Origin of the sequence: Lentzea sp. NPDC006480 (genome assembly GCF_040611995.1) — a bacterium.
Taxonomy (GTDB): Bacteria; Actinomycetota; Actinomycetes; order Mycobacteriales; family Pseudonocardiaceae; genus Lentzea.
Genome location: NZ_JBEXPJ010000043.1, coordinates 1 through 55,646, shown reverse-complemented (window position 1 = coordinate 55,646; position 55,646 = coordinate 1). Strand labels below are relative to the sequence as shown.

Annotated in this window: 59 protein-coding genes (1 of these 59 running past the window's edge); 19 read left to right on the top strand and 40 right to left on the bottom strand. The window is 68.7% G+C overall.

Features of this window, described 5'->3' with window-relative positions:
* Positions 1 to 733 carry the 3' portion of an AraC family transcriptional regulator gene (locus ABZX92_RS19320; RefSeq protein WP_355560847.1) on the top strand. The gene continues 158 nt to the left of window position 1, outside the view, so 733 of the gene's 891 nt are visible here — the last part of the coding sequence; the start codon falls outside the window, past its left edge; the stop codon is at positions 731 to 733.
* On the opposite strand, the gene ABZX92_RS19315 is transcribed toward ABZX92_RS19320, so the two are convergent.
* The 4 genes from ABZX92_RS19315 to ABZX92_RS19300 are packed head-to-tail and all read right to left on the bottom strand — an operon-like array spanning position 734 to position 4,517.
* Complete coding sequence (locus tag ABZX92_RS19315) at positions 734 to 1,366, bottom strand: hypothetical protein (protein ID WP_355560844.1); 633 nt, start codon at positions 1,364 to 1,366, stop codon at positions 734 to 736.
* A 41-nt stretch (positions 1,367 to 1,407) separates the two neighbouring features.
* Positions 1,408 to 2,565, bottom strand: a complete 1,158-nt coding sequence (locus ABZX92_RS19310) for an NAD-dependent formate dehydrogenase (RefSeq protein ID WP_355560841.1) — start codon at positions 2,563 to 2,565, stop codon at positions 1,408 to 1,410.
* A 55-nt stretch (positions 2,566 to 2,620) separates the two neighbouring features.
* The gene (locus ABZX92_RS19305) at positions 2,621 to 3,538 is read right to left on the bottom strand and encodes a LysR substrate-binding domain-containing protein (RefSeq protein ID WP_355560838.1); all 918 of its coding nucleotides are present in this window, start codon (positions 3,536 to 3,538) and stop codon (positions 2,621 to 2,623) included.
* A 1-nt stretch (position 3,539) separates the two neighbouring features.
* Positions 3,540 to 4,517, bottom strand: coding sequence for a 2-dehydropantoate 2-reductase (locus ABZX92_RS19300; RefSeq protein WP_355560836.1), 978 nt, complete (start codon positions 4,515 to 4,517; stop codon positions 3,540 to 3,542).
* A gap of 112 nt (positions 4,518 to 4,629) precedes the next feature.
* Here ABZX92_RS19300 and ABZX92_RS19295 point away from each other — a divergent pair, with 112 nt between their 5' ends.
* Both ABZX92_RS19295 and ABZX92_RS19290 read left to right on the top strand, forming a co-directional pair.
* Entirely contained in the window at positions 4,630 to 5,349 is a 720-nt protein-coding gene (locus tag ABZX92_RS19295; RefSeq protein ID WP_355560834.1) for a GntR family transcriptional regulator, read from the top strand.
* 255 nt (positions 5,350 to 5,604) lie between these two features.
* The gene (locus ABZX92_RS19290; protein ID WP_355560832.1) at positions 5,605 to 5,805 is read left to right on the top strand and encodes a hypothetical protein; all 201 of its coding nucleotides are present in this window, start codon (positions 5,605 to 5,607) and stop codon (positions 5,803 to 5,805) included.
* On the opposite strand, the gene ABZX92_RS19285 is transcribed toward ABZX92_RS19290, so the two are convergent.
* From ABZX92_RS19285 to ABZX92_RS19260, 6 genes are all read right to left on the bottom strand, one after another.
* Positions 5,796 to 6,749, bottom strand: coding sequence for a TerC family protein (locus ABZX92_RS19285; RefSeq protein WP_355560830.1), 954 nt, complete (start codon positions 6,747 to 6,749; stop codon positions 5,796 to 5,798). The genes ABZX92_RS19290 and ABZX92_RS19285 overlap by 10 nt on opposite strands.
* Positions 6,750 to 6,771: 22 nt before the next feature.
* The gene (locus ABZX92_RS19280) at positions 6,772 to 7,200 is read right to left on the bottom strand and encodes a hypothetical protein (RefSeq protein ID WP_355560827.1); all 429 of its coding nucleotides are present in this window, start codon (positions 7,198 to 7,200) and stop codon (positions 6,772 to 6,774) included.
* 3 nt (positions 7,201 to 7,203) lie between these two features.
* Positions 7,204 to 8,697 carry an Nramp family divalent metal transporter gene (locus ABZX92_RS19275; RefSeq protein WP_355560824.1) on the bottom strand — a complete coding sequence of 498 codons (1,494 nt, stop codon included), beginning with the start codon at positions 8,695 to 8,697 and terminating at the stop codon, positions 7,204 to 7,206.
* Between the two features lie 118 nt (positions 8,698 to 8,815).
* Positions 8,816 to 10,966, bottom strand: a complete 2,151-nt coding sequence (locus ABZX92_RS19270; RefSeq protein WP_355560821.1) for an acetate--CoA ligase family protein — start codon at positions 10,964 to 10,966, stop codon at positions 8,816 to 8,818.
* Positions 10,967 to 10,989: 23 nt separating this feature from the next.
* The gene (gene frc, locus ABZX92_RS19265) at positions 10,990 to 12,219 is read right to left on the bottom strand and encodes a formyl-CoA transferase (protein WP_355560819.1); all 1,230 of its coding nucleotides are present in this window, start codon (positions 12,217 to 12,219) and stop codon (positions 10,990 to 10,992) included.
* 10 nt (positions 12,220 to 12,229) lie between these two features.
* Positions 12,230 to 13,927: a thiamine pyrophosphate-binding protein gene (locus tag ABZX92_RS19260; RefSeq protein ID WP_355560816.1), complete on the bottom strand. Its 1,698-nt coding sequence runs from the start codon at positions 13,925 to 13,927 to the stop codon at positions 12,230 to 12,232.
* 123 nt (positions 13,928 to 14,050) lie between these two features.
* Between ABZX92_RS19260 and sucC the strand changes: the two genes are divergently transcribed.
* On the top strand, positions 14,051 to 15,163 hold the full coding sequence (sucC, locus tag ABZX92_RS19255; RefSeq protein WP_355560813.1) for an ADP-forming succinate--CoA ligase subunit beta: 1,113 nt from the start codon (positions 14,051 to 14,053) through the stop codon (positions 15,161 to 15,163).
* Complete coding sequence (sucD, locus tag ABZX92_RS19250) at positions 15,163 to 16,041, top strand: succinate--CoA ligase subunit alpha (RefSeq protein WP_355560811.1); 879 nt, start codon at positions 15,163 to 15,165, stop codon at positions 16,039 to 16,041. Before sucC ends, sucD begins: the two co-directional genes overlap by 1 nt.
* 60 nt (positions 16,042 to 16,101) lie before the next feature.
* On the opposite strand, the gene ABZX92_RS19245 is transcribed toward sucD, so the two are convergent.
* The 7 genes from ABZX92_RS19245 to ABZX92_RS19215 all read right to left on the bottom strand — a co-directional run bounded on the left by ABZX92_RS19245 (position 16,102) and on the right by ABZX92_RS19215 (position 21,661).
* Positions 16,102 to 16,902 carry a hypothetical protein gene (locus tag ABZX92_RS19245; RefSeq protein WP_355560808.1) on the bottom strand — a complete coding sequence of 267 codons (801 nt, stop codon included), beginning with the start codon at positions 16,900 to 16,902 and terminating at the stop codon, positions 16,102 to 16,104.
* The gene (locus ABZX92_RS19240) at positions 16,899 to 17,201 is read right to left on the bottom strand and encodes a type VII secretion target (protein WP_355560805.1); all 303 of its coding nucleotides are present in this window, start codon (positions 17,199 to 17,201) and stop codon (positions 16,899 to 16,901) included. Before ABZX92_RS19240 ends, ABZX92_RS19245 begins: the two co-directional genes overlap by 4 nt.
* A complete protein-coding gene (locus tag ABZX92_RS19235) occupies positions 17,198 to 17,542 on the bottom strand; it encodes a YbaB/EbfC family nucleoid-associated protein (protein ID WP_355560802.1) in 345 nt (114 codons plus the stop codon). Before ABZX92_RS19235 ends, ABZX92_RS19240 begins: the two co-directional genes overlap by 4 nt.
* Positions 17,543 to 17,555: 13 nt before the next feature.
* Positions 17,556 to 18,173, bottom strand: coding sequence for an ESX secretion-associated protein EspG (locus tag ABZX92_RS19230; protein WP_355560799.1), 618 nt, complete (start codon positions 18,171 to 18,173; stop codon positions 17,556 to 17,558).
* The gene (locus ABZX92_RS19225; RefSeq protein WP_355560796.1) at positions 18,170 to 18,472 is read right to left on the bottom strand and encodes a hypothetical protein; all 303 of its coding nucleotides are present in this window, start codon (positions 18,470 to 18,472) and stop codon (positions 18,170 to 18,172) included. Before ABZX92_RS19225 ends, ABZX92_RS19230 begins: the two co-directional genes overlap by 4 nt.
* Positions 18,469 to 19,512, bottom strand: coding sequence for a hypothetical protein (locus tag ABZX92_RS19220; RefSeq protein WP_355560795.1), 1,044 nt, complete (start codon positions 19,510 to 19,512; stop codon positions 18,469 to 18,471). Before ABZX92_RS19220 ends, ABZX92_RS19225 begins: the two co-directional genes overlap by 4 nt.
* 73 nt (positions 19,513 to 19,585) lie before the next feature.
* Entirely contained in the window at positions 19,586 to 21,661 is a 2,076-nt protein-coding gene (locus ABZX92_RS19215) for a helix-turn-helix domain-containing protein (RefSeq protein WP_355560793.1), read from the bottom strand.
* Positions 21,662 to 21,731: 70 nt separating this feature from the next.
* Between ABZX92_RS19215 and ABZX92_RS19210 the strand changes: the two genes are divergently transcribed.
* Positions 21,732 to 22,331, top strand: coding sequence for a DedA family protein (locus tag ABZX92_RS19210; RefSeq protein ID WP_355560790.1), 600 nt, complete (start codon positions 21,732 to 21,734; stop codon positions 22,329 to 22,331).
* On the opposite strand, the gene ABZX92_RS19205 is transcribed toward ABZX92_RS19210, so the two are convergent.
* Positions 22,294 to 23,013 (bottom strand): SDR family oxidoreductase, encoded by a 720-nt coding sequence (locus tag ABZX92_RS19205; RefSeq protein ID WP_355560787.1) that lies wholly within the window; start codon positions 23,011 to 23,013, stop codon positions 22,294 to 22,296. The two genes, ABZX92_RS19210 and ABZX92_RS19205, sit on opposite strands and share 38 nt — an antisense overlap.
* A 109-nt stretch (positions 23,014 to 23,122) precedes the next feature.
* Here ABZX92_RS19205 and ABZX92_RS19200 point away from each other — a divergent pair, with 109 nt between their 5' ends.
* Positions 23,123 to 23,965, top strand: coding sequence for an alpha/beta hydrolase (locus ABZX92_RS19200; RefSeq protein WP_355560785.1), 843 nt, complete (start codon positions 23,123 to 23,125; stop codon positions 23,963 to 23,965).
* Here ABZX92_RS19200 and ABZX92_RS19195 read toward each other — a convergent pair.
* The 6 genes from ABZX92_RS19195 to ABZX92_RS19170 form a co-directional block, all read right to left on the bottom strand.
* Positions 23,940 to 25,043: a macrolide family glycosyltransferase gene (locus ABZX92_RS19195; RefSeq protein ID WP_355560782.1), complete on the bottom strand. Its 1,104-nt coding sequence runs from the start codon at positions 25,041 to 25,043 to the stop codon at positions 23,940 to 23,942. The genes ABZX92_RS19200 and ABZX92_RS19195 overlap by 26 nt on opposite strands.
* A 40-nt stretch (positions 25,044 to 25,083) precedes the next feature.
* Complete coding sequence (locus ABZX92_RS19190; protein WP_355560779.1) at positions 25,084 to 25,995, bottom strand: Gfo/Idh/MocA family oxidoreductase; 912 nt, start codon at positions 25,993 to 25,995, stop codon at positions 25,084 to 25,086.
* A gap of 4 nt (positions 25,996 to 25,999) precedes the next feature.
* Positions 26,000 to 27,067, bottom strand: coding sequence for an ABC transporter permease (locus ABZX92_RS19185; protein WP_355560776.1), 1,068 nt, complete (start codon positions 27,065 to 27,067; stop codon positions 26,000 to 26,002).
* Between the two features lies 1 nt (position 27,068).
* Complete coding sequence (locus ABZX92_RS19180; protein WP_355560775.1) at positions 27,069 to 27,938, bottom strand: ATP-binding cassette domain-containing protein; 870 nt, start codon at positions 27,936 to 27,938, stop codon at positions 27,069 to 27,071.
* Positions 27,939 to 28,014: 76 nt separating this feature from the next.
* Positions 28,015 to 28,854 (bottom strand): formate dehydrogenase accessory sulfurtransferase FdhD, encoded by an 840-nt coding sequence (gene fdhD / locus ABZX92_RS19175; protein WP_355560772.1) that lies wholly within the window; start codon positions 28,852 to 28,854, stop codon positions 28,015 to 28,017.
* 393 nt (positions 28,855 to 29,247) lie between these two features.
* Complete coding sequence (locus ABZX92_RS19170; protein WP_355560769.1) at positions 29,248 to 30,495, bottom strand: MFS transporter; 1,248 nt, start codon at positions 30,493 to 30,495, stop codon at positions 29,248 to 29,250.
* A gap of 62 nt (positions 30,496 to 30,557) precedes the next feature.
* Between ABZX92_RS19170 and ABZX92_RS19165 the strand changes: the two genes are divergently transcribed.
* Positions 30,558 to 31,742, top strand: a complete 1,185-nt coding sequence (locus tag ABZX92_RS19165) for a molybdopterin molybdotransferase MoeA (RefSeq protein WP_355560766.1) — start codon at positions 30,558 to 30,560, stop codon at positions 31,740 to 31,742.
* On the opposite strand, the gene ABZX92_RS19160 is transcribed toward ABZX92_RS19165, so the two are convergent.
* Genes ABZX92_RS19160 through pcaH form a run of 6 tightly spaced genes read right to left on the bottom strand, consistent with a single transcriptional unit; the run spans position 31,739 to position 36,426 of the window.
* Entirely contained in the window at positions 31,739 to 32,908 is a 1,170-nt protein-coding gene (locus tag ABZX92_RS19160; RefSeq protein ID WP_355560764.1) for a 4-hydroxybenzoate 3-monooxygenase, read from the bottom strand. The two genes, ABZX92_RS19165 and ABZX92_RS19160, sit on opposite strands and share 4 nt — an antisense overlap.
* Positions 32,905 to 33,246: a carboxymuconolactone decarboxylase family protein gene (locus ABZX92_RS19155; RefSeq protein WP_355560864.1), complete on the bottom strand. Its 342-nt coding sequence runs from the start codon at positions 33,244 to 33,246 to the stop codon at positions 32,905 to 32,907. The genes ABZX92_RS19160 and ABZX92_RS19155 overlap by 4 nt, the downstream gene beginning before the upstream one ends.
* Positions 33,243 to 33,782 (bottom strand): alpha/beta hydrolase, encoded by a 540-nt coding sequence (locus ABZX92_RS19150; protein WP_355560762.1) that lies wholly within the window; start codon positions 33,780 to 33,782, stop codon positions 33,243 to 33,245. Before ABZX92_RS19150 ends, ABZX92_RS19155 begins: the two co-directional genes overlap by 4 nt.
* A complete protein-coding gene (locus ABZX92_RS19145; protein WP_355560759.1) occupies positions 33,772 to 35,226 on the bottom strand; it encodes a lyase family protein in 1,455 nt (484 codons plus the stop codon). Before ABZX92_RS19145 ends, ABZX92_RS19150 begins: the two co-directional genes overlap by 11 nt.
* A gap of 2 nt (positions 35,227 to 35,228) precedes the next feature.
* Positions 35,229 to 35,717, bottom strand: a complete 489-nt coding sequence (locus ABZX92_RS19140; protein WP_355560757.1) for a protocatechuate 3,4-dioxygenase subunit alpha — start codon at positions 35,715 to 35,717, stop codon at positions 35,229 to 35,231.
* Entirely contained in the window at positions 35,710 to 36,426 is a 717-nt protein-coding gene (gene pcaH / locus ABZX92_RS19135; RefSeq protein ID WP_355560863.1) for a protocatechuate 3,4-dioxygenase subunit beta, read from the bottom strand. Before pcaH ends, ABZX92_RS19140 begins: the two co-directional genes overlap by 8 nt.
* Positions 36,427 to 36,745: 319 nt before the next feature.
* On the opposite strand from pcaH, the gene ABZX92_RS19130 reads away from it, so the two are divergent.
* Both ABZX92_RS19130 and ABZX92_RS19125 read left to right on the top strand, forming a co-directional pair.
* On the top strand, positions 36,746 to 37,507 hold the full coding sequence (locus tag ABZX92_RS19130; RefSeq protein ID WP_355560755.1) for a TetR/AcrR family transcriptional regulator: 762 nt from the start codon (positions 36,746 to 36,748) through the stop codon (positions 37,505 to 37,507).
* Between the two features lie 66 nt (positions 37,508 to 37,573).
* Complete coding sequence (locus ABZX92_RS19125) at positions 37,574 to 38,386, top strand: alpha/beta hydrolase (protein WP_355560752.1); 813 nt, start codon at positions 37,574 to 37,576, stop codon at positions 38,384 to 38,386.
* On the opposite strand, the gene ABZX92_RS19120 is transcribed toward ABZX92_RS19125, so the two are convergent.
* The gene (locus ABZX92_RS19120; RefSeq protein WP_355560749.1) at positions 38,387 to 39,244 is read right to left on the bottom strand and encodes a cellulose-binding domain-containing protein; all 858 of its coding nucleotides are present in this window, start codon (positions 39,242 to 39,244) and stop codon (positions 38,387 to 38,389) included.
* Positions 39,245 to 39,491: 247 nt separating this feature from the next.
* Between ABZX92_RS19120 and ABZX92_RS19115 the strand changes: the two genes are divergently transcribed.
* Positions 39,492 to 39,902 carry a ribonuclease domain-containing protein gene (locus tag ABZX92_RS19115; protein WP_355560746.1) on the top strand — a complete coding sequence of 137 codons (411 nt, stop codon included), beginning with the start codon at positions 39,492 to 39,494 and terminating at the stop codon, positions 39,900 to 39,902.
* 66 nt (positions 39,903 to 39,968) lie between these two features.
* Here ABZX92_RS19115 and ABZX92_RS19110 read toward each other — a convergent pair whose 3' ends face one another.
* Genes ABZX92_RS19110 through ABZX92_RS19085 form a run of 6 tightly spaced genes read right to left on the bottom strand, consistent with a single transcriptional unit; the run spans position 39,969 to position 46,479 of the window.
* Positions 39,969 to 41,681: an FAD-dependent monooxygenase gene (locus ABZX92_RS19110; RefSeq protein ID WP_355560743.1), complete on the bottom strand. Its 1,713-nt coding sequence runs from the start codon at positions 41,679 to 41,681 to the stop codon at positions 39,969 to 39,971.
* A complete protein-coding gene (locus ABZX92_RS19105; protein WP_355560740.1) occupies positions 41,678 to 42,601 on the bottom strand; it encodes an amidohydrolase family protein in 924 nt (307 codons plus the stop codon). Before ABZX92_RS19105 ends, ABZX92_RS19110 begins: the two co-directional genes overlap by 4 nt.
* Positions 42,598 to 42,933, bottom strand: coding sequence for a DoxX family protein (locus tag ABZX92_RS19100; RefSeq protein WP_355560737.1), 336 nt, complete (start codon positions 42,931 to 42,933; stop codon positions 42,598 to 42,600). Before ABZX92_RS19100 ends, ABZX92_RS19105 begins: the two co-directional genes overlap by 4 nt.
* A complete protein-coding gene (locus ABZX92_RS19095; protein ID WP_355560734.1) occupies positions 42,930 to 44,498 on the bottom strand; it encodes an AMP-binding protein in 1,569 nt (522 codons plus the stop codon). The genes ABZX92_RS19100 and ABZX92_RS19095 overlap by 4 nt, the downstream gene beginning before the upstream one ends.
* Positions 44,495 to 45,373 (bottom strand): fumarylacetoacetate hydrolase family protein, encoded by an 879-nt coding sequence (locus ABZX92_RS19090; RefSeq protein ID WP_355560731.1) that lies wholly within the window; start codon positions 45,371 to 45,373, stop codon positions 44,495 to 44,497. The genes ABZX92_RS19095 and ABZX92_RS19090 overlap by 4 nt, the downstream gene beginning before the upstream one ends.
* Positions 45,370 to 46,479 carry a VOC family protein gene (locus ABZX92_RS19085; protein WP_355560728.1) on the bottom strand — a complete coding sequence of 370 codons (1,110 nt, stop codon included), beginning with the start codon at positions 46,477 to 46,479 and terminating at the stop codon, positions 45,370 to 45,372. The genes ABZX92_RS19090 and ABZX92_RS19085 overlap by 4 nt, the downstream gene beginning before the upstream one ends.
* A gap of 99 nt (positions 46,480 to 46,578) precedes the next feature.
* Here ABZX92_RS19085 and ABZX92_RS19080 point away from each other — a divergent pair, with 99 nt between their 5' ends.
* Complete coding sequence (locus tag ABZX92_RS19080; protein WP_355560726.1) at positions 46,579 to 47,202, top strand: TetR/AcrR family transcriptional regulator; 624 nt, start codon at positions 46,579 to 46,581, stop codon at positions 47,200 to 47,202.
* Here ABZX92_RS19080 and ABZX92_RS19075 read toward each other — a convergent pair.
* Together ABZX92_RS19075 and ABZX92_RS19070 are read right to left on the bottom strand one after the other, a co-directional pair.
* Entirely contained in the window at positions 47,191 to 47,757 is a 567-nt protein-coding gene (locus ABZX92_RS19075; protein ID WP_355560723.1) for an AAA family ATPase, read from the bottom strand. The genes ABZX92_RS19080 and ABZX92_RS19075 overlap by 12 nt on opposite strands.
* A gap of 9 nt (positions 47,758 to 47,766) precedes the next feature.
* The gene (locus tag ABZX92_RS19070; RefSeq protein WP_355560720.1) at positions 47,767 to 49,677 is read right to left on the bottom strand and encodes a potassium transporter Kup; all 1,911 of its coding nucleotides are present in this window, start codon (positions 49,675 to 49,677) and stop codon (positions 47,767 to 47,769) included.
* Positions 49,678 to 49,819: 142 nt separating this feature from the next.
* On the opposite strand from ABZX92_RS19070, the gene ABZX92_RS19065 reads away from it, so the two are divergent.
* From ABZX92_RS19065 to ABZX92_RS19040, 6 genes are all read left to right on the top strand, one after another.
* Positions 49,820 to 50,101 (top strand): metal-sensitive transcriptional regulator, encoded by a 282-nt coding sequence (locus tag ABZX92_RS19065; RefSeq protein ID WP_045310143.1) that lies wholly within the window; start codon positions 49,820 to 49,822, stop codon positions 50,099 to 50,101.
* Positions 50,102 to 50,119: 18 nt separating this feature from the next.
* Positions 50,120 to 50,329, top strand: a complete 210-nt coding sequence (locus ABZX92_RS19060) for a heavy-metal-associated domain-containing protein (protein WP_355560717.1) — start codon at positions 50,120 to 50,122, stop codon at positions 50,327 to 50,329.
* Positions 50,330 to 50,332: 3 nt separating this feature from the next.
* Positions 50,333 to 51,163 carry a hypothetical protein gene (locus ABZX92_RS19055; RefSeq protein ID WP_355560714.1) on the top strand — a complete coding sequence of 277 codons (831 nt, stop codon included), beginning with the start codon at positions 50,333 to 50,335 and terminating at the stop codon, positions 51,161 to 51,163.
* A complete protein-coding gene (locus ABZX92_RS19050; RefSeq protein WP_355560711.1) occupies positions 51,153 to 53,339 on the top strand; it encodes a heavy metal translocating P-type ATPase in 2,187 nt (728 codons plus the stop codon). The genes ABZX92_RS19055 and ABZX92_RS19050 overlap by 11 nt, the downstream gene beginning before the upstream one ends.
* Before the next feature lie 64 nt (positions 53,340 to 53,403).
* Positions 53,404 to 54,243: a GDSL-type esterase/lipase family protein gene (locus ABZX92_RS19045; protein ID WP_355560709.1), complete on the top strand. Its 840-nt coding sequence runs from the start codon at positions 53,404 to 53,406 to the stop codon at positions 54,241 to 54,243.
* A gap of 62 nt (positions 54,244 to 54,305) precedes the next feature.
* The gene (locus ABZX92_RS19040) at positions 54,306 to 55,151 is read left to right on the top strand and encodes a GDSL-type esterase/lipase family protein (protein WP_355560706.1); all 846 of its coding nucleotides are present in this window, start codon (positions 54,306 to 54,308) and stop codon (positions 55,149 to 55,151) included.
* Here the strand turns inward: ABZX92_RS19040 and ABZX92_RS19035 are convergent.
* The gene (locus tag ABZX92_RS19035) at positions 55,112 to 55,321 is read right to left on the bottom strand and encodes a hypothetical protein (RefSeq protein WP_355560703.1); all 210 of its coding nucleotides are present in this window, start codon (positions 55,319 to 55,321) and stop codon (positions 55,112 to 55,114) included. The two genes, ABZX92_RS19040 and ABZX92_RS19035, sit on opposite strands and share 40 nt — an antisense overlap.
* Positions 55,322 to 55,428: 107 nt before the next feature.
* Between ABZX92_RS19035 and ABZX92_RS19030 the strand changes: the two genes are divergently transcribed.
* The coding region (locus ABZX92_RS19030) for a hypothetical protein (protein ID WP_355560700.1) at positions 55,429 to 55,646 on the top strand (218 nt) is incomplete at its 3' end.

Sequence of the window (55,646 nt, the reverse complement as noted above, 5' to 3'; positions counted from 1 at the left end):
CTCGAAGCGCACCATGCTCGGCGACCACGTCTTCGACCACGGGCCCGGCCAGGTCGCGGTGGTGACGGTCGACCTGCCGCTGACCGGGCACATCACCGAGGCCAGCCCCGCCAAGCCGTTCCTCGCGCTCGGCCTCAAGCTGGAACCGGCCACGATCGCCCAGTTGCTGGTGGAAGGCGGACCGGCGCCGATCAAGCCGCACGACGGCCCCGGCATGGCGCTCTCCACCGCCGACGACAAGCTGCTCGACGCCCTCGTCCGGTTGCTCGGACTGCTCGACGAGCCGCGCGACCTGCGGGTGCTGGGGCCGTCCGTGCGTCGCGAGATCCACTGGCGGCTGCTCAACAGCCCACAGGCGGCGTTGATGCGGCAGGCGGGCACGGCCGACAGCCGCCTGGCCCTGGTCGCGGCGGCCATCGCGTGGATCAAGCAACGGTTCGACCAGGTGATCCGCATCGACGACCTGGCAGCGGACATCGGCACGAGCGTGTCGACGCTCAACCGGCACTTCCGCACCGTCACGGCGATGAGCCCGCTGCAGTACCAGAAGCAGATCCGCCTGCAACGAGCCCGCGCCGCACTCGTGACCGCTCCGCACGACGTCGCCTCGGTCGGTCACGCCGTCGGGTACGACAACCCGTCGCAGTTCAGCCGCGAGTACCGGCGCATGTTCGGCGCGCCGCCCGGACAGGACGCGCTCCGGCTGCAGAGCGCGTCCATCGTCCAGGAGTGATCAAGCTTTGACCAACGGCCCGGCGGCGATCGGCACGACGGACGTCAGCTGCGACACCGCGAGGTCCTGGTGGTCGGACGACACCACCACCTCCGCGAGGAGCTGGTCTCGCGCGAGAAACGCGTGACAGGACCACCAAGGACTGTCGGGTTCGTAGCTCTTCTGGCAGTACGCGTACAGGTCGGCGACGCCCTCCGGCTTGACGATCGGGAGGTTCGCCAGCAGAAAACCGAGCGGGAGCTGCTGCGTGCACCTGTCCGCCTGCCGCCGCACCTCCCCCACCAGCACCTCCCCGTCAAGCACCGACATGGCGTGGACGCGTTCGTACAGTGGAACGCCGCCGACCCAGCCCCGGCTGCGTGCGATCGACGTGCCGCGGTCGACGAACAGGGGCTTGGTGCTGTTGCAGACGTTGGCGACGGTTTCGCCTTCCTCGCCCTGGTCGCTGTCGGCCGCGGGCGTGTCGCGCTCAAACCGGCCACCGAGGGCGTCGAACGCTTCGCGCGGCGCCAGAGCCGCCTTGGCGCGCTGGTCCAGTTCGGCCAGCGAAGGCGGCACGACCGTGGGGGTGGGAGGCGTGCTGCACCCCGCCACCACCACGGCCACCACGGCGGCACAGATCCTGATGCTCAACGAGTTCCCCCAGTACGTGAACCTGAGGGCATTGAACCAGGTCAGCCGCGAACCGCGTAGGAGTGCGCGCCCGTGCCCGCGAGCTTGCCCCCGTCGACGATCAGGTACTCGTCGCGGATCGGTGTCCCGGCGAAGAACGACTCCAGGATCTCCCGCGTACCGGCCGCGTAACGGGCCTGCGCAGACAACGAGCTGCCCGAGATGTGCGGGGTCATGCCGTGATGAGGCATCGTGCGCCACGGGTGGTCCGACGGCGCGGGCTGCGGGAACCAGACGTCGCCCGCATATCCGGCCAGACGGCCGCTCTGCAACGCCCGTACCACCGCGTCCCGGTCGGCGATACGAGCCCGCGCCGTGTTGATCAGGTACGCGCCGCGCTTCATCGTCGCGATCAGTTCGTCGTCGAACAGGCCCTCGGTCTCGGGGTGCAGCGGCGCGTTGATCGTCACGACGTCGCAGTGCGGCACCATGTCCGCGGCCGACGCGTGGAACGTCAGTCCGTACTGCTCCTCGATCTCCGACGGCAGGCGGTGCCGGTCGGTGTAGTGCAGGTGCATGTCGAACGGCGCCAGGCGCTTCAGCACGGCCAGACCGATGCGGCCGGCCGCGACGGTACCGACGTGCATGCCCTCGACGTCGTACGAGCGGGCCACGCAGTCGGCGATGTTCCAGTCGCCGTTCAGCACGGTCTGGTGCGAGGGGACGAAGTTGCGCACCAGGTTCAGGATCGACATCACCACGTGCTCGGCAACGCTGATGCTGTTGCAGTAGGTCACCTCGGCGACCGTGACGCCGTGCGCGATCGCCGCGTCCAAATCCACGTGGTCAGAGCCGATGCCCGCGGTGAGAGCCAGCTTCAGCTTGGGAGCACGCGCGATCCGCTCGGCGGTCAGGTAGGCCGGCCAGAACGGCTGGGAGATCACCACGTCGGCGTCGGCCAGCTCGCGGTCGAAGACAGAACCAGCGGAGTCCTTGTCCGAGGTGACGACCAGCTCGTGGCCCTGGGACTCCAGGAACGACCGCAGGCCCAGCTCACCGGACACGCTGCCCAGCAGATGGCCTGGTGTGAAGTCCACAGAGGACGGAGTCGGCAGCGTCTGGCCGCCGGGGTAGCCGCTCAGCAGAGGAAGATCGTCACGGGCGTACGAAGCCGGGTAGCCGGTCACCGGGTCGTCGTAGAGAACGCACAGAATCTTCATGCCGGAAGCATCGAACGCGCGGACCCTCGACGTCCAAGCGAAAGTTCCTATCCGGTCATAGCTCTCGTCTATCAAGATGCTTGTGCAGCAAGCGATCCAGCTCGCCCCGCACGTCAAGGCCCCGCGTCAACCCCATCATCGCCCGCGCCAGCATCGACACCTGCTCCCCCGCGACCAACCCGATCTGCGGCACCCGCTGCGGATCCTCGATCCGCACCACCCGCATGCCCTCGGGCGTCCCGAACATCTGCAACCACGCGTGCGCGATGACCGAAGACCACTTCCGCGTGGCCACGTGCGCGTACAGGGTCGCCACGGTGTCCGCCTCGATCACCGGCACCGGCTGCACCCCCGCATCGGCGAAGATCCCGTCCAGGATCCGCCGGTTCCGCATCTTCGAGGTGAGCAAGCACAACGGCAACGCGGCCACGTCAGCCCACCGAGCCACCGGACGGGAAGCGATCTCCTCGTCAGCGGGCGTCAGCAGCACGTAGCGTTCCTCGTACAACGGCATGGCCCGCGCCGAGCTGTCCACATAGGTCATCGCGATGTCGAGCTCGAACTCGTCCAGCCGCCGCACGATCTCCCGCGACGACAACGACTCCAACGTGATCCGCACATGTGGATACCGCTCGCAGAACGGCGTGGTCAGCAACGGTGCCGCCGGCAACGCGGTGGGAATCGCACCGAACCGCAGGACACCCGAGAGCGACTCGCGCATGCGCGACAGGTCCTGCTGCAGAGCATCGCGGTCCGCGAGCATGCGATGCGCCCACAGCAGGACCCGTTCCCCCTCCGGCGTCAGCGACTCGAACCGGCGGCCCCGGGACACGATCGGCACCCCGAGCTCGCGTTCGAGCTTGCTGATCGCCGCCGACAACGACGGCTGGGACACGTGACAGGCCTCCGCGGCACGCGCGAAGTGGCGTTCACGGGCGAGGGCGACCAGGTATTCCAGCTGTCGCAGCAGCAACTCAGGACACCAGCGACGTGCGCGACAGCAGGTCGATCGCCGCGTACACGTGCCGCAACGTCGGCGCGGGCACACGGGTCAGCGACGCGATCTCCACCACCGCGCCGATGATCGCGTCGATCTCCAGCCGCTTGCCGGCCTCCAGGTCCTGCAGCATCGACGTCTTGTGGTGCCCGACCCGCCGGGCGCCGTCGATGCGCTTGTCGATCGAGATCCGCGGGTCGCAGCCCGCGGCACGAGCGATGGTCAGCGTCTCGGCCATCATCTGCGCCACGAGATCGCGGCTGTCCGAGTGGTCGCAGATCTCCACCATCGTCGCGCGGGTCAAGGCGCTCAACGGGTTGAACGCCACGTTGCCCATCAGCTTGATCCAGATGTCCTCGCGGACGTCCTTCTCCACCGGGCACTTCAGCCCACCCGCGATCATCGCCTCGCTCAGCGCCACACAGCGCGGCGAGATCGACCGGTCCGGCTCCCCGATCGAGAACCGCGTGCCCTCCAGGTGGCGGATCACGCCGGGCGACTCGATCTCGGTCGAGCAGTAGACGACACACCCGATCGCGCGCTCCATCGGCAGCACGGCGGACACCGCGCCGCCGGGGTCGACGGCCTCGATCCGCTGTCCCTCCAGAGGATGCCCGGTCATGCCGTGGAAGTACCACCACGGAATCCCGTTCTGAGCAGCGATGACAGCCGTGCCGGGCCCCATCAGGGGCGCCAGCAGATCGCCTGACGACGCGTACGAGTACGCCTTCAGACCGAGGAAGACGTAGTCGACCTCACCCACTTCCTCCGGCGAGGAAGTCGCATTCGGATGCGCGGTGAAGTCACCACGAGGACTCAGCACCCGTACGCCGTGCTCCTGCATGGCCGCGAGATGGGGCCCACGCGCGATCAGGTGGACTTCCACGCCCGCACGATGCAACGCCGCACCGACGTAGGCACCGATCGCTCCGGCTCCGAGAACAGCGATCTTCATGTCACGCCCCGCCCTGCTTGGTCACCACGGTTGGATTGCATACAGTATACGGACAACATGACCAAAGCTCTAGAAGTGCTTTTTGCATACCAAAAGCTGTATTCTGTCTGACATGACCTCTTTGCCCAGTGGCCGCCGGGCCGCCAAGTCCAGCGGCCCCCTCAGCGCCGCGGCGAGCCGCCGGGTCGAACGACCGGCACCGCTGCGCCAGGCCGTCTACGACGCACTGCTCGAGCTCATCGTCAACCGCACCCTCGCCCCCGGCCAGCACCTGGTCGAGGCCGAGCTCGCCGAGTACCTGGGCGTGAGCCGCCAGCCGGTGCGCGAAGCGTTGCAGAGACTCCAGACCGACGGCTGGGTCGACCTGCGCCCCGCCCAGGGCGCCTTCGTGCACACCCCGACCGAGGAGGAGGCCGACCAGCTGCTCGCCGTGCGCAGCGTGCTGGAGACCTACTCCGCCAAGCTCGCCGCCGAACACGCCACCCCGGTCGACGTGAAGCAGCTCAAGAAGCTGCAGAAGGCCGGCGAGGACGCACTGGTCGCCGCCGACGTGGAACGCCTGGTCGAGGCGAACGCCAACCTGCACGCGGCCGTCGCGGCGATCGGCCGCAACAAGGTCCTGTCCGAGATGATCGGGCTCGTCGACCGCCGGGTGCGGTGGTACTACACGCCGATCGCCCGTCCGCGCAGCCGCGACTCGTGGAACGAACACGCTGAGCTGATCGCCGCCATCTCCGACGGTGACGCAGAGCGAGCAGGCGAGGTCATGCACCGTCATGCGGAGCAGACCCGGCAGACCTACCACGACCGGAAGACGACCGAGAGTAACTGAGTCATTACGCTCAGATCACCCGAAATCGGTCATTTGGTGCCACACGGGTGATCCGCGACACGATGGCGACGGATTGCATACAAAACGCAGTATGCTGAATGGCAGCAGGGCTGGGATCAACGAGGACCCCCAACTGGTTTCCCAGCGGGTATCCCGTGGAGGACAACCCGGCCGCAACCCTGCTCCTCCCGTGCGGCAGTGCCTGATGGGCTTCTGCGCGCCTCGGGAGAGACCATCGACAGGGAAGGAAAGACGATGTCCCGCTTGAAGAACTTCGCGCGTTCGCTGACCGAGCCGCGCGCCGGCTTCTCCGCCGACGGCCGCGCGCTCGGCCTCGGACTGGCCACCGCGCTGAACGAGCAGCGCAAGGACGCCGAGGCCGTAGCGGCCGTGGCCCAGACGCTGCGCCCGGATTTCCAGGGCAACGACGCCGAAGGCCACACGATTCACGGCTGAGCACCCTCAACTCGTTGGGAGCGCTGAGCTTCAGCCTCCTCCACGGCGGCACGGGCGGCCCGCCGGGAGGTGCGCAGACTCCACACCGTGGTGACCGCGAGAGTCACCACGATCACGCCGAGAGAAGCCACGATCGGAATCTCCGGCGCCCAGGGAACACCGTGGTGGTGCATCGCCTCGAGGATCAGTTTGAGCCCGATGAACGCGAGCACCACCGCAAGGCCCTTGCTGAGATGCACCAGGCGATCCAGCAGACCGCCGACCAGGAAGAAGAGCTGGCGCAGGCCCATCAACGCGAACGCGTTGGCGGTCAGCACCAGGTACGGCTCCTTGGTGAGCCCGAAGATCGCCGGGATGGAGTCCACCGCGAACAGCAGGTCCGTGGTGCCGACCGCCACCATGACGATCAGCAGCGGACTCGCGCGGGGAAACACCTTGCGCACCGCGCGCAACGCGGCGTTCTCGGAGAACTCGGCTTCCTCACTCTCGTTGTGCGCCACCAGCTTCCACGCGGTGTAGATGAGGAACGCACCGAAGACGTAGAAGAGCCAGTCGAACCGGGAGATCGCCTCGGCACCGACCGCGATGAAGATCGCGCGCAGCACCAGCGCCAGCAGGATGCCGACGATCAGCACCTTCTGCCGTTGCTCCCGCGGCACCGCGAACCGGGCCATGATCAGCACGAACACGAAAAGGTTGTCGACGCTGAGGGAGTACTCGGTGATCCAGCCGGCGAAGAACTCGCCGCCGTGCCGTCCTCCGGCGAACAGCGTCACGCCGAGTCCGAAGAGGACGGCCAGGCCGACGTAGCACACGACCCAGCAGACCGACTCGCGGAACGACGGTTCGTGGGGCTTGCGCACCACGAGGTAGAAGTCGAACGCGATCACCAGGGCGAGTCCGCCCAAGGTCGCGATCCACACCCAGACAGGAAGATCAAGCATCGCGAGCTCCTTCGGCGGAGGGTCAACGGGCAGCGGCAGCACGCAGTCGCATCGAGATGCGTTCGTGCAGCCACAGGAATCCGATGGCCCAGCCGAAGCTCACGATCCCTTGGTAGGCGAGGAAACCGGCCAGGTCCGAGGGCAGTCGAACCTGGCCGGTGAGCACCAGACTCACCGCGACCTCATGCACCAACCGCGCCAGTGGGAACCCGAGGAGCCAGTACAGCGCCACGGGAGCGAACCGTCCCGCCGGGAGCTTGCCCGCCGCGACGAGCAGGCCGAACCCGCCACCGAGCGCGCCCAGCGGCAGTCCTAAAGCGACCATCGTGACGAGTGCCCACCCGAGCGGCTGGCCGACGAGCGCGGCCAGCCCTCCCGCGATGAGCCCGGCGGCGAGCCCGACGAAAGCACCGGGCACAGCCTGCATCACAAAGCCTTCGCGGATCTGCATTCGTCAGCCCACCACAACGCCGAATTTGATGAGACTGAAGAACAGCATGCCCAGGTAGAACAGCGCGCCGAAGCCGATGATGATGTTCGTGATCAGCTTGGGGCGGATGGGTTTGGGCAGCATCCGGTTGTTCACCAGCAGGAGCACCACGCAGTAGGCGCCCATGGCGAACGTCGACAGGAACGCGAGCACGTCGAGGATCGCGCCCGGCCCGTCGGCAGGTCCGAACAGCAGGATCAGGATGCCGAACGTGATGACACCCCACAGGAACCCCGCGTAGAGGTGGGACATGCGGAACCTCTTCGCGCCGGGCACGAAGTGGTAGGTCATGTCCGCCTGGCCGCGGGAGAACGAGTCGAACAGACCCAGCGTCGCGTTGAGGCCGATCAACGCGATGAACCCGAGGAACACCGCACCCAGTACCGGTCCGCCTGCTGACGCGAAGGCGTCCGACATGGCGTTGAGCGCCGCCTCGCGTTCACCGGACTCGATGAGCGCCTTCACGTCCGGGCTCGTGCGACTGGCCGACTGCGCGAGAACCGTGAAAGAAACCGTGACGAGCATCGTGATGCCCCAGAACAACAGCAGGGCGTCGAACGTCACCCAGCGCCGCCAGCCCTTCCACTTGGCCATCTCCGACTTGTCCTCGGTGTCGAACATGAACCCCCGGCTGGGCATCTGCTCTTCTTCACCCGCGTGCCGCAACCCGCGCAGCTTCGGGATGTGCGCGCCCATGCCGGCGCCGCTGTCGCGCAGGTGCAGCGTGTACCACATCTGCTGCATGCCGGACGGGCCGGCGAACGCGATCGAGCCGACGATGATCGGGAACCACTCCGGCGACAGGGCCTGCGCCGGGAAGTACCCGAACTGGAACATGCCGCTGATCGTGCTGGTCAGGTCGCCCCACGTGCCGACCATCGCCGCCACCACCGCGGTGCTGACGACGAGCAGTCCGATGAGGATGGACAGCAGGTTCTCGAGCAGGTTGTAGATGACCTTGGCCAGGCTGAACAGGATCCCGACCAGGATCAGGCCGACACACGCCGACACCGTCCACGGTATGCCGGTGATCTTTTCCAGGGCCGCCGCCCCGGCGGAGAGATGGCCCGGCCAGATGTAGACGAGTATCGCGACTGCGAAGAAGAACCACATGATCGGTTTGAACACGCGTGCGGCGCCGAAGAAGATGCTCTCCCCCGTCGCCATCGCGTACCTCGCCATCTCGAGCATGACGACCGCCTGCAGCGTCACGCCGATCAGGAAGAGCCACCTGATGTCCGGCCCGAAGACCAGCACCAGGCGCGGCCACATGTAGGACTCGCCCATACCCACGCCAAGGGCCACCAGGAACACCGTGGGACCGAGCAGGTGGATCGACGGTGGTGCGTCGGGCAACTTCCTGATGGGCATCGCTTCCAGCCTGCCCGCGGGCCACACCCGTTCCTTCTCAGGCGGTGGGCTCACGTCCGTGCGGGCGACCAGATTTGGATCATCCACGGTTAACGACCTCCAGAGGACCGGCTGTCTGCGTTGACCTCTCTGGCGGGTTCGCGACCGTGGGCGTGTCACGGTCGCGGACGGGCCATCTCTCCCTTGCTACACAGGAACCCCGTTGCTACCCAAGCAGACCAGCGGCTCGTGCCCACCGGTATTTGGCGCCCAGTACCGCGACAGGCTTCTCCGTTGTGTACGGATACGCAACTACTCCGTTCCGATACAGGTACTCGCTGGCTTCCTCGACCTCGACGTCACCCGCGAGCGACGCGACGACAGGCTTGTGGATGCCATTCGCCCGGTACTCCTCCACGACGTCGACCACGAGCTTCGCGAACACCATCGGTGGCGTGACGATGGTGTGCCAGTAGCCCAGGATCAGCGAGTGGATGCGCTCGTCGGCAAGGCCGAGCGCGATCGTGTTCCGGTACGTCGAGGGCGGTTCCCCGCCGGTGATGTCGACCGGGTTGCCGGCCGCGCCGAACGGCGGGATGAACTTCCGGAACGCCGCGTCCAGATCGTCCGGAATGGTCATCAGCGACAACCCGTTGTCCACACAGGCGTCCGAGAGCAGCACGCCCGAGCCACCCGCGCCCGTGATGATGACGACGTTCTCGCCCTTCGGCGTGGCCAGCAGCGGAATGCCGCGCGCGTACTCCAGCAGGTCGTTCAGGCCGGGGGCGCGGATCACGCCGCTCTGCTTGAGGATGTCGTCGTAGACCCGGTCGTTGCCCGCGAGTGCGCCGGTGTGCGAGCTCGCGGCCTTCGCACCCTGGTCGGTGCGGCCGGCCTTCAGCACGACGACCGGTTTCTTTTCCGAGACTCGTTTCGCCGTTTCCGCGAAGGAACGACCGTCCTTCAGGTCTTCCAGGTGCATCGCGACGAGCTGGGTGTTCGGGTCCTGCTCGAAGAACGTCAGCAGGTCGTCCTCGTCGATGTCGGCCTTGTTGCCCACGCCGACGATCGCGCTGACGCCCATGCCCGCGGAACGGCTGAATCCGAGGATCGCCATGCCGATTCCGCCACTCTGCGACGACAGGGCAACTCCACCCTTGACGTCGTACGGCGTGCAGAACGTCGCTGAAAGATTCTCCGGCGTGTAGTAGTAGCCGTAGATGTTCGGGCCGAGAATGCGCACGCCGTGCTTGCGCGCGATCTCCACGATCTCGTTCTGCAGCTCGATGTTGCCCGTCTCACCGAAGCCGGACGGGATCATGATCGCGCCGGCGACGCCCTTCTTGCCGACCTCCTCCAGCGCGGCCGGCACGAACTTGGCCGGGATCGCGAACACCGCGACGTCGACGTCTCCCGGCACGTCGGCGATGCTCGCGAACGCCTTGCGGTCTCCGATCTCGTCGGCCTTGGGGTTGATCGGGTAGATCTCGCCCTGGTACCCGCCATTGACGAGGTTCCTCATCACCGAGTTGCCGATCTTGCCCTCTTCGTTCGAGGCACCGATCACGGCGACGGCGGCGGGCTTCATGATGCGGTTCATCGAGGCGAGGATCTCGTCCTGGGTGAACCGGTGCGGCTCCTTGGCGGCGTTCTCGTCCACCAGGATCCGCACGTCGACGGCGGTGGCTCCGGAAGGCGTTGCCAGCACGGGGTTGAGATCGACCTCCGCCAGCTGCGGGAAGTCCGTGACCAGATCCGACACCCGGTGGATCAGATCGGCGAGCTTGTGCGCGTCGACTCCTTGCGCGCCACGGACTCCGCGCAGGATCTCCGCCGCCGCGATGCCGTTGACCATCGACAGCGCCTCGGAGTTGCTGGTGGGCGCCAGCCGGAACGTGACGTCCTTGAGCACCTCCACCAGGATGCCGCCGAGACCGAACGCGACGATCTTGCCGAACGTCTCGTCGGTGGTGGCGCCCACGATGACCTCGTGGACCTCGTTCCCGGTCGGCAGCTGCTGCTGGACCTGGACGCCGGTGATGTCCGCGTCCGCTTTGTAGTTGCGGGCGTTGTGGATGATCGTGCGGTAGCCCTCGGCGACCTCGGCCGCGTTCTTCAGGCCGACGAGGACGCCGCCGGCCTCGGTCTTGTGCAGGATGTCCGGTGAGACGATCTTCAGCACGACCGGGTAGCCGATCTCCTCGGCGAACGCGACCGCGCCCTCCGACGACTTCGCCAGCGCCTCGGCCGGGGTCGCGATCCCGTAGGCGTCGCAGACCCGCTTGCCCTCCGGTGCGGTCAGTGACGACCGTCCCTCCGCCCGCACCTTCGCGAGTACGTTCTCGACCGCGGCGCGGTCGTAGCCGTTGTCCGGCATGAGTTTTCGTCTCCCTGTGAGGACTAGATGACGCCGGCGGTGCGCAGTTCGGCCAGTCGTTCGGTGCTGTAGCCCAGAGCGCCGAGCACTTCGTCGTTGTGCTCACCGAGCAGCGGCGGACGCTGCACCGGCACTTCCGAGTCGGAGAGCTTGAGCGGGTTGCCGACGGTCTTGAACGTGCCGCGCTCGGGGTGCTCGACCTCGACGACGGTGCCGAGATCAGCGAGCGTCTCGTCCTCGATGATCTCCTTTGTGGACAGAATGGGTCCGCACGGGATGTTGTGGGCGTTGAGCTTGTCCATCACCTCCCACTTGGTGTGCTTCTCCGTCCACTCCTCGATCAGCGCGAACGCCTTGTCCAGCTTGGACAGCCGCACCTCGGGCGTCGACCAGGCCGGGTCCTCGGCGAGCTCGGGCCTGCCGATCAGCTCGGTGAGCGGCGCCCACCCGACCGGCTGGATGATCACGTAGATGTAGTCGTTGGGGCCGCCGGGGGCACAGCGCACCGCCCAGCCGGGCTGGCCACCACCGGATGCGTTGCCGGAGCGGGGCACCTCGTCCCCGAACTGCTCGTTCGGGTACTCCCCCAGCGGCCCGTGGGCGAGCCGCTGCTGATCACGCAGCTTCACCCGGCACAAGTTGAGCACCGCGTCCTGCATCGCCACCTGGACGCGTTGCCCACGGCCTGTGTTCGTGCGTTGGTACAACGCGGCGAGAATGCCCGCCACGAGGTGGATGCCGGTGCCCGAGTCGCCGATCTGCGCGCCGGTGGCGAGCGGAGGGCCTTCCTCGAACCCGGTCGTGCTCATCGAGCCGCCCATGGCCTGCGCGATCACCTCGTACGCCTTGAAGTCGGCGTAGCGGCCGGGCCCGAAGCCCTTGATGGAGGCGTAGATCAGCTCGGGGTTGAGCTCCTGCAGCTTCTCCCAGGGGTAGCCGAAGCGTTCCACGACACCGGGTCCGAAGTTCTCGACCAGGATGTCGACGTCCGCGATGAGCTTCTGGAAGACCTCCTTGCCGTCGGGAGCCTTCATGTTGAGCGTGATGCTCCGCTTGTTGCAGTTGAGCATCGTGAAGTACAGAGAGTCCACATTGGGCAGATCACGCAGCTGGCCGCGGGTGATGTCACCACGTCCCGGCGTCTCCAGCTTGATGACGTCCGCGCCCAGCCAGGCGAGCAGCTGGGTCGACGACGGTCCGGACTGCACGTGCGTCATGTCGAGGACTTTGACGCCCTCCAGTGCCTTGGCCATGTCATCTCACCTACTTGTACATCGTCTGGTTCATGGTTCCGGGCGCGTACACATCGGGGTCGATCCACACGTTGATCAGAGAGGGCTTGCCGGACTCGCGGGCGCGCTGCAGTGCGGGACCGATGTCCTTGGGGTCGCGCACTTCCTCGCCGTAGCCGCCGAGCATCTTGGCGAACTGGTCGTACTTCACGTCTCCCAACGTGTTTCCGACGCGCTCGCGCTCCAGCCCGTACTTCGCGGCCTGGCCGTAGCGGATCTGGTTCATCGACGAGTTGTTGCCGACGATGCCGACGAACGGCAGGTTGTAGCGGACGAGCGTCTCGAAGTCCCAGCCGGTGAGGCTGAACGCACCGTCCCCGAACAGGGCCACGACCTCCTTGTCCGGCCTCGCCAACTTCGCGGCGAGCACGAACGGGATGCCGACGCCGAGCGTCCCGAGTGGACCGGGGTCCATCCAGTGACCGGGCGACTTCGGCTGCACTACCTGGCCGGAGAACGTGACCACGTCGCCGCCGTCACCGATGTAGATGGAGTCCTCGGTGAGGAAGTCGTTGATCTCGCTGACGAGGCGGTACGGGTGGATCGGCATGTCGTCGGAGCGCAGGTGCTCCGCACGCTTGCGCCGGGACTGCTCCTCGACCGCCTGCAGCTCCTCCAGCCACACCTTGCGGCCCATCGCGCCGTTGTCCTCACGACCGGATGCGGCCTGCGTGACGCTGGAGAGCACGAGGTCCGCGTCGCCGACGATGCCGAGGTCGACGTCGCGGTTCTTGCCGACCGTGCGGTAGTCGAGGTCGATCTGCACGACGGTCGCGTTCTGCGAAAGCCTGCGTCCGTAACCCATCCGGAAGTCGAACGGGGTGCCGACGATGACGATCACGTCGGCGTTGTCGAAGGCGTAGCGGCGCGACAGCTGGAAGTGGTGCGGGTCGCCAGGAGGCAGGGTGCCGCGACCCGCGCCGTTCATGTAGGCGGGGATGTTCAGCGTGCGCACGAGCTCGATGGCCGAGTCCGTGGCCCGCGTCGTCCACACCTGGCTGCCCAGCAGGATCGCGGGCTTGCGGGCGTGCACCAACAGATCCGCGAGCTTCTCGATGTCCCTGGGGTCACCGGCGCTGCGCGTGGAGGCGCGGTAGTGGCCTGCCTGCGGGATGCGGGCCGTGCTCAGGGGGACCTTCGCGTCGAGGACGTCGCGCGGGATCTCCAGGAACGAGGGGCCGGGCGCGCCGGCGTTGGCCTCGCGGAACGCCATCGACACCATGTCCGCGATGCGCGCGGTGTGCGGGACGTTCGCGGCGAACTTGGTGATCGGCGTCATCATGTCGACGTGCGGGAGGTCCTGCAGTGAGCCCATCTTGTGCTGGCTCAGCGCACCCTGGCCGCCGATCAGCAGCATCGGGCTCTCCGCGCGAAAGGCGTTGGCTACACCCGTGACCGCGTCGGTGGTGCCCGGACCCGCCGTGACAACGGCGCAACCGGGCTTGCCGGTGATGCGTGCGTAGCCGTCTGCGGCGTGCGCGGCTACCTGCTCGTGACGGACGTCGATGACGGCGATGCCCTCGTCCACGCAGCCGTCGTAGATGTCGATGATGTGCCCGCCGCACAGCGTGAAGATGGTGTCGACGCCCTCTGCCTTGAGCGCTTTGGCGACCAGGTGACCCCCAGAGATGGTCTCGGTAGTCGACTCCGGCTCCGCGGAACTCGTCATCGGCGATCAGCCCCTTAGCGCTCGACTGTAGATTGCATACCGTATGAGGTAGGCATATCGTTACTCCGCTACCAACCGGATGTCCATAGATGGCCGCAAGTTTTCGGCGAGAGGACGCAGACGGTGGATCTTTTCGAACATGAGGCGCGGGACGTCTTCGAGCGTCACGGAGTGCCCGTTCCGCGTGGTCTCGTGGCGGACACTCCTGAGTCCGCGCGCGAGGCGGCCGCTTCCATCGGTGGAACCGTGGTCGTGAAGGCACAGGTGAAGACCGGCGGGCGCGGCAAGGCGGGCGGCATCAAGCTCGCTTCGTCGCCCGACGAAGCTTTTGCCGCGGCAGCGGCCATTCTGGGGATGGACATCAAGGGCCACACCGTGCACAAGGTGCTGGTGACCGAGGCGAGCGAGATCGCCGAGGAGTACTACATCTCGTTCCTGCTCGACCGTGCCAACAGGACGTTCATCGCGATGGCGTCGGCGACCGGTGGCATGGAGATCGAGGAGATGGCGGACTCGATCACTCGAATGCCAGCTTCGGCTTTCGACGCATCTGCGGTGTTTTCACCATCAGTCGCCGCCGAGGTGAATGCCGTCGCTTCCGCTTTGTGGAAGGTCTTCGTTTCCGAAGACGCGACTTTGGTGGAAGTGAACCCGTTGGCGCTCACCAAATCCGGCGAGATCGTCGCGCTGGACGGCAAGGTGACCCTGGACGACAACGCGTCGTTCCGGCACTCTCGGCCCGACGCGGGCGCCGAGGGCGACCCGCTGGAGGTGCGCGCGGCCGCGAAGGGCCTGAACTACGTCAGGCTCGACGGCACGGTCGGTGTCATCGGGAACGGCGCGGGCCTCGTCATGTCCACATTGGACGTAGTGGCCCTGGCCGGTGCCGCGCCCGCGAACTTCCTCGACATCGGCGGCGGCGCCTCGGCCCAGGTGATGGCCGACGGGCTCGACGTGATTCTCTCGGACCCGTCGGTGCGCAGCGTGTTCGTGAACGTGTTCGGCGGCATCACCGCGTGCGACGCGGTGGCCAACGGAATCGTGCAGGCACTCGAACTGCTCGGCGACCGCGCCGACAAGCCCTTGGTCGTGCGGCTCGACGGCAACAACGCCGAAGCAGGCCACCGCATCCTCGACGAAGCACGGCACCCGCTGATCACCGTGGCGCTCACGATGGACGAAGCGGCCGGCCGTGCCGCCGCGCTCGCCGGCGCAGGCGTTGGTGAGGAGTCCTGATGGCGATCTTCCTCGATGAGCACAGCCGCGTGGTCGTGCAGGGCATGACCGGGTCGGAGGGCTCCAAGCACACCCGGCGCATGCTCGCGGCGGGCACGCAGGTCGTGGGCGGTGTGAACGCGCGCAAGGCCGGCACGTCAGTGGGGTTCGACGACGTGTCGTTGCCGGTGTTCGGCACGGTCGCCGAAGCGATGGAGGAGACTGGCGCGAACGTCTCGGTGCTCTTCGTGCCGCCCGCGTTCACCGGTGACGCGGTGATCGAGGCGATCGACGCGGGCATCGGCCTGGCGGTGGTGATCACGGAAGGCGTCCCGGTCCACGACACGGCACGGTTCTGGGCGCATGCCCAGGGCAAGTCGACGCGGATCATCGGGCCGAACTGTCCCGGGATCATCAGTCCCGGCAAGTCGAACGCGGGCATCATCCCGGCCGACATCACCAAGCCGGGCTCGATCGGGCTGGTGTCGAAGTCGGGAACCCTGACGTACCAGCTGATGCACGAGCTGAAGGACTTCGGGTTCACCACGTGCGTGGGCATCGGCGGCGACCCGATCGTCGGCACCACGCACATCGACGCTATCGCGGCGTTCGAGGCGGACCCGGAGACGGAACTGATCGTGATGATCGGCGAGATCGGCGGCGACGCGGAGGAGCGGGCCGCGGAGTTCGTGCGGGACAACGTGTCCAAGCCCGTCGTCGGCTACGTCGCCGGCTTCACCGCGCCCGAGGGCAAGACGATGGGCCACGCGGGCGCCATCGTCTCGGGGTCCTCGGGCACGGCGGAGGCCAAGAAGCTCGCCATGGAGTCGGCCGGCATCAAGGTGGGCAGAACACCATCCGAAACCGCCGCCCTGGCCCGCGCCGTCCTGACCAGCTAGTAGCTGTTGGCGCGTCTGCAAGTACCGCCAACTCTGGAGTTGGTGGTCTTGCAGACACCGCTAGCCGACGGCCTTCGAGGCCGTCGGCAGCTTCGCCGTGCCCGACCCCTGTGCCTGCTCGCCGATGACCGTCATGGCCTGCTTCACGATCTTGAGCACCGCCTGCGCGCCCTCGACGAGCTTGATCAGGTTCTCGCCGCTCGCCAGCAGCTCACCGAGCTTGGCCGCGATCTGCGTGCCGCACTCGACCGCGATCTGCACGCACTGCGGGATGGCCACGGCGATGCTCTGCCCGAACGTCGCCGCGGCCGCCGCGATCGCCTGGGTCATGATCGGCACGATCTTGCCGACCGCCTCGGTGATCAGCCTGGTGACCTCGGCGACGACCTGCGCGACCACCTGAGCCGCCTTGATCAGCGCACTCGCGTTGGTCAGGGCGGTCTCGGCGACGGACATGACGCCGTCGACGAGCTGCTTGCCGGTCTTGGCGTAGTCGGTGGCGCTCTGGCCGGACCAGCCGTCGGTTTCGGTCTTCTGCTTGGTCTCGTAGTCCTTGGCGAGGTTCGTGGCGGCCTTGCCCGCCTTGTCGAACTCGCCCGCGCCCTGCTGGACGCCGTCCGGGTCGCCCTTGAGCTGGTTCAGCGGCTCGTCCAGGAACGAGATCATCGGCGTGAGGAAGCCGACGCCCGCGCTGTCCAAGGCCTGCAACGGTTTCCCGTTCGATCCCAGCTCGCCGATGTCGGCCTTCGGCGTGCCCGCCAGGTCCTGGGTCAGCCACTCGTCGCCCGCGATGGCACGGGTGGTGGTGCGGAGCTCGTTGAGCAGCTCGGTGATCGTGCCCGCGTCGGTTGCTGTGGTCATCGGCCGGCTCCCACGACTGCTGTGGCGTTGTCGTCGTCGGTGCGCTGGTAGAGATCAGCCGTCTCGCGCATGCCATCGCCGACCTTGTCCATCGTGGACGCGATCTGCGCGAAGGCGTCGAGCGTCTCCCCCATCGCACTGCCGAGTCCCGCGGTGAGGAACTGGGCGAACGAGCCGAGCGAGTCCTGGCCGATCTGGTCCGGCAGCCCGGTTCCGGTGGCCGACAGCTGGTCGGCGTACCCGGCGAGCGTCGCCGCGTGCTTGCGCAGCTGCTCGTGGTCGACGTGGAACGACGTCATCGCACGGCCTCCGGCAGGTGCGAGGTGATCTGGTGCAACGCGTCGCTCTCGCCGAGGTAGCCGGACATGACCTCGGCCATGCGGGCACCGGCCAGCCGTTGCGCTTCGCGGGCGGTGCTCACGATCAGCATCGCGAGCGTGTCGACGTCGAGCTTGCGCGCGGCAGGCGTCAGTGCGACGTCGCCGAGCACACCACCCGCGTTAACGCTCACAGTCACCTCCCCGCGCGGTGAGGTCGCGCTGGCTCCGACCTCGGCCAGGCTGGCGCTCGCACTGCGGGCGCTGTAGGCCACTCGTTCCAGGCGTTCCTGGTAGTCCGCCAGCCACTGTGCTGGATCCACTTCTCCCCCTCTTCTAGGCTCGCGCCACTGCGGCGAGCTCACCGATCACGCGCACCAGGTCGTTGTGCCGCATGGGATTCACGCTGACCCAGCCGTCACTGCCGACGTCGACCCTGACCCGGCCGCCTGCACTGTCCAGCCAGGACACCTCCTGCCGTTGCCCGCCTTTGACGACCCCGGCCTGGCCCTGTCCGGTGACTTCCAGGTCGAGTGCCGCGCCGGGCGGCAGGGTGATCGGCATCAGCGGGGCGGGCCGCAGTTCCGGGACCAACGCCACGAGCTCCTCGCCCACGGTCTCCGCCTCGATGTGCGCCACCCGGACCGTGCTCTCGTGCTGCGTGCACACCAGCGCGCTGTCGCCGTAGACCAGCGCGACCGCACCCGTTCCCGGCACCACGAGATCGACCACGGCCGTGTGCTCGTGCAGTGCGGTGACGAGTTCACGCGCCAGGCCTGTCGGTCCGTGGGGTTCGGCGAGTCCGCGTGCTTGAAGGCCGTGCCCCGCTTCGGCGAGCAGCTCCGCGCGTTCGCTCGCCAGCTTCCCGAACGACGGGACGCGCAACGGGAACGGCCAGCGCACCCCGGCGTGGGTGGCCAGGAGGTCCATCTCCACCAGGTCGAAGGCGATCATCGGGCCGCCTTGCGGGCCTGTTCGGCGTCGGTCTCGGTGTACCTGGTCTTGATCTCCGCCAGCATCTGCTGGAACGCACGCACCTCGCGTTCGGCGGCGCTGACCTCGCCCGCGAGTCCCGAACCTGCCGCTTTGAGCCGTTTCGACAGGTCCTGGGCGGGTGGGGCGGTGCCGAGCAACGGCCGGCGCTCGGCCAGCCTGCTCGCGGTCGCCACCAGGTCGCCGGTCAGCTCGGCGAGCCTGGTCAGGGTCTTGATCCGGTCCTGCAGCTGGTCCGGCGCGACCTCGTAGCCGTTCACTGCTCCTCCCCGATGACAGCGGGCGAGACGCGTTCGTTCACCACGAACAGGCCGTGGTCGAGCGTGGGCATCTGGTTCTCGTGCTCCTGTTCGTCGTCCTTGCGCGCGCCACCGGCTCCCGGTGCCATGCCGGAGCCCTGGGCGGCGGAGCGGGACTCGGCGACGGTCGAGCTCATCGCCATCGGCCCGATGCCGTGCCCGCTCAGCACGCCCGCGCGCATGCCCGGGCTGAGCTGGGTCTGCTGGCTGACCGGAGCGGTGGCGCCGATCACCGGTCCGCGAGTCGTCGTTCCGGCCGAGCCGCCGCCCACGAGGCGTTGCCACGGCACACCGCCTGAGCTGGGCGTTTTGACCGGAGACGGGGCCGTTGGGGCTCTGCTCGGCGCGGCGGCCTGCTGCGGGATGGTGCCCTGGGCGTTGTCGATCAGGCGGCCGCTGCCGTTGAGGCTCGACTCGTAGGTCTGCATGGCCCGGATGGCGTCGGCTTTCTGCTGGTCAGCGGACGCGGCACCGAAGTAGAAGTAGAAGCCCGAGGTCGCACCGGCCGGCATGGTGGGTGCGCTCGGCAAGGTCATCGGGGCGGGCGCGCTCGGCAGTGAGAACGGCGCGGACGGCGCCGGTGCAGTCGGCAGCGTGAAGGGCGCCGGTGCGTTCGGCAGCGAGAACGGGGCGGCCGGCGGGCCGGCGAACGCGGGCATCGTCGTCCCCGCGGGCGGTGGTGGCATCGCTGCCCGCGCCTCCGCCAGCGCATCGGCGGCGTCCTGCGCGGCCTTCTCCCCCGCCGCCGAGAACTCGCTGATCTTCTCGATCCGCTCGGCCAGCTTCGTGAGCCTCGCCGCCGCCTCTTCGGCCGCCGCGCCCTGCCAGTCGTTGAGCAGCGCGGCTCGTTGCTCCTTCAGCACGGCGGCGTGCGTGTCCAACGCCTCGCGGTGACGCGTCCACTCGTCCGCGACCGTGCTCACATCCGCGACGTCCGCGTCCTGCCACAGCATCCGGTACAGCTCTTCATGGCTGTACGCCTCCCAGTTGATCCCGTCCACGCCGAAAACGATCACAGCCGGGCCAAACGAAGGACAGGCCAGCCGACCGGCCACTTATGGCCGGTCGGTCTGATCAGCGCAAACGCGCGAAGTATTCCTGCAACCTCGCGTGCCGGAACTGGTAGACCGCACCCGCTCGCCGCAGCACACCACGCCGGTACGCGTCGTCCAGGAACTCCGGCAGCCGCCACGGCAGCCGTCCGGTGAGCGGAAGCCACACGCGGGCGAAGACGACCCACTGCCCCCAGGCGGTCAGGCTCAGCACGTACGACAGCCCACCGGCGATGCCGCCGACGAGGCCGATCACCAACGACGTCGCCGGACTCCACGAGGCCTCGAACCGCAACGCCGTCAGCCCGGCCGCCACGAGCCCGGTGGAGGCCGCGACGAACACCGCGAACACCGGCACGAACAACGCCATCAGCCCGAGCACGTGCCGCCGGTTGGCCTCGATCAGGTCGCCAGGACTTCCCGCCGAGCGCACGTCGAGCGGCGCCTCCAGCGCGGCGACCAGCCCGAACACCACTCCGGCTCCGAGCCCGAACACCAGCCCGAAGACGCCGATGTCGACCAGCACGTCCCACGTCAGCGCGGATCCCGGCACGACCAGCCAGAACGCCACCGCCCGCACCAGCCCGTACGCGCTGCCGGCCGCCCCTCCGAACGCCAGCCCGACCAGACCCCGCCACCACACCGCCGGCCCGATCCGTCCGCGCAGGCGCAACCGCGTCCGCACGGGCTCGAGCGGCGCCGCCCGGACGACCCACCAATGCGCCAGCCCGAACAACAGCCCGGTGACCACACCGATCATCACCGCGAACAACAGCCCTCGGACCGTGAGCGCCCCTAAGACGATTGCCTCGACCACGAAGTCGGCGACACCTACCGTCGTGCCGATACCGAGTCCGGTCACCACCGAAGAGGTGCCGAACCGCCACCACGCGATGTCGTGCGTGCCGAGCTTCGTCAGGTGATCAGCGAGATAGCCGAGATAGGGCTGCACACGCTCGGCATGCGACCCGTACACAGCCGGTACGAAGCTGCTGAGCAGGTGCCGTTCGATCTCGTCCGCGTCGTGGAAGCCGAGCAACTCTGACGGATCGTGATCGGGCGTATCGCTGTAGATGCGCCGCGCGAGAGCCACCATCAACGGCGTGGTGAGCACCTTCGCGAGCACACCGCCGTTGCGCATCTCGTCGAGCACAGGCGTCCACACGTTCTTTCGCGTCGTTCGCGGCAGGTAGTCCGCCAGGTCGTCGCACGTCAGGTCGTTGAGCACCACCGCAGCAGCGGACGTCAACACGTCCGTGCCCTCGACCGCGTCTCGGTACTCGTCCACACGGCTCGTGAGCAGCAACGGCAGGGTGGTGGTGTTCAACGCGTTGAGCGCCGGCCGATGCAACCCGGCCGCGATCTCGTCGAACCCGTCCAGCACCGGCAGCACCCGCTGCGCGTCGACCAGCGCCGCCGCCAACGTCCCACCGCTCGGCCCCGGCGCCCCGAGGAACGGGTGGTCGCGGATGAGCTGCTCGGCCATCCAGTCGCGCAGCCCGGCCCGTTCCGGATGCCACGACCCCAGCCCGAAGATCACCGGCACCGGCCCGTCGCCCGCGAAGTCCAGCACGAACCGCGTGGTCAGCACCGTCTTGCCCGACCCGGCTCGCCCGAGGACGACCAGCCGCCGCGAGCCGATCCCGCGGTAGGTCTCGACGACCTGGCCGAGGCGCCCGGACAACTCGACCTCACCGCCGATGTTGAGCCAGCTGTCCTGCAGGTCCGCGGGTGCCGGCTCCCAGGTCACCGGGAGCGGAACGGGGTCGTGGATCTGCCGCTGTTCCTCCTCGCGACGCCACCTGGCCTCGACCGCCGCCCGCAACGTCTCCGCGGCCTCGGCCAGCGGGTCGAACCTCACCGGCTCGATCTGCGGCGGCTCGTCACGTCCGGCGGCGGCGAACAACTCGGCCCGCTCAGCCCCGGTCAGCTCCAACGCGTCGGCCAGCGACCGCACGGTGCCCATGCGCGGATCGGTCCGTTCACCGGTCTCCAGCCCGCGAACAGTGCGAATACCGACCGCGGCACGTTGGGCGAGCGCTTCCTGGCTCAATCCCGCCCGCTGCCGCCACTGACGCAGCAGCACACCGAACGCCACAACCGCCCCCTAGGTTGATCCACACCACCCTAGCTGGCAAGGACAGCGCTCTGAGGGGAAGATCGCGGAGGTGCTGACCGAGTGGCTCCACACCATCCCGCCGCTGCTGGTCTACGTCGTCGTAGGCCTGGTGGTCGGCATCGAGAGCGTCGGAATCCCGTTGCCCGGCGAGATCGTGCTCGTCACCGCCGCACTCATGGCCTCACACCACGACGGCATCTCACCCGTGCTGGTCGGCGCGTGCGCCTCGGCGGGCGCGATCATCGGCGACAGCATCGGATACGCACTCGGCAAGCGGTTCGGGCCGCGCGTGTTCGCGTTCGCCGGCGAGAAGTTCCCCAGCCACTTCAGCGAGGACAAGGTCGGCCGCGCCCAGGCGCTGTTCACGAGGTTCGGCGCCTGGGCGGTGTTCTTCGGCCGGTTCGTGGCGTTGCTGCGGATCCTCTCCGGTCCGCTCGCCGCCACGATGGGCATGCACTACGGGAAGTTCCTGCTGGCCAACGCAGCTGGCGGCATCGCGTGGGCCGGTGGCACGACGGCAGCGGTCTACTTCGTCGGCGAGGCGGCGGAGCACTACCTCGCCGAGTTCTCCTGGGTCGCGCTGCTCGTCGTGTTGCTGGCGGTGATCGGGTTCAGCGTCCGAGCCCGGCTCCGCCGTTCACCCCGATGACCTGCGCGGTGATGTGCCCTGCCTCGGGCGAGGTCAGGAACGTGATCGCCGCGGCGATGTCCTCCGGCGTGCCCGCACGCCCGTTGGCCGGGTTGCCGACGAGCTTCTTGCGCCGTTCCTCGCTCAGGGTGCCGCCGAAGAACTCCGTGTCCTCGGTGACGCCCGGCGACACCACGTTGACCGTGATCCCCCTGGCCCCCAACGCGAACGCGAGGTCCGCAGTCCACGCCTCGACCGCCGACTTCGCGGCGCCGTAAGCCCCCGATCCCCTGCGTCCGGCGATCGAGCCGAGCGTCACGACCCGTGCGTTGTCGGCGAGCCGCGGCTCCAGGGCCGTCGTCACCAGCACCGCGCTGATCACGTTCGACTCGTAGTTCGCGAGCCACAGGTTCCGCACGTCCGCCAGGTTCTGCGGCGCGGGCAGGCGCCGAGTCATGTTGCCGCCCGCGTTGTTGACGAGAACGTCCACCGACGACGGCAGATCGCTCAGTGCCGCTTCAACCGCATCTGGGTCGGCCGCGTCGAACACCACCGCGCGTGCGCCGATCTCCTCGGCCGCCGCCTTCAGGACGTCCTCCCGGCGTCCCGTGATCACCACGTCCAGACCCTGCTGCACGAGCCGGGCCGCCACCGCCTTGCCGATGCCCGTGCCGCCGCCGGTCACCACTGCAATCCGTTTCATACGCCCTTTCATAACAGCGGAATACATGCAGGTCGATCAGCCTGTTAGCCCATCCGGGTTCATGGTTGTGACTACGCTGCTCACACCCGACCTGACTGGGGAGATTCACATGGCGACACATGTTCTTGAACACGACGAAGCGGCCCTGACGTACGACGTGCACGGCGAGGGCGGCCGTCCGTTGATGATGATCGGCCAGCCGATGGACGCGTCCGGCTTCACCGCCCTGCGCGAGCAGTTCCCCGACCGCACGGTGATCACCTACGACCCGCGCGGTCTCGGCAGAAGCACCCGCTCGGACGGCAGCAAGGAGGCCAGGCCCGAGCTGCAGGCCGCGGACATCCACGCGATCATCGAGGCGGTCGGCGGCCCGGTCGACCTGTTCGCGTCCAGCGGTGGTGCGGTCACCGCGCTCGAGCTCGTCGCGTCCTATCCGGACGACGTGGTCACACTCGTCGCGCACGAACCGCCGCTCATCGACGTGCTGCCCGACGCCGACGCCGCCCGCCGTGCCCGTGACGGTTTCATCGACGCCTTCTTCGCCGGCGGGTTCGGCGCGGGCATGGCGCAGTTCATGGCGATGACCTCGTGGCAGGGCGAGTTCACCGACGAGTACTTCGCCCGGCCACCGGCCGACCCCGCGCAGTTCGGCCTGCCTGCCGAGGACGACGGCAACCGCGACAACCCGTTGCTGTCCCGCGACTCCCTCGCGATCACCGACTACCAGGTGAAGCCCGACGCCCTCGCCGCCGCACCGACCCGTGTCGTGATCGCGGTCGGCGAGGAGACGGGCAACGCGTTCACCGCGCGCGCGGCTGTCGACACCGCGAAGCTGCTCGGTCAGGACGCTGTCGTGTTCCCCAGCCACCACGGCGGGTTCATGGGCGGCGAGTTCGGCTACGCGGGCAAGCCGGAGGAGTTCGGCGTCAAGCTCCGCGAAGTGCTCGGCTGAGAATCACGTCGGCGGCCCTCGCAGCGCCGCCACCGGCATTGATGGCGGCACGCATTCGGTCCAGATTGGACCGTATCGTGCCGCTCGACGCCACCCGTTCCACCGCCGCGCGCAGGTCCGCGTGGTCGTCGACCCGTTCGCCCAGCCCGAGGTCGGCCACGCGGTCACCGTTGGCGGCCTGTTCCGGCGTCTGCGGAACGATCACCAGCGGCACGCCCGCGTGCAGAGCCTCCATGGTCGAGTTCATGCCGCCGTGACTGATGAACGCCGCCGCGTGCTGCAGCACCGCGGGCTGCGGAAACCAAGGACGCACATCGATGTTCTCCGCCGGCTCGACCTCGCGTGCGGTCATCGCGACCTGCCATGCGCCGTCGCTGAACTGGTCTTTGCAGGCCTGGTAGAGGTTCGCGTCGCTCATCACCGACCCCAGCGAGACGAACAGCAACGGCAGATCCGTGCGCGCCGGTGCCCACTCCTCGTCGAGCCGGCTGCCCAGCACCGGCCCGACGAAGTGGAACGACTCGTCGAACGTGTCGCCGAACGGCTGCCACGCGCGCGGCACGAACACCACGCTGGTCTCCTCCGGCGCCTCGATCGTGCTCGGGATGTCGAGCTCGACGTCGTTGGCCGCCACGAACTTCGCGAGATCGTCCGCGATGAACCTGGCCAGGCCGGCGTCCATCAACGTGTAGTGCTCGTTCGAGGCGGTGTGCGGGAGGGTGCGCACCGCCGGGATGCCGAGCTTGCGCGCCACCAGCCGGGCGGGCCAGTTGGTGGAGTCGTAGCAGATCAACGACGGCCGATCGGTTTCGCAGCGCTCCAGCAACAGCGGGTAGATGGCGCTCATCGCCCTGAAGTAGTGCGGAAACCACTCGTCGATCGGGTTGGCGGTGGCCGGCCGGAACTCGGGCAGCCCGGGCAGCTCCAGCCACCGCGCACCGGCCCCGGTCACCGCCTCTGCGTGCTCCGGGCCGGTCGCGTACTCGACTTCGGCGCCACGCCGCACCAGCTCCTCGACCACCGCGAGCGTCGGCGTGACGTGGCCATGTCCTGACAGCGTGACGAACAAGATCCCCATTTCCCCGATCTTGCCGAACACGGTCAAACGCTTTTCCGCACTACCGCAGGAAGGCCTCGATCACCTGCGCCACCCGCAGCCCGCTCGCGAAGTCCGCCAGGTCGCGCGGATGCTCTCCACGCACTGCCTGCGCGAACAGCGTGAGCCGAGAGTAGTCCGAGCCGGTCTGCTTGAGGGGCAACGGTTCCCACGCGTCACCATCCGAAATGGACAGATCAGCCCACTGATCCAGGCGCAGCGAGCGTTCCGCGCCCCACACCGTCCACTCGTAGATCTCGGGCCCGGCCAGTCCGGAGAACGCCGACACGTGCACCGGCACACCACTCCCGCGCAGCAATCCGCGTGCCGCCACCTCGGCGGCACCGGTCTCGGGGAAGTCCGAGGACACCGCCTCCACCGTCAGCGGCCCGAGCACCCGGTCGGTCAGGTAGACGAAGTGCGACAACACCTCTCGGACGAACCCGCCCTGCTCGGACCGCGCGAGCCACGCCGCCTCCGCCTGGAACGCCCGCGGCCAGCGCGGGAACTGCAGCCTGATCTCCACGCCCCGCAGCACGCCGAGCTCCGGCAGCCGCCGTTCGATCTCGACCGTCGCGACCATGTCGGACAGCGCGAAGTTCACCGCGTTCGGCAGCCCCTCGGCGGCGGCGGCCATCGCGCGCGCCTCGTCGAGGTCGACCGCGAGCGGCTTCTCGCAGAACACCGCCTTGCCCGCCTTGAACGCCTTCAGCGTCAACTCGGCGTGCAGGGCGGGCGGAGTGGCGATGTACACCGCGTCCACTTCGGACAGCACGTCGTCCAGCGAGGTGACGACCGGGACGTCGAGCGTGCGGGGTACGACGTCGACGCCCGCGACCACGGTGTAGCCGGGATGGGCCTGCGCCGCCGTCAGCATCCGGGTGCCCATGGCGCCCAGGCCGACGACGGCGAGGCGAATCGGATCAGCGATCATGCGCCTATTCTGCCGGTGCCCAGGCCTTCGACAGCTTCACCCGCGCGCCGGTCTGCAACAGCGACCCGGTGTAGAGCCTGGAGGCGACCAGCAGGATCGCCACGACGGTCGCCGCGAGGACGCCGAGCGAGACCAGCGCCTCCCACGGCTGGGCCTGCTGCGCGAACATCCGCACCGGCATCGCCACCCCCGCGGTGAACGGCACGTACGACATCACGGCGAGCACCGCCGGGTTGTCGAAGAAGAACTGCACGCCGAAGTACGGGCCCATCACCGCGATCATCACGAGGCCCATCGTCGAGCCGAGGTCCTCCTGCCGGCTGACCAGCGCCCCCGCGACCGCCCACATCGACGAGATCAGCACGAACCCGAGCAGCAGGAACGGGATGAACCAGCCCAGCGCGGGCACGACCACCGCCAGGAGCTCGGACAACCCGGCCACCCGCAGTGCGATGGGTGCCGTTAGCGCTAACACGATCACCTGACCCATCGTCAGGATCACGTGGCCGAGGATCTTGCCCGCGAGCAGCGCCCGCACCGGCACGGTCGACACGAGGATCTCGACGATCCGGGTCTGCTTCTCGGTCACGGTGCTCTGCGCGATCGCCGCGCCGCCCATGCCGAACATCAGGAACACCAGCCCGAACACCAGCACGGTGACGAACCGCTGGTCGGAACTCACCGCGGACGGGTCCAGCAGCTCGACCGGCGGTGACGCGACGAGCTGGCGGATCACGTCGCCGGGCGGGTCGTTCAGCGCCAGGACCTTGATCCCGCTGCCGTCCGGGACGACCGCGGCCTCGACCTCGTCGGCCCTGATCAGGTCCGACGCGGTCTGCACGTCGGCGACCTCGCGGACGTCCAGCGCCTTGCCCTTGACCACCTGCACGGCCGAGCCGACCGCGGCGACCTTCGGGTCGTCGCCACCGAACACCGTCGGCAGCACTGTGAGCGCGAACAGTCCGGCGATCGTGACGACGAAACTGATCCAGAAGCCCTTGGTGCCGACGAGGGTCTTGATCTCGCGTTCGGCGACGAGCCAGGTCGCCTGCGCAAAAGTGGCTCGTGCCATGTCAGATCACTTCCTTGAAGATCTCGTCGAGCGTGGGCACCACCGGCGTGAACGAGCGGACCTCGCCGCGTCGCACGGCCTCGGCGAGCACCTGCTGCGGTTCGGCATCGAAGACCGCGCGCGGCCCGTCGAGGTCGAGGACCGTCACGCCGGGCACGTCGCGGACCCAGCCCGCGTCCTGCGCGACGACGATCTCGAAGCGGGCCGTAGCGTGCCGGTCGCGCAGCTCCTCGCGTGATCCGGCGGCAGCGATCCGTCCCTTTGAGATGATCACGACGTCGTCGCAGAGCCGTTCCACGATCGCCAGCTGGTGGCTCGAGAACAGCACCGGCACCCCGCTCGCGGCCCGCTTGCGCAGCACGTCGAGCACGGTCTCGACGGCGATCGGGTCGAGGCCGGAGAACGGCTCGTCCAGGATCAGCACGTCCGGGTCGTGCACCAGCGCGGCGGCGATCTGCACGCGCTGCTGGTTGCCGAGCGACAGCTGCTCCAGCCGGTCGTTCGCGCGGCCGGTGAGCTCCAGGTCGTCGAGCAGCTGGTCGGTGTTGCGCTGCGCGACCGTCCTTTCGACACCGTGCAGCCGCCCGAGCCAGGTGATCTGGTCGCGCACCTTCATCTTCGGGTAGAGGCCGCGTTCTTCCGGCATGTAGCCGAAGTGCGGCCGCGTCTGCGGCGTGATCTCGGTCCCCCGCCAGCTCACCGCACCCCCGTGCGCGGCGAGCACCCCCAGCACGATCCGCATCGTGGTCGTCTTGCCGGACCCGTTGGCGCCCAGGAAGCCCGTCATGCGGCCGGGCCGCACGTCGAAGCTCACCTCGTCGAGCACTTTCAGGTCGCCGAAGCTCCGGCTGATCCCCCTGACAGTCAACATGGAGGGAAATTTAGGCGGCCGCGGCGAAGATCGCGTCCGCCGTGAGGCATCCTCCTCGCGGAGGACGCTGTTCGGACTAGCGCGCTCCGACCGCGAGGCCGAGGCGGTGGCCTCCTGTGTAGACGTTCATCGAGGTGCCCCTGAGGAACCCGACCAGGGTCAGGCCCATCTCCTCGGCCAGGTCAGCCGCGAGCGACGACGGCGCGGACACCGCCGTGAGCACCGGAATCCCGGCCATGACCGCCTTCTGCACCAGCTCGAACGACGCCCGGCCGCTGACCATCAGCACGGTGCCGGTGAGCGGCAGGCGTCCGGTCCGGGTGGCCCAGCCGACGACCTTGTCGACCGCGTTGTGCCGGCCGACGTCCTCGCGGAGGCACAGCAGGTTTCCGTCCGCGTCGAAGAGGCCGGCCGCGTGCAGGCCGCCGGTCTTGTCGAAGACCCGTTGCGCCGTGCGGAGTTTCGCCGGGAACTCGGTGATCAGCTTGGGGTTCAGTCGGATCGGGTCCGCCGCGACCTGCCACGTCGCGGTCGTCCGCACGGCGTCCAGGCTCGCCTTGCCGCACAACCCGCAGGACGACGTGGTGTAGAAGTTGCGCTCGATCGACGGGTCGGGCGGCGCGACGCCTTCCGCGAGGCCGACGTCGAGCACGTTGTAGGTGTTGCCGCCGTCGGCCGTGGCGCCCGCGCAGTAGCGGATGTTCGCGATGTCAGAGGGGTTGCGCACCACGCCTTCGCTGACCAGGAATCCCGCCGCGAGGTCGAAGTCGTCACCCGGCGTGCGCATGGTCACGGCGAGCGCCTTGCCCCGCACGCGGATCTCCAGCGGTTCCTCGACCGCCAGCGTGTCCGGCCGCGCGGCGGCCGCGTCGTCCACCAGCCGCACCACGCGCCGCCTGCTCGTCACTCGTCCCATGCCCAGCCTCCCTGCAGATCGCGACGCATTCGTCCAGCAAGCGCCGCAACACCTCGTCCCCGCGCAAGGCCCGCACCGCCCTCGCGACCTTCCAGTCGCGCGGCCACCACCTCGGAGCATTGGTGCCGCTTCTCCTCAGGCAGTGCGCGGTGATCTGCTGCGCTGCCTTCGCCTTCTCCGTCCCGATCAACCTGGTGGCGAACGGCAGCAACTTGCGCCGTCCATCCTCTGTGGACTGATCGTTGACGCACCGCGCCACGCACGCCAGCACCGGGTGCACGCAGGCGGGCCGGTCCGACCACACCTCGCCCGCGAGCACCGACGTCAGCTCCATCAGGCAACAACCTTCGGACGGCGTCTGGTGCCACCCTTTCGTGAGCCTCGGCACCCGGCTCACAGGCGCGGCCTTCCCGGCTGCGACAGCTGCCTCGTGAGCACCGAGCCCGCCAGGCCGAGCACTCCGGCCGCGACGAACGCGAACGTCGGCCCCTGCGACACCAGGACCATCGCCGCGATCAGTGCTCCCGCTGCCTTCGCCGTGTAGAGGACGCCGAAGTTCCGCGCGCCGTTCGTCTCGCCGAAGTACTCCCTGGTGAGGCCGACCAGCAACGAGTAGCAGCACCCGGTGCCGAGGCCCGCCAGCGCGGCCCCGATGAGCAGCCCCGTGACGTTCTGGGAGTACAGCAACACGAACTGCGCCACACCTCCGGTGGCCAACGTCCAGACGAGCGCCTTCCTGCGCCCGATCTTGTCCGAGATCCACCCGACCAGCACACGTCCGGTGCCCGTGGCCGCGGCGAGCGTGGCGAGGGCGATGACACCGAGCACCTTGCTGCCCACGAACAGCGGCAGGTAAGCCAAGTCGTAGAGCGACACCGCCGCCGCGAACGCCACACCGCCGTACAGCCACCAGAACGTGCCGCACCGCATGGCCTCGTGCGTCCGGAACTCCTTGAGCGCGAACCGGTTCGGCACTCGCGCCCGGTCCAGTGCCCACTCGCGCGGCGGGACGTGCGCAGGCCACCAGTGCTCGGGCGGGTCCTTCATCAACGCCCCGGCGACGGCTGTGGCGGCGACGATCGCGATCGCCGTTTGCGTGAGGAAGCCGGTCACGTTCTGCAGAAGGAGGCCGGTGGCCAGCGCGAACGGCACCGACCCGTAGGCGAACGCGCCGCTGACGAACGCGACCTTCCTGGTGACGCGCTCCGGATACCAGCGGACGATCGTGCCGAGGCACGTCGCGTAGATCAACCCCGCGCCGATGCCGCCGAGCACGGCGTACCCGACGAGCTGCCCCCGCCCGAGCGTGAAGAACCCCGCGCCGGTGAGGATCGCGCCGATCCACATGGCTCCGGTGGAGGTCAGTCTCTTCTGCTCACGCAGCCACGCCGCCGGAAACGCCGTGCCCGCCTGGCACACCGTCCACAACGCCAGCGCCCAGAACAACTCCGGAACACTCCACCGGTCCTGCAACTGCGGGATCAACGCGCCGAAGCCGTACTGCCCGATGCCGGCCGCGAGCATCGCCGCCCAAGCCGCCCACAACACCGTGCGGCGCGAGCGCCCCGACACCTCGACGTCGGTCTCCCCCACCCGGTAGAGCCTGCCGACGTGATCACGTACGTAAGTCGCGACTGGCATGCCCTTCACCCCGTCCCGAGGATTGCATACAGTATGAGGTAGGCTATACCACGGGAGCCGCGATGGACATGCCCTGGAATCTCGCCCGCGAGACGGCCCGCCTGGCCGCCAAGCCGCTGGAGGGTCTTGAACTGCCCTTGCCGGATGCTCTCGGCCTGGCGCTGGCCGCCGGCGTGCAGGCGTTGGCCAGCCAGCCGACGTGCGACACCTCGGCGATGGACGGCTACGCGGTGTCCGGTCCCGGCCCGTGGACGATCGTGGGGCGGGTGGCCGCCGGAGATGCCGTGCCCGAGGTGCGACTCGGGGCCGGTGAGGCGTTCGGGGTGGCGACCGGGGCGCCGGTGCCGGACGGGTCGGACTCGGTGATCCCGGTGGAGCTCTGCTCGGTCTCGGAGTTGTCCACCACCGGCAATGACCTGCGCCGCGGCCCGGCGAATCCCCCACCCGGCCACCGCGATGCGACGAACCTCTTACCTGGCAAGCACATCCGCCGCCGCGGCGAGGACTGGTCAGCAGGCGACGAGCTCGTCCCCGCCGGTTCCCTCGTCACCCCGGCGCTTCTGGGCCTGGCCGCGGGTGCGGGCCACGACTCCCTCCTCGTCCACCGCCGCCCGCGCGCAGCCGTGATCGTGACCGGCGACGAACTCCTCCAAGCGGGCCCACCCCGCCCAGGCCGGGTCCGCGACGCCATCGGCCCGATGCTCCCCGGCCTCCTCACCGGAGCCGACCTCCTGGGCACCACCCACCTGCGCGACGACCCGTCCGCCCTCGTCGACGCCCTGATCTCCGACGCGGCCGATGTCCTCGTCACGTGCGGCGCCACCTCGGTCGGCCCGGCGGACCACCTCCGCCGAGTGCTGGCCGGCCTCGACGCCGAGATCCTCGTCAGCGGAGTCGCCTGCCGCCCGGGCCACCCGATGCTGCTCGCAGTCCTGCCCGACGGCCGCTGCGTCGTCGGCCTGCCGGGCAACCCGTTCGCCGCCCTCGCCGCCGTGCTGACCCTGCTCCGGCCACTCCTCGACACCCTCAGCGGCCGCACCGTCCGCCCACCCATCACCGCGTGGCTGGGCGATGTGAACGCTCACCCCGGAGACACCCGCCTGATCCCGGTCACCAGAACCGGAGCCGAAGCCGTCCCCGTGGGCCACGACCGCCCCGGCTCGCTGTGGGGCGCCGCGCTGGCCGACGCCCTCGCCGTGGTCCCGCCAGGACACCGAGGCGGAGAGGTCGAGCTGCTGCCGTTCTAGGCAGGCCAGCAGCCGGTGTAGCCCTCGGCCAGGAACCGCGACCCCGCCTCCGACCCGACCACCGACCGCAGCTCACCCAGCTGCCGCCGCACGTCGAAGTCGGTCGCGCCGGGCAGCGCGTGCAGCATCGTCGTCATCCAGTAGGAGAAGTGCTGCGCCTTCCACACCCGGTCCAGCGCCCGCGGCCCGTATTCGTCCAGCGCGTCGCGGTCGTTCTTGAGCAACGCCCGTTCGATCACCTCGGCGAGCACGCGCACATCCGCCAGCGCCAGGTTGAGGCCCTTCGCGCCGGTCGGCGGCACGGTGTGGGCGGCGTCGCCGGCGAGCAGGAGGTTGCCGTGCCGCATGGGTTCCGCGACGAACGACCGGAACCGCAGCACCGTCTTCTCGGTGATCGGCCCTTGCTGCAACGAGAACCCGTCCGGCCCGGCCACCCGTGCCTGCAGCTCCTCCCAGATCCGGTCGTCGGACCACGAGGCGGGATCGGTCTCCGGGTCGCACTGGAAGTACATCCGCTGATGCGTCTCGGTCCGCTGGCTGATCAACGCGAACCCGCGCGGCGAGTGCGCGTACACGAGCTCCGGCGCACTGCGCGGCGCCTCCGTGATGATCCCGAACCACGCGAACGGGTACTCGCGGAAGCTGTGCGTGCGCACCGCTTCCGGCACCTCGGCGCGGCAGACCGACCGCGACCCGTCCGCTCCGACGATCACCTCACATCGCACTTCCTGGCGCACGCCATCACTGTCGACGAACCGGATCGCGGGCTCGTTGATGTCCACCGTGGTAGCGCTGACACCGAACCGCACATCGCCGCCGTCACGGGCGCGAGCATCAGCCAAGTCCACGAACACGTCGGTCTGCGGGTACAGCCACACCGACTCGCCGACCAGAGCCCGGAAGTCGACTCGATGGCTCTCGCCGCCGAACCGCAGATCGATGCCCTCGTGCGGATGCCCGTCGCGCAGCACGCGGTCCGACACCCCGGTGTCCACGAGCAGCCGGGCGCTGTCGGCCTCCAGGATGCCCGCGCGGATCGTGTTCTCGATCTCCACGCGCGTCCTGTTGTCGATAACAACGCTGTCGATCCCGTTGAGCGACAACAGGTGCGAGAGCATCAACCCGGCCGGCCCGCCGCCGACGATGCCGACCTGCGTGCGCGTCACGACTCCTCCTTCAGAACCTCACGAGCCACCGCGAACGCGTGGTTGGCCGCGGGCACACCGCAGTAGATCGCGCTCTGCAAGATCACCTCGCCGATCTCCTCGACGCTCAGCCCGTTCCGCCGCGCCGCCGAGACGTGCAACTTGAGCTCGTCCCAATGCCCGCGCGCGATCAACGCCGTCAACGTGATGGCACTCCGCATCCGCCGATCCAGCCCGGGCCGGGTCCAGATCTCGCCCCACGCGTACCGGGTGATGAAATCCTGGAAGTCCCGCGTGAACTCGTCCGGCGCGGCCCGGTCCACATGCGCGTCGCCGAGCACCTCGCGCCGAACCTTCATGCCGTCGTCGTAGGACACCGCATCTCCTCAAGCACCCGGACCAACACCGCCGCCAGCGCAGGCGACACCACGTCGTGCAACTCCCGCACCGGCTTGACCGCGACCCCCGCCCGATAACGAGCCAACGCCGCACAAGCCAGCGCGTACGACTTCTCATCCACGTCGACCACACCCGGCCCCTGCTCGCCGAGACACACGACCGCCTCGAACGAACACTCGCCTCGCGCGGCCAGCTCACGCCCGACCGCACCCCCGAACGAGCCACCGGCATGCGCAACCCGTCGCCCGCCCGCCAACGCCCCAACGCGCGCACACAGTTCATCCGCGATGTCCTGCACGGTGAACGCCCCGTCCGCCGCACACCCGGAACCATGGCCCGGCAGGTCCCACCCGATCACCTCGAAGCCGCCGGCCAGCACCATCGCGCAGTCCCGCCACTGCGACGCCACGGACATCCCGACCGCGGGACCGACGACCAGCACCCGCTCGGAGAACTCCGACCCCGCAAGCCGCGTCAGGCTCAGCTCAGTCGCCATTTCTGTCAGACCCCTCTGAGACGATTGGGATGGGGACCTCGTGCTCCCCCCGGAGGGGCTCCAATCGGGATCGATTCCGAGCGAGCACCGCGTCGACGAACGCCTCCGCGGCCCCGAGATAGGTGGCCGGATCAGCGCCGCCACCACGAGGAGCCAGCAGCTGCCCACCGGCCGCATCAGCTGCGTCACCACGCTCGACCGACTGCTCCCCACGAACCGGATCCGCACCACCGCCATGCTCGGTCGGCAGGTCCCCGCCAGCCGGATCCGCACCACCGCCACGCGGCGCCTGCAGCTCCCCGCCAGCCGGATCCGCACCGCCACCACGCGGCGCCTGCAACTCCCCACCAGCCGGATCCGCACCGCCACCACGCGGCGCCTGCAACTCCCCACCAGCCGGATCCGCGCCGCCACGCTCAGCCAGCAGTTCACCCGCCGCCGAAGCCGCCCGCCGCGCCATCACGTCCGCGTGCACCTCAAGCCCCTCGACCAGCTCAGCCGCCTGCGAAGCCGCCACCACCGCGAGCTCCATCAGCGCCCGCAGCGCCGGCCACTCCGCGTGCCACGCCCCGTCCGGCCGTTCGTCCACCGCCCGCGCCGCACACAGGTGCAGCTGCGCCCCGAGCTGCGGAGCCTGCAAGCCGGCGCTGTTCACCAGCACCGACAGCACCGGATTCCTCTTGTGCGGCATGGTCGACGACCCACCCCGCCCGGCCACCGCACCCTCGGACACCTCACCGATCTCGGGCCGCCCCAGCGTCAGCACATCGGCAGCCATCACCCCGAGCGCGTCGCACACCCGCACCAACGCGTCGCCGACGCGCGTCACCGGCGCCCGATACGTGTGCCAGGGCAATCCCGGCCACACCAACCCCAGAAACCCGGCAAAAGCCGAGGCACCGGCCTGAGGATCGACGAGGGAAGCCGCCCGCGACAACGTCCCCGCCGCACCCCCGCACTGCACCGGCAACCCAGCGGACACAACGGAAAGCTCGTCCAGCGAGTCCAACACCCCGACGAGCCACCGAGCCGCCTTCAGCCCGAACGTGATCGGCACCGCGAACTGCGTCAACGTCCGCCCGGCCATGACACTCGACCGATGCTCAGCGGCCAGCGACCCAAGCGCGGCAGCAACCCGCGACAAATCAGCAGAAACCTGCGAAAACACCGCACGCGCCAACAACATCAGCGCGGTGTCGAGCACGTCCTGACTCGTCAGTCCAGTGTGGACAGGACCGGAAACCCGAGCACGCAACGCCGAAACCAGTGGCAGCACCGGATTCCCGGCGGCCTCGACCTCGACAGGGTCCAGCGAAGGAACCCACGACCCCAGCGAGACCGAGGTCCCCAGCACCCGAGCCCACGCCACCTCGACGTCCAGCAGAGCCCGGACCAGTGCGGCGTCGTCCACCAGTCCGGCAGCGCGATACGACCCGGGCAGCACGGTCAGCTCCGCGGAAACGTGAAGAAGGGCGTCTCGGACGGCCCCTGCAGGTGAATGTCGAACCGCAGCCGCCCGTCGGACTCCCGCGCGGCCGTCAACCCGTCCAGATCGGCCCCCGGCAGGTAGATCCGCGTGAACAACCGGTCGAGCAACCCGCGCGCGAACACCGTCACCGCGAAGAACGGCGCCCCCGGCTCAACGGTGCTGAACCAGTAGTGCCCGGCAGAATCCGTGCAGCACCGCCCCCAACCGGTGAAGCCGGCACCCCGCCGCCGCAACGACCCGCCGACAGCGGGCACCACGCCGGCCGCGTCGGCCTGCCGGATCTCGATCATCGCGTCCGGCACCACGTCCCCGGCGCCGTCGTACACATATCCGTGCAGCACCACGGATCCAGCCGCCCCGAACGGCACCAGCTCGGCATCGCCGGGATAGGCCAGAGCGTGGTGGAAGAACGGCCCGACGGTCTGCCCAGGCGTCGCTTCAGTCATCGGACGGCTCCAGGTAGGTCGCGTGGCTGCCGGTCAGCACGATGTCCCAGCGGTACCCGAGCAACCACTCGTGCTCGGACCGCGAGTGGTCGTACGAGGCGATCAGCCGTTCCAGAGCACCCGGCGAGGAGATCGACTGCGCGATCGGGTCCAGCGACAGCAACTGGTCGCCAGGGAAGTACATCTGCGTGATCAGCCGCTGCGTGAAGTCGGTGCCGAACAACGAGAAGTGGATGTGCGCGGGCCGCCAGGCGTTGTGGTGGTTGCGCCACGGATAAGGCCCCGGCTTGATCGATGTGAATGAATACCAACCGTCGTCGTCGGTCAGACACCGCCCCACACCGGTGAAGAACGGATCCAGCGGCGCCGGATGCTGATCGCCCTGGTGCGAGTAGCGCCCAGCGGCGTTGGCCTGCCAGATCTCGACGAGCTGACGTCGCACCGGCCGCCCGTCGCCGTCCAGCACCCGGCCGTGCACGCGGATGCGTTCGCCGATGGGCTCGCCGCCGCGCTGGATCGTCAGGTCGGACTCGACGGGGTCGACGTCGGAGTGGCCGAACACCGGGGCGAGCAGCTCGGCGCCCTCCGGATCGACCAGCTGCCGGTCCTTGGTCGGGTGACGCAGCAACGTGCTGCGGTACGGCGGGAAGTCCAGCAGCGGCGCACCCCTCGGTGAGTCGGCCTGGATCTTCGCGATCTCGTCGCTGATCTCGTGCTGACTGGTCGTCACGAGATCGAACGCTAGGGACGCGCACCGCACGCCGTCGACCGTAGGCTTCCACTGAGCGGAAGGAAGTCCCCATGGCAGGGAACACCTCGGTGCCGGGCGCGACCGTGGTGGCGCGCACGATCGCGTTGCTCGCCGCGTTCGACGAGGAACATCCCCGGCTCACCCCTCACTGAGCTCAGCCAGCGCGCCGACCTGCCACTCACCACCCCTCGCGCCCGTCCAGACCGACCTGCGCCGCCTCGCCTCGCCGTTCCTGCACGACCTCTGTGCCGGCACGCTCGCCACCGTCCACCTCGGTGTGCGCGACAAGCTCAAGGTCCTCTACCTCGACCGCACGACCCCGTACACGATCACCCAGCCCGCCCGGCTCAAGCACAACTCGACCGCATCCTCGACGACGGCTACGCCACCACCTGCGGGTCCCGGCGCACGGCATCGAGCGCAACCTGGCTTGACGAATCCCGAGACGACCGCTCATATTGGAAGGATGCCCAGGGCCAGCGTGCGGGAGCAGATCGTCGACGCCGCATACGAGCAGTTCCACCGCCACGGATACAACGCCGCGGGCGTCAAGCTGATCACCGACAGCGCGGGAGTCCCGAAGGGCTCGTTCTACAACCACTTCGAGAGCAAGGAAGCGCTCGCTCTCGTCGTGATGGACCGCTACGGCGAGTCCCGCCACCTCGAAACGCTGGCGGACAAGAAAAAGGCACCGCTGACACGACTGCGCGAGCACTTCGAGTTCCTCGCCAAGGACATCGTCGACTTCGGCTACGAACGCGGCTGCGTCTACGGCAACTTCAGCACAGAGGCGGCCGACCACATCCCGGCGATCCGCGAGGGCGTCCGGGGCGGCTTCGACCACTGGGCCGCCGCGATCACGGCCGCGATCCGCGAGGCGCAGGAGGACGGGTCGATCACCTCGACCCAGGATCCCGAGACGCTCGGCCGGTTCCTGGTCAACGCCTGGGAAGGCGCGATCGTGGGCGAACGAGCGGCGAAGGACGGCTCGTCGTTCGCCGCGTTCTTCACCATCGCGTTCGACACCCTCCTCCGCTAGACCCGTGAAAATGACCGGTCGTCTCAAACTCTTGACGAAGCTAAGACGACCGGTCATATTGAAGTCATGACACAGATCCAGCCCCGCTTCCGCACCATCGACGGTCTGTCGATCCGGTACGCCGAGAGCGCCAAGAACAAGCCATCCGCCCTGCTCTTCAGCCCGTGGCCGGAGAGCATCTACGCCTACGACGCGACCTGGTCACGTCTTGCTGAGCACGCTCACCTGATCGCGGTCGACCTGCCCGGCTTCGGACACTCCGAGCTGCGCGCGGACCTGCTGACCCCGAAGGCGATGGGCGAGTTCATCGTGAAGATCGCCGACGCGTTCGGTCTCGAAAAACCGCACGCCGTCGGACCGGACGTCGGCACCAGCGCGGTGTTGTTCGCCGCGGCCACGAACCCCGGCCGGTTCCGCAGCGTCGTCGTCGGCAGCGGCGGCGCGCTCGTGCCCACCGATCTGGGCAGCCCGCTGCACGACTGGGTGCACGACGAGGACATCTCGCAGTACCGGGCGATGGGCCCGAAGGACGTCGTGAACGTCGCGATGGACGCGATCGACGGCTACGAGCTGCCCGACGTGGTCCGGCAGGACTACCTCGCCGCGTACCAGGGCACGCGGTTCTACGAGCAGATGGCGTACGTGCGCGCGTACCCGACCCAGCTCAAGGAACTGGCCGAGTTGCTGCCCACCATCACCACGCCGGTCCAGCTGCTCAACGGCAAGAACGACCCGGTGGTGCCGCCGTCGAACGTCGAGTTCCTGCACGGCAAGCTGCCGAACAGCAAGCTCGACGTGATCGACGCCGGGCACTTCGCCTGGGAGGAGAACGCGGACGAGTACGCCCGCGTGGTCACCGAGTGGTGGCAGAAGAACTGATCACCCGGCAGTGCAGGTCGCGCCGTTCAGCGTGAACGCCGACGGCACCGAGTTCGCGCCGTTCACCGACCCGTTGAACCCCAGCGACACCGAGCCGTCGGCCACGATCAGCGCGGTGTAGCCGGCGTTGGTAACGCTCACATCCGAGCCGGACTGGGACGACGTGGCGTTCCACATCTGCGTCACCTTCTGGCCGTCGGGGAACCGCCAGCGCAACGTCCAGCCGTCGATCAACGCACCGCTGACGTTGCGCACGGTCACCTCCGCCTGGAACGAACCGGGCCAGGTGCTGTTGACCCGGTACACGACAACGCACGGCGGCGAGGGCGGCGCCGGCGGTGTCCGAGTTTCCTGAGGTGGCTTGGCGGAATCAGCAGGGGGCGGGGGCGGAGGAGTCGTCGAGGCCGGACACTCCTTCCCCCACAGCCCGAGCTTTCCCTTCGACGCCTTGGACTCCGCGTCCATCATCGGGCCGCCGTCCACGCCGGTGGTGCGCAGGATGCCGTTCTTCACGGCCAGCAGCGCGTAGTCCATGCCGTCCTCCATCCGCAGCGTCACCTCACCGGGCGTGATGCTGCCGACGTGGACCTCCTTGTCCAGCAACGTCTTCGTGGCGAACTCCAGGGCAGCGGCGGCAGCGCACGACGACGGTTCGGCCAGCAGCGAGATGCGGGCCTTCGTGCCGTCGGCGAGCTCGACGGTGCGGCCGTCGACCACGGCACGGACCTTTGTGGACGCCTCCTTCTCCGGCGACGGGGACGAGACCTGCGGTGCTGCCTTGGGCATGCCGCCCTGCTCGGCCGTGCAGGCCGCGGTGAGCAGGGTCAACAGCACCAAGAGGTGTTTCCGTGCTGCCATTGGACAAACTTATCGGCGGTGGCAGCGCGCGCAATCCGCTGTTCGGAGTTGATCAACTGGGGCGTTCGGGGCCAAGGCGGGTGGAATCGGCGTGGTTGCTCCAAGACCACCCACCGCATCCACAACTGTGCGAACGTGAAGAGGCCACAGTCGGCGTTGCACGAATGGTTCCCTGCCGTTCACCGGCTGGTGGTGATCAACAGAAAAGATCACGACATCCAGGTTCCCTGCCGATGGAGGTCTTGAAGTGCACACCCTGCAACCGCACTGGACACGTCGCCTGCTCGCCGCTCTCGCCATCGTCGCGTCCGTTTTCAGCGTGACCACGGTCGTCGCGCCCGCCGCGGACGCCGCCGTCTACGGCTCCTGCACCCAGTCCCGCTGTTCGGCGGCCCGCTCCGCCAGGGACATCTGGGCCTCGAAGGGCTGGCCGACCTCGAGCGGCTGGTACAGCTGGCCGACCGGGCAGTACAACTACACCGGCGGCACGTTCTCGAACCGCGAGCGCCAGCTGCCGCTGAACGACACCTACTCGGAGTACGACGTCTACCCGCGCGCCCGCAATGCCGCCCGGGACGCGTACCGGATCGTCCGCGACCGCAACAACGGCGTCGTGTACTTCTCGCCGGACCACTACTCGAACTTCTACAAGCTGTAGAACTTCACCGGGCGCTGCGGTCGAGCCACGACCGCGGCGCCCATCAGCCGCTGTGGCCGCAACTGCTCAGCGGCCGAGGATTCTGGTCAGCGTTTCGACCAGTTCCGCGGCGGGGTTCGCGGTCTCCCCCGTTGATCGCCAGGCCACGAACCGATCAGGGCGCACCAGGATCGCGCCTCGATCCGTGATCCCGCGGTACCGTGCCCACTGCGAGCGCGGGTCCAGGTGGTCTCCGTCGAGGTGACCGATCCTGACCGCGTCGACCGGCACGCCGAGGCTCGCCGCCGCCTTCGCCGCAGCCGCGAGCCAGTCGTGACCCTGCTCTCCTGCGATGAGCAGGAAATGGCCGGGCCGCACCAGGTCCATCACCGGGACCCCGTCGTCGAGCCACGCGTGCGGCAGCGGATGCCCCGGTCGAGTTCCCGGTTGGTAGAGGCGGATCGGGTCCGGGTTGTGCGGCGGTTCGGTCCAGTCGCCGACGATCGCGGCCGACTCGTAGGTGTAGCCGTACTCGACGTTGTGCTCGTCGAACTCCATCGACTGGCTGGCGACCGCGCGCCTCGCCTCCTCGCTCCGGTCACCCCACACCCGCCGCAGCGCCGCCCAGTTATCCTCTTCGGTCTGCTCCGGGCTGAGGCCGAGCGTCTGGGTGGTCACGAGGTGGTTGAGAGCGTTCTCAACGGCCCGTTGCACGTTGCGTGCGGTGGTGGGCTTGCGTTCGGGCTCGTAGGTGTCGAGAAGCGCGTCGCTGGACTGTCCGTTGAGGACGGCGGCGAGCTTCCAGCAGAGGTTGTGCGCGTCCTGCACGGCCGCGTTCAGGCCGAGGCCGCCCGTCGGAGGGTGGCGGTGGGCGGCGTCGCCGAGCAGGAACACCCTGCCGTCGCGGAACCTGTCCGCCACCACGCCCTCGATCGACCAGCGGGTCACCATGTGGATCTCGTAGACGTCGATGCCGAGTGCCTTGCGCATGTCGGCTTCCACCGCGGCGTCGTCGTGCGCACGTTCGTCGTCGGCGCGGTAGTTGAGGTGGAAGATCCACTCCTCGGAGTCGGGGCCCCACTTGTTCGGACCCGCGGGTGCCAGCACGCCGCCGAGTCCCAGCTGGGGCAGGGAGAGCCAGCGGATCAGCACCTCGGGATCGCGCGCCCACTGCGAGAGGTCAGCGCTGAGGTGGAACGTGACCACGCGGGCGACGTCGCGGTGGCCCTCCATCGTGACGCCGATCGCCGGGCCGACCGTGCGGCCGCCGTCGCAGCCGAGCAGGTAGCGGCTGTGCACCTGGTAGGTCTCGCCGGTGTCCTTGTCCAGAATCGTCGCGGTGACGCCGTCCTCGCCCTGACTGATAGCGGTCACATCGTGGTTGAACCGGACGGTGCCGAGCTCTTCCGCGCGCTGCTTGAGGATCGGTTCGAGGCGGATCTGCGGCAGGTTCGCCGGCAGGCACGCGCTGGCCGCCGCCCACGCCGGGTTCTGCCCGCCCGCACCCCAGCACTCGATCTTGCCGAACTCGCGGCCGAAGTCCGGGTCGTCGCCGCGCAGCCCGGCGTACCAGGCGGTGTGCGACATCTGCCGCGCCGGCGTGCCGCGCTCGTAGACGGCGTCCGCGATGCCGAGGTCGCGGAAGATCTCCATCGTGCGCTGGTTGAGGTAGTGCGCCTTGGGCAACGCGCTCGTGCCGGGCCTCGCGTTCACCAGCAGCGTGTCGATGCCGAGCTGGGACAACAGGATCGAGGCCGTGAGTCCGGCGCCGCCTCCGCCCACGATGAGAACGTCGGTCACGACTGTCCTTTCAGACGCGGGAACAGGGCCTCGGAGTTGCCGCGGTCGATCGCGGCCCGCAGCGCCGGGTCGAGCGGGTACTTCTCGTACAGGCCGTTGATCGCGTCCACCGCGATCGGCGGAGCGAACGGGAAGTCGCTGCCGTAGGTGATGTGGTCCGGATCGGCGACTTCCAGCAGACTCGGCAGTGCGGCGGGCGTCGCCGAGAGCGCGATGTCGAAGTAGAACCGCTTCAGCACGTCCAGACTGGGCGCCAGTCCCTCCCTCGCCATCGTCAGCAGGATCCGGTAGGCGATGTAGGGGACGAACCCACCGGCGTGCGCGAGGATGAACTTGATGTTCGCGCACCGCTCCATCGCGCCGGACAGGATGAGGCTGATCGCCGTGCGGGTGGTGTCGAGCAGGAAGTCCGCGGTGAACCCCGGGATGCCGGGCACCGGTTCCGCCGGCAGCTCGCCGGGGTGCACGAACACGGCCGTACCGCGTTCGTGCAGGAACTCCAGCAACGGCAGGAAAGTCTCGTCGCCCAGGTAACGGCCCTCGTAGTTGGCGAGCAGCACGATGCCGTCGGCCTGGAGGACGTCCAGGGCGTACTCGGCTTCCTCGATCGCGCTGTCCACGTCGGGCATCGGCAGCGTGGCGAAGAAGCCGAACCGGCCGGGGTGGCGGTCGCGCAGGTCGGCGCAGTAGATGTTGATCTCCCGGGCCCAGCGGCAGGCCTCGGCGACATCGCCGAAGTACACGCCCGGCGTGGAGAGCGAGAGGATGCCGGTCTGGATGCCGTGACCGTCCATGAACTCCAGGGCGGCGCTCTCCGACCAGGTCGGGACGTCCACGCCGCCGGGCTTGATTCCCTTTTCCCTCAACCACTCCGCGTAACGAGGCGGGACGATGTGCTGATGCGTGTCGATGCGGTTCACAGCAGTACCACCAGATATCCGATGACGAGCAGCGCGCACACGAGGGCCGGTGCGATCTGCTGGAGGGCGTGTTGGTTGCGCAGGTGCGTGATCAGCGCGCCCGCGAGGAGCAGCAGAAGGCCTGCTCCCGCAAGGCCACCGAGCAGCGGTAGGGCCAGACCGGCGAGGACACCGGCCGCGCCCGCGAGTTCCAGAGCGCCGATACCTCGGTAGGCGCTGACGGAGAAACCCGAGTGGGTGGCCAGCTCGCGTGCCATGGGCAGGGCGAGCAGCTTGGCGGTTCCCAGCGCGATGAAGATGAGGGCGACGAGAACGGCGAACGCGATGGTCATTTGAGCCTCCAAGCCACCGTGTGCTGCTCCAGCGCGGACATCGCTTCCGCTGCGGCCAGGACGACGACGGTTCCGTTTTCGATCACGACCTCGACGTCGAGGTCGTGCAGGGCGCGGCGGGTGGCGTCGGCCCTCAGCTCCACCTTGTAGGGCTTGCCGACGGCCGTCAGCGGTAGTGCGTCCAGCACCACGATCTCCTTGGGAGCAGCCGCCTTCTCCGGCACCCGCTCCCCTGCCCACGCCCGCAACTCCTCAGGCGTGACGTCACCGGCGAGCGTCACGTAGGCGACCGGGACCTCGCCCGCGTGCTGATCCGGCCGTCCCACCGCGCTCGCCGCCATCACCGCCGGGTGGCACAGAAGCGCGTCCTCGATCACCGCCGGGTCGATGTTGTGGCCACCGCGCACGATCAGGTCCTTGGCCCGGCCGGAAAGCCGGACGAACCCGTCGTCGTCGACACTCGCCAGATCACCCGTGTCCAGCCACTCCCCCGGTGGTTCCAGCTCACCAGGGCTCTTCACGTAGCCCGCGAACACGGTCGGGCCGCTGATCGCGAGCACGCCATCCCGCACGTTCACCTGCTGATACGGCAGGCGCTGGCCGACTGAGCCCGGCCTCGGCGCGTCCGGGAAGCTCCGCGCGCTGGCACACGTCGCCTCGGTGAGCCCGTAGCCCTCGACCAGCGGAACCCCGGTGTGCGACTCGAAGGCTTTCCGGACAGCGGGCGGGAGTGGTGCGGCACCGACCATCGCGAACCGGAAGCTGCTGATGTCGGCGTTCACCGGGCACTGCGCCAGCACCGCGTAGACCGTCGGAACGGCGCTCATCGTCGTGATCCGGTAGCGCTCGACGAGCTGCCAGAACTCCCCGTACAGCGCGGGATCGCGGTAGCCGAGCGGACCGGCCCACACCACGTGCTGGCCCTTGAACAACGGCGTGAGCAGCGTGACGATGAGCGCGTTCACGTGGAACAACGGCAGCGCCGCGAACAGCACGGCGTCCTCGTCCAGCAGCTCGTTCGCCGCGAGCATCCAGGAGTTCGCGACCTCGTTGGCGTGGGTGTGCGCGGCGAGCTTCGGCGCTCCGGTCGTGCCGCCGGTGTGGAAGTACGCCGCGAGGTCTGAACTCTTCGGCAGCTCACCGTCGTATGTGGACGGTCCAGGATCGCTGAGGTCAGGTACACGAGCGCCAGAACGGGCGAGCAGCTCGCTGACGTGCTCATCCGACAACGCCGGGTTGATCGGCATGGCGATCCCGACCAGCTGCGCGGCGAGGATTGCGGGAACCATCACCCTGCGGTCGTCCGACATCAGCGCGATGGCGTCGCCACGCAGGAAACCCTGACGCCGGAACGAGTTCGCGTAGCCGTGAACGTGCCGGAGCAGGTCGCCGAACGTCCATGTCACGTCCGGCAGGAACGTGATCGCCTTGCGGTGCGGCCACAGGTCGGCGGCGCGCTTCAGCAGCGCGAAGGTGGAGTCGGGCAGGCCGCGGTCGGCCAGCGGCACCGACTCGATCTCGGCGAGGTCCTCGGGCGCGGAGTAGCGCGGCCACAACGTGCTCATGCCCGCACCACCGTGCGCTGGCGCCCCAGGTCGAGCTTGCCGTCGTCGGTACCGATGGCGATCTCGACGACGTCGCCGTCCTTGAGGTACTTGGGGTTCTTCGCCTGGGACTTGAAGAACATCCGCCACCTGGTCGCGGCGGGCAGCAGCGAGCCGATCAGCTGCATGGGCTTGGCCGGCGCGCTCAATGCCGTGCCAACGGGCGTTCCGGTGAGCACGAGATCGCCCGGATCGAGCCGTTGGAACCGTGTTAGCGCGCGCAATGCCTGTGCCGGCGGACAGATCATGTCGTCCGCGGTCATGTCCTGACGGAGCTCGCCGTTGACCCACAGCCGCAGCCGCAGGTCCGCGAACCTGTCGAACTCGCCGGCGTCGAGCAGCACCAGCACCGGGCCGGTCGGCGTGAACGTCGGATACGACTTCGACTCGTAGAACTGGGTTTTCGGCAGCTGCAGGTCGCGGGCGGAGACGTCGTTGGTGATCACCAACCCGGCGATCTGGTTGTCAGAGCCCATGACCAGGCCGATCTCCGCCTCGTAGTCGAGCAGGCGGACGTGCGACGGCTTCACGACGTCGTCGTGCGGACCGCTGATCGAGCCGGACGACTTGCGGAAGAACGTCAGCGGCGTGCTCCGGGGGTCCAGCCCGGTGTCGACGACGTGCGACACGTAGTTGGTCATCTGCGCGACCACCCGGCACGGCGCGGTGACCGGCGAGAGCAGCTCCAGCTCGTCTACCCGGACCGGCGAGCCGACCGTGGTGATCGTGCCCGTCAGCAGTTCGCCGGTCGTGCGGGCGGCGGTGTCGATTCGCCGGGCGCCGTTCGCGGTCGCGACCCACCACGCGTCGGCGGTGCGCAGGATCGAGGTGCTCATGAGGTCGCCACTTTCAGCATGCCTCGCAGGCGATGCAGGTCGAATTCGTTGTCCTCGCGCAGCCCTCTGGCCACGGCGATCAGCTCGGCCGGGCGGACGCCGAGGAAGTCGTTGGTGGCGGGCGGTCCCCACTGGGCCAGACCGGACGCCGTCATCGGCGCCCAGCCCGGTTCGAGCGTGCAGTCGAACAGGTCGCCGTCGGTGAAGTGCTCGACCAGGAACCCGTCCGGGTCACGCCAGTAGTCGAACAGCTGACTGCCCTGGATGTGCCGGCCGATCCCCCACGACCGCCGGTACCCGTGGTCGAGCAGGTACTCACCACCCGCCGCGAGCGCGTCGAGGTCCGCGACCTGGTACGCCGAGTGCACGTACCTGTTGGCAGGGCCCAAGGTGAGCGCCAGCGTGTGGTGGTCGGACGGCACGCTGCCGCGGTCGCAGCGGATGAAGCTCATCACCGGCCCGCGCTCGCGTTGACCCGGGTAGAACAGGAAATCGCTGACGATCAGACCGAGGTGCCGCAGGTACCAGTCGAGGACCTCGCGGTACCGGGTGGTCTGGATGACGACGTGCCCGAGCCGCCGCACCCGCGCAGGCTCGCGAGCGGGCCGTTGCAGAGCGTTCACACGGGTAGTCGAGGTTCCGGCGTTGATCGTGAGCGGCGTCTGCGCGGGCAACGCGGGCAGGTCGTGCATGTCCGCCACGACCCTGACCGGCAACCCGCTCGGGTCCGTGACCGTCGCGCCCACGCCGCCGATGCTCTCCGGCAGCCTGTCAAGGCTCACACCTGCGACGTCGGCGAGTCGCAGCACGTCACGACCATCAGCGGCCCGGAACGCAGGTCCCAGGAACCGTTCGCGCGGCCCCTTGCGGATGAGCACGCACGGCGCACCGGGATCCGTACCGCGCAGCTGCAGCTCGGAGTCGGTGCGCAGCGCTGTGGTGAACCCGAACGCCGTCCCGAACTCCTCGGCTTTGCGCAGGTCGGGCTTGGTGAACTCGAGCCACGCCAGGTCGTGCGCCTTGATGATCGGATCACGGACCCGGCCGGGGTGCTCGCCGGGCAGCGCGCCCTGCTCGCTGTGCAGCCCGGCATGTGGATCGCTCATCACCACTCCCTTCTGACGAAATCCTCAGTTACGAACACCTCATCAGTCAAGCAGATTCTGAGGATTTCGTCAGTAGTGACGTTCAGCTAGGCTGTTCGAGTGACCGAGAACCGTCTGGAGCGCCGCAAGGCCCGCACCCGTGCCGCGCTGATCCGCGCCGCGCAGGACTTCATCGCGAACGGGAAGCTCAACGCCCCGATCCTGGAGATCACGCAGAGCGCGGACGTCGGGATGGGCTCGTTCTACAACCACTTCGAGAGCAAGGAGGACCTGTTCCACGCGGCTCTCGAAGACGCGCTGGACACGTTCGGGCAGGTGCTCGACGGGCTGACCGGCGACCTCGACGACACCGCGCACGTCTTCGCGCAGAGTTTCCGGCTCACCGGACGTCTGCACAGGCGACTACCGGAGCTCAGCAAGGTGTTGCTGCACAACGGTTTCGAGCTGACCAAGTCGGGCAGGGGCCTGGCCCCGCGGGCACGCAGGGACATCGACGCGGCGCTCGCGGCCGGCCGGTTCACCGTCGCGGACGCGGAGATGGCGCTGGTGGTCGTCGCGGGCGCGGTGCTGGCACTCGGCCAGCTCCTGCACGCCGAACCCGAGCGCGACGACGCGGCGGCGACCGACCAGGTCACCGAGGACCTGTTGCGAATGCTGGGAGTTCCGCCGGACGAGGCCCGCGACATCAGCCGCAGGCCGCTGCCCGACATGTCAGTCGCCTAGCGCGTCCAGGACCCGTTTCACCGAGCTGTCAACAGTCTCCACAGCCGAGTCGAGCACCAGGTGGTCGTCCTCCCACGGCTCCCACAGGCCGCGCATGCGCTCGACGTGCGTCCACGGAACCGTTGGGTACCAACCAGGAATGCCTCGCGACCGGCCCTCGACGCGTGACCGGTGCACGCCTTCGTCCGAGCACACGCACTCGACGCCGACGAACACGCCACCAAGCCGTTCGACGAGCTCACGCACCTGTGCGCGGGCTTCCCGGGTGTGCCCGGCCACGTCGACGATCACGTCGACACCGAGCTGCACGTGCCGGGCGATCAACGCGACGATGTTCAGGTCCACCAACGCTCGCGCGGTCTCGTCGCTCAGCTCGGGGAACTGCGTCAAGGTGCCCTGCACCCAGTCCATCGAGACGATCGGCCTGCGCAGCGTGCGCGCCAGCGACTCCGCGAGCGTGCTCTTGCCGGTGCCGGGAATGCCCGCGATCAGCACCACCTTCGGGCTTTCGGTGGTCGGTTCCAGGTCCAGGTACCGCTGGTAGGCCTCGGTCATGCCCCTCAGCTAAACATCGATGTGGGCGCCCATGATCACTGTTCGCTCTCGGGGCAATCCGAAGTGCTCGGCGGCGTCCGCGGTGATGTAGGACGTGGCGACGAACAGCCGCTTGCGCCAGCCCGCCATCGTCGGCGCCTTACCGCGTTGCAGTTCGATCTTCGACAGGAAGTACCGCGCCTGGTCGAGGTTCAGCTCGCCCTCGGTCTGCGAGGGGTCCAGCAACGCCAGCGCGGCGGGCACGTCCGGCGTCTCCATGTACCCGAAGCGAGCGCTCACGTGGATGATGCCGTCGTCGGTGTAGCCGAGCTCGTCGACCTCGATCCGGCGGTCCAGGGGCACCCGTGGCACCGGCTCGGTCTCGATCGACACGACCACGACGCGTTCGTGCAGCACGTGGTTGTGCTCGACGTTCGCCCGCATCGCGAGCGGCGCGGTCTCCTTGCCGCGGTTGAGGAACACCGCCGTGCCCGGCACTCGCGTCGGCGACAGCTCGTGCAGCTCCTCGATGAACGCCTGCAGCGATCCTTCGGCTTCCCGGCGGTTCTTCGTGACGATCGCCCGCCCGCGCTGCCACGTCGTCATGACCGTGAACGCGGTGAGGGCGATCAGCAACGGCAGCCACGCGCCGTGCAGCAGCTTGGTCAGGTTCGCGGCGAGGAACAGCAGGTCGACGCCGAGCAGCACCACGCACCCGAGCGCGATCGCCCAGGCCGGCGCCTTGAACTTCAGCCGCGAGATGAACAGGAACAGCGTCGTCATGATCGTGATCGTGCCGGTCACCGCCATGCCGAACGCGAACGCCAGCGCCGCCGAGCTGCGGAACGCGAACACCAGCGTCAGCACCGACACCATCAACAGCCAGTTGATCCACGGCACGTAGATCTGCCCGATCGTCGACTCCGAGGTGTGCGCGATGCGCAACCGCGGCAGGTACCCGAGCTGCGCGGCCTGCGACGCCACCGAGTAGGCACCGGTGATCACGGCCTGCGAGGCGATCACGGTCGCCGCCGTCGCCAGCACGACCATGGGCCAGCGCCCCCATTCCGGCACGAGCAGGAAGAACGGCCCGCTGATGTTCTTCTCGTCCGCGAGGATCAGCGCGCCCTGCCCCAGGTAGCTGAGCACACAAGCGGGCAGCACCAGGAACAACCACCCACGCGCGATCGCCGGTCGGCCGAAGTGCCCCATGTCCGCGTAGAGCGCCTCGGCACCGGTCACCGCCAGCACGACCGCCGCCAGCGCGAAGAACGCGGTGCCGAAGTGCCCGAACAAGAACCCGAGCGCATATGTCGGTGACAACGCCCTGAGGATCTCCGGATGGCTCGCGATCCCCACGATCCCGGCCGCGCCGATCGCTGTGAACCACAGGATCATGATGGGCCCGAAGAACCGTCCGACCGCCGCGCTTCCCCTGCGCTGCACCAGGAACAGCCCCACGATGATCACCGCGGTGATCGGCACGACGAACCGCTCCAGCTCCGGCTCGACGACCTTCAGGCCCTCCACGGCGGACAGCACCGAGATCGCGGGCGTGATCATGCTGTCGCCGAAGAACAGGGCCGCGCCGAAGAGCCCCAGCCCCGCCAGCGTCGCCGCCGCCTTCCTGCCCTGCTTGGACTTCCACCGCCGCAGCAACGTGATCAGGGCCATGATGCCGCCCTCACCGTCGTTGTCGACGCGCATCGCCAGCATGATGTAGGTGATCGTCACGATGATCATGACCGACCAGAAGATCAGCGACACCACGCCGTAGACGTTGTCCACGCTCACGGGCACCGGGTGCGGGTCCGACGGGCTGAAGACCGTCTGGATCGTGTAGATCGGGCTGGTGCCGATGTCGCCGAACACGACACCGAGCGCGCCGACGATCACCGCCAGCCGGACCGTGTCGTGCGCGAGCTTCTGCCGATCTTCCACGATCGCAAGATAACCGCGGGACAGAGCATCCGCACCAGCAACCTTTGACATACCCATACCCCCCTAGGGTATAAATGCGCTGAGCCCACCGCTCCCCCGGCGTCACCAGCCGGCCGCGCGGTGGCCGGAGAAGGAGCGAGACATGCACGGCTACGCCGAGAACAAGGACGCCCACCTGCGCCGCCTCCGCCGGATCGAGGGGCAGGTCCGCGGACTGCAGCGGATGATCGAGAACGACGAGTACTGCATCGACGTGCTCACTCAGATCTCCGCCGCCACCAGGGCGTTGCAGGCGGTCTCACTGGGGCTGCTCGACGAGCACCTCAAGCACTGCGTGAGCCAGGCCATCAGCGAGGGCGGCACCGCGGCCGACGCGAAGATCGCGGAGGCCAGCGACGCCATCGCCCGCCTGGTCCGCTCCTAACCCGTGAGGAGATCGACCATGAGCGAGACCACGAACTACACCGTCACCGGCATGACCTGCGGCCATTGCGTCGCATCGGTCACCGAGGAGATCGCGCAGATCGGCGGTGTCAGCGAGGTGAGCGTTCACCTGGAGACCGGCAGGGTCACCGTCACCAGCACCGCACCGGTCGCGCTGGACGACGTGCGGGCCGCCGTCGCCGAGGCCGGCTACGAACTGGCGGGCTGAGCGATGAGGACCGGGTACAACGTCGCGCTCTACGGCGTGGCGCTGGCCGTGATCTTCGGCGGCACCTGGGCCGCCGGAGCCGCTGCCGGGCCGGCACCGAACCAGGAAACACCGATGGCGCAGCACAACGAGCACCGGGAGGAACCGGGCAGACTCCCACCGGGACTGTCCGTCTCGGACAACGGCTACACGCTCAAGCTGCACGAGAACTCCTCGCTCGGCTTCCACGTCAACGGACCGGACGGCAAGCCCGTCACCAGGTTCGACGTGGAGCACGAGAAGCGGCTGCACCTGGTCGTCGTCCGCCGCGACGGCTCGAACTTCCAGCACGTCCACCCGGAGATGGCACCGGACGGCATGTGGTCGGTGCCGCTCAAGCTCGACGAGGCGGGCAGCTACCGGGTGTTCGCCGACTTCAAGCCGGAAGGCGGCCCCAAGACCACGCTCGGCGCCGACATCCAGCAGGCCGGCGAGTACCAGCCGCGAACACACGAGATCAGTCGCACGTTCACCGTCGACGGCTACGAGGTAACCCTTCAGGGCGACCTCTCCGTCAACGCGGCGTCGACCGTGACCGTACAGATCAGCAGGAACGGTCAACCGGTCACCGACCTGCAGAACTACCTGGGCGCCAAGGGACACCTGGTCGCACTGAGGGCAGCCGACCTCGCCTACCTGCACGTGCACCCCGAGGACGGCGACCAGGTGAAGTTCGCGGTCGAGGTGCCGACAGACGGTACATACCGGCTGTTCCTGGACTTCCAGCACGAGAACAAGGTCCGCACGGCCGAGTTCACGCTCACAACGCACGAGGAGGGCGGTCATGGCCACTGAAACCATCGAAGTCTCGATCGGCGGCATGACCTGCGCTTCCTGCGCCGCGCGGATCGAGCGCAAGCTCAACAAGCTGGACGGCGTCGAGGCCTCGGTCAACTACGCGACCGAGAAGGCCCGCATCAGCTACGCGGGCGACCTCACCCCGGCCGACCTGGTGAAGGTCGTCGAGGACACCGGCTACACCGCCGAGCTCCCCGCCGCCGAGGAACCGGAGGAAGAACACGTCCCGACGAGCACGCTCAAGCAGCGGCTGATCACGTCGGTGGTGCTGGCCGTGCCGGTGATCGCGCTCGCGATGATCCCGGCGCTGCAGTTCACCTACTGGCAGTGGTTGTCGCTCGCCCTCGCCGGACCGGTCGTCACCTACGCCGCGTGGCCGTTCCACAAGGCGGCGTGGACGAACCTCAAGCACGGCGCCGCGACGATGGACACGCTGATCTCCATCGGTGTCGGCGCGGCGTTCCTGTGGTCGCTCTACGCGCTGTTCCTGGGCACCGCCGGCACACCAGGCATGACGCACGGGTTCACGTTCACCATCGAGCGGATGGCCGGCACCGGCAACATCTACCTCGAGGTCGCGGCGGGCGTCACGACGTTCATCCTGGCCGGTCGCTACTTCGAGGCACGGTCGAAGCGCCGCGCGGGAGCGGCGTTGAAAGCACTCCTCGAACTCGGCGCCAAGGATGTCGCGGTCCTCAAGGACGGCCGTGAGGTCCGGATCCCGACCGACCAGCTGAAGGTCGGCGACCGGTTCGTCGTGCGGCCGGGCGAGAAGATCGCCACCGACGGCGTCGTCGAGGAAGGCAGCTCCGCGGTCGACGCGAGCATGCTCACCGGCGAGTCCGTGCCGGTCGAGGTGCGGCCGGGCGACGCGGTCGTCGGGGCCACCGTCAACGCGGGCGGCAGGCTCGTCGTCAAGGCCACGAGGATCGGCTCGGACACCCAGCTCGCGCAGATGGCGAAGCTGGTCGAGGACGCCCAGAACGGCAAGGCCGAGGTGCAACGCCTGGCCGACCGGATCTCCGCGGTGTTCGTGCCGATCGTGATCGCTCTCGCCGTGGGCACACTGGGCTTCTGGCTCGGCACCGGCGGCGGCGCGGGCGCGGCGTTCACGGCCGCGGTCGCGGTGCTGATCATCGCCTGCCCGTGCGCACTGGGGCTGGCCACGCCGACCGCGCTGCTCGTCGGCACCGGACGCGGCGCCCAGCTCGGCATCCTGATCAAGGGGCCGGAGGTGCTGGAGTCCACCCGCCGCGTCGACACGGTCGTGCTCGACAAGACCGGAACCGTCACCGCGGGCCAGATGAGTCTGGTGAGCGTTCACACCACCGAGGACGAGGAAGAAGTCCTCAGGCTGGCGGGCGCGCTGGAACACGCTTCTGAGCACCCGATCGCCAGGGCCATCGTCAAGGCGGCGGGTGAGGTGCCGGCCGTCGAGGACTTCCAGAACGTCGAAGGTCTTGGCGTGCAAGGCGTTGTGAACGGTCACGCGGTGCTCGTCGGCCGCGCGGAGCTGCTCGACGACTGGAGCGTCCAGCTCGACCCGGCACTCACCGAGGCCAAGAAAGCCGCGGAAGGTCAGGGCCGGACAGCGGTGCTGGTCGCGTGGGACGGCAAGGCCCGCGCAGTCCTCGTCGTGGCGGACACCGTGAAGCCGACGTCGAAGGAAGCCGTCGCAGGGCTCAAGAAGCTCGGTTTGCGTCCTGTGTTGCTGACCGGTGACAACGAGGCAGCGGCACGAGCGGTCGCGGCCGAGGTCGGCATCGACGAGGTCATCGCCGAGGTGCTGCCCGCGGACAAGGTCGACGTCGTGAAGCGCCTGCAGGACGAGGGCCGCGTGGTCGCGATGGTCGGCGACGGCGTGAACGACGCCGCCGCGCTCGCCCAGGCCGACCTGGGCCTGGCGATGGGCACCGGCACGGACGTCGCGATCGAGGCCAGCGACCTCACACTGGTGCGCGGTGACCTCAACGCCGCGGTCGACGCGATCCGGCTGTCGAGGCGCACGCTCACAACGATCAAGGGCAACCTGTTCTGGGCATTCGCCTACAACGTCGCCGCTCTCCCGCTGGCGGCGCTCGGCCTGCTCAACCCGATGATCGCGGGTGCGGCGATGGCGTTCTCGTCGGTGTTCGTGGTGAGCAACAGCCTGCGCCTGCGCAGCTTCCGCTGACACGACCCTCACGGGCGGCCGCGTAACCTCGGCACATCCCTCTTCCGATTCCGCTGGAGCAGATGTGCCGAGGTTCGCCCTGGTCGTGGCGCTGCTGACGGCGCTGGCCGCATGCACCTCGACCCCGCCCGCACCCGCGCCGGCACCGACGTCGAGCAGCACCCGGCCACCGGCTCAGCAGCAGGTCTACGTGTCGATCGGCGACTCGTACGCGACCGGCCTCGCCCCCGGTGGGCCCGCGGAGAGCTTCGCCCAGATCGTGGCGAAGAAGTCCGATCTCAAGCTCCTCAACCTGGCCTGCAACGGCGCCACCTCCGCAGACCTCGCCACCAAACCCGCCTGCGGGCCCGACGCGGCCGGCCGGACCCAGCTCGACGCGGCCGTTGAGGCGTTGCGCGGCAAGAACACCGGGCTGGTCACCGTCGTGATCGGCGGCAACGACCTGGTGCCGTGCGCGGTGGCCCAGGACCCGGTGCAGTGCGCGTCCAGGACCGTCACCGACATCAGGACCAACGTCGCCGCCACGCTCACCCGGCTGCGGGAGGCCGCGCCGGACGTGAAGATCGTCGGACTGACCTACCCCGACGTCTTCCTCGGCGCCTGGGTGAACCCGTCCTTCCCCAACGGGAAGAACATCGCCCGTTTGTCCGTCACGATGTTCCAGGACTTCAACACCACGATCGCGGCCGAGTACGCGAAGTTCGGCGCCAAGTTCGCCGACGTCACCAGATCGACCGGTGCGTACAGCGACCTGGCCGAACTCACCCAGGACCCCAAATACGGCCAGATCCCCGCCTCGGTCGCCAAGGTGTGCACGCTCACATACTTCTGCGACCGCACCGACGTGCACCCGACCCCGGCGGGCCACCAGGCCATCGCGGACGCCGTCACCACTGCGGGCTGACAGCACTCTCACGGAGAGTTGCGTACCCTCGACACATCGGTGTCGAATGAGAAGGAGCCCGCGTGCCGAGGATTGCCCTGGTCGTGGTCCCGGTGGCGGCACTGCTGACGCTGACCGCGTGCACCGCGGCCCTGCCCGGCGCCGCTCCCGACACCGAGAGCGTCAAGCAGCCCGGCCAGCTCACGTACGTCTCGCTCGGCGACTCCTACGCCACGGGCTACGGACCTGGGGGAATCGGCGAGAGCTTCGCGCAGATCGTGGCCCGCCAGGAGAACCTGCACCTGCTCAACCTGGCCTGCAACGGCGCCACCTCCGCAGACCTCCTCACCCAGCCCGCGTGCGGGCCCGAGACCGAGGGCAGGACCCAGGTCGACGCGACCGTCGACGCGTTGCGCACCGGCGAGGTCGGCCTGGTCACGATGGTGATCGGCGCCAACGACCTGCTGGAGCCGTGCGCGGTGGCCGAGGACCCCGGCAGCTGCGCGACGGCGGCGGCCACCGACACCAAGAACAACATCGACACCATGCTCACGAAGATGCGCGCGGCGTCGCCGGACGTGAAGATCGTCGGACTGTCCTACCCGGACGTCTTCCTCGGCGCGTGGGTCAACCCGGAGTTCCCGAACGGCGAGGACGTCGCCCGCGCGTCGGTCAAGCTGTACGAGGACTTCAACGGCGAGATCGCCGCCGAGTACGCGAAGTTCGGCGCGAACTACGTCGACGTCACCAGCAGAACCGGTGGTTACGGCGCGCTGACCGACCTGACCCAGGACCCGAAGTACGGCGAGATCCCGTCACCGGTCGCCGAGGTGTGCACGCTCACCCACTACTGCGACCAGGGCGACGTGCACCCCACCCCGGCGGGCCATCAGGCGATCGCGGACGCGGTCATCGCCGCGGGTCGCTGAACTTCGCTCACATCGACCGGGACGAACTGGCCTGCGCAGGTGACGTCGATCCTCACCTCGCGGTCCTGCAGACCTGTCGCGATCTTCGCGGGCGTCCACTCCCCCAGCAGGTACTCGCGCTCGGACGCTTCCAGCGCTCGCGTTCCCAGTGATCGAAACCACGAGGGCAACCCGTGAACTGCGGGCAGGGTTGTCCCCGTATTACCCGAAAGCCTCTGTCGGTCGGCGGCGCCGGCTGACAGGCTCTGGAACCGTTGCCGCAGCGAGGAAGTGTTCGATGACAGTGCTCCCGCAAAGCATGGACGCCCTGCACCGGCTGAACGACGCCGTCGACGGGTTCCTCCGCAGTGAGAAGGAGTTCAACCTCACCGATCCCGCGACGCACATGCTGGTCGGCGGCCGCTTCCGCACGCTGGGCACGCGGATCGGCGGGTGGCTGTCGAACACCGAGATCGGTTCGAGCTCCGCCAGAACGTTCTCCAGGCGGACGGTGTT

Bases quoted from the DNA above. Each gene is read 5' to 3' on its own strand.
- ABZX92_RS19310 (WP_355560841.1), bottom strand. From the start codon at position 2,565: ATGAAGATTCTGTGCGTTCTCTACGACGACCCGGTGACCGGCTACCCG.
- ABZX92_RS19300 (WP_355560836.1), bottom strand. From the start codon at position 4,517: ATGAAGATCGCTGTTCTCGGAGCCGGAGCGATCGGTGCCTACGTCGGT.
- ABZX92_RS19295 (WP_355560834.1), top strand. From the start codon at position 4,630: ATGACCTCTTTGCCCAGTGGCCGCCGGGCCGCCAAGTCCAGCGGCCCC.
- ABZX92_RS19290 (WP_355560832.1), top strand. From the start codon at position 5,605: ATGTCCCGCTTGAAGAACTTCGCGCGTTCGCTGACCGAGCCGCGCGCC.
- ABZX92_RS19285 (WP_355560830.1), bottom strand. From the start codon at position 6,749: ATGCTTGATCTTCCTGTCTGGGTGTGGATCGCGACCTTGGGCGGACTC.
- ABZX92_RS19280 (WP_355560827.1), bottom strand. From the start codon at position 7,200: ATGCAGATCCGCGAAGGCTTTGTGATGCAGGCTGTGCCCGGTGCTTTC.
- ABZX92_RS19270 (WP_355560821.1), bottom strand. From the start codon at position 10,966: ATGCCGGACAACGGCTACGACCGCGCCGCGGTCGAGAACGTACTCGCG.
- frc (WP_355560819.1), bottom strand. From the start codon at position 12,219: ATGGCCAAGGCACTGGAGGGCGTCAAAGTCCTCGACATGACGCACGTG.
- ABZX92_RS19260 (WP_355560816.1), bottom strand. From the start codon at position 13,927: ATGACGAGTTCCGCGGAGCCGGAGTCGACTACCGAGACCATCTCTGGG.
- sucD (WP_355560811.1), top strand. From the start codon at position 15,163: ATGGCGATCTTCCTCGATGAGCACAGCCGCGTGGTCGTGCAGGGCATG.
- ABZX92_RS19245 (WP_355560808.1), bottom strand. From the start codon at position 16,902: ATGACCACAGCAACCGACGCGGGCACGATCACCGAGCTGCTCAACGAG.
- ABZX92_RS19240 (WP_355560805.1), bottom strand. From the start codon at position 17,201: ATGACGTCGTTCCACGTCGACCACGAGCAGCTGCGCAAGCACGCGGCG.
- ABZX92_RS19230 (WP_355560799.1), bottom strand. From the start codon at position 18,173: ATGATCGCCTTCGACCTGGTGGAGATGGACCTCCTGGCCACCCACGCC.
- ABZX92_RS19205 (WP_355560787.1), bottom strand. From the start codon at position 23,013: ATGAAACGGATTGCAGTGGTGACCGGCGGCGGCACGGGCATCGGCAAG.
- ABZX92_RS19200 (WP_355560785.1), top strand. From the start codon at position 23,123: ATGGCGACACATGTTCTTGAACACGACGAAGCGGCCCTGACGTACGAC.
- ABZX92_RS19195 (WP_355560782.1), bottom strand. From the start codon at position 25,043: ATGGGGATCTTGTTCGTCACGCTGTCAGGACATGGCCACGTCACGCCG.
- ABZX92_RS19190 (WP_355560779.1), bottom strand. From the start codon at position 25,995: ATGATCGCTGATCCGATTCGCCTCGCCGTCGTCGGCCTGGGCGCCATG.
- ABZX92_RS19185 (WP_355560776.1), bottom strand. From the start codon at position 27,067: ATGGCACGAGCCACTTTTGCGCAGGCGACCTGGCTCGTCGCCGAACGC.
- ABZX92_RS19180 (WP_355560775.1), bottom strand. From the start codon at position 27,938: ATGTTGACTGTCAGGGGGATCAGCCGGAGCTTCGGCGACCTGAAAGTG.
- fdhD (WP_355560772.1), bottom strand. From the start codon at position 28,854: ATGGGACGAGTGACGAGCAGGCGGCGCGTGGTGCGGCTGGTGGACGAC.
- ABZX92_RS19170 (WP_355560769.1), bottom strand. From the start codon at position 30,495: ATGCCAGTCGCGACTTACGTACGTGATCACGTCGGCAGGCTCTACCGG.
- ABZX92_RS19165 (WP_355560766.1), top strand. From the start codon at position 30,558: ATGGACATGCCCTGGAATCTCGCCCGCGAGACGGCCCGCCTGGCCGCC.
- ABZX92_RS19155 (WP_355560864.1), bottom strand. From the start codon at position 33,246: ATGAAGGTTCGGCGCGAGGTGCTCGGCGACGCGCATGTGGACCGGGCC.
- ABZX92_RS19150 (WP_355560762.1), bottom strand. From the start codon at position 33,782: ATGGCGACTGAGCTGAGCCTGACGCGGCTTGCGGGGTCGGAGTTCTCC.
- ABZX92_RS19140 (WP_355560757.1), bottom strand. From the start codon at position 35,717: ATGACTGAAGCGACGCCTGGGCAGACCGTCGGGCCGTTCTTCCACCAC.
- ABZX92_RS19125 (WP_355560752.1), top strand. From the start codon at position 37,574: ATGACACAGATCCAGCCCCGCTTCCGCACCATCGACGGTCTGTCGATC.
- ABZX92_RS19120 (WP_355560749.1), bottom strand. From the start codon at position 39,244: ATGGCAGCACGGAAACACCTCTTGGTGCTGTTGACCCTGCTCACCGCG.
- ABZX92_RS19100 (WP_355560737.1), bottom strand. From the start codon at position 42,933: ATGACCATCGCGTTCGCCGTTCTCGTCGCCCTCATCTTCATCGCGCTG.
- ABZX92_RS19095 (WP_355560734.1), bottom strand. From the start codon at position 44,498: ATGAGCACGTTGTGGCCGCGCTACTCCGCGCCCGAGGACCTCGCCGAG.
- ABZX92_RS19090 (WP_355560731.1), bottom strand. From the start codon at position 45,373: ATGAGCACCTCGATCCTGCGCACCGCCGACGCGTGGTGGGTCGCGACC.
- ABZX92_RS19085 (WP_355560728.1), bottom strand. From the start codon at position 46,479: ATGAGCGATCCACATGCCGGGCTGCACAGCGAGCAGGGCGCGCTGCCC.
- ABZX92_RS19075 (WP_355560723.1), bottom strand. From the start codon at position 47,757: ATGACCGAGGCCTACCAGCGGTACCTGGACCTGGAACCGACCACCGAA.
- ABZX92_RS19065 (WP_045310143.1), top strand. From the start codon at position 49,820: ATGCACGGCTACGCCGAGAACAAGGACGCCCACCTGCGCCGCCTCCGC.
- ABZX92_RS19060 (WP_355560717.1), top strand. From the start codon at position 50,120: ATGAGCGAGACCACGAACTACACCGTCACCGGCATGACCTGCGGCCAT.
- ABZX92_RS19055 (WP_355560714.1), top strand. From the start codon at position 50,333: ATGAGGACCGGGTACAACGTCGCGCTCTACGGCGTGGCGCTGGCCGTG.
- ABZX92_RS19050 (WP_355560711.1), top strand. From the start codon at position 51,153: ATGGCCACTGAAACCATCGAAGTCTCGATCGGCGGCATGACCTGCGCT.